The sequence below is a fragment of the Thermoplasmata archaeon genome, assembly GCA_038729465.1.
Lineage (GTDB): Archaea > Thermoplasmatota > Thermoplasmata > Thermoplasmatales > ARK-15 > JAVRLB01.
The window spans coordinates 20,512-78,182 of record JAVYRZ010000001.1; the positions used below are offsets into that span (position 1 = coordinate 20,512).

At 33.6% G+C, this 57,671-nt stretch carries 51 protein-coding genes and 1 tRNA gene (1 of these 52 running past the window's edge); 17 read left to right on the forward strand and 35 right to left on the reverse strand.

Annotated elements, in window-relative coordinates:
- Together QXQ25_00110 and QXQ25_00115 are read left to right on the forward strand one after the other, a co-directional pair.
- A partial coding sequence (locus tag QXQ25_00110; GenBank protein MEM0160113.1) for a cyclodeaminase/cyclohydrolase family protein occupies window positions 1-478 on the forward strand: 478 nt, incomplete at its 5' end.
- Window positions 478-2,121 carry a formate--tetrahydrofolate ligase gene (locus QXQ25_00115; GenBank protein ID MEM0160114.1) on the forward strand — a complete coding sequence of 548 codons (1,644 nt, stop codon included), beginning with the start codon at window positions 478-480 and terminating at the stop codon, window positions 2,119-2,121. The genes QXQ25_00110 and QXQ25_00115, both read left to right, overlap by 1 nt.
- Here QXQ25_00115 and QXQ25_00120 read toward each other — a convergent pair.
- Entirely contained in the window at window positions 2,105-2,950 is an 846-nt protein-coding gene (locus QXQ25_00120) for a GHMP kinase (protein MEM0160115.1), read from the reverse strand. The two genes, QXQ25_00115 and QXQ25_00120, sit on opposite strands and share 17 nt — an antisense overlap.
- A 102-nt stretch (window positions 2,951-3,052) precedes the next feature.
- On the opposite strand from QXQ25_00120, the gene infB reads away from it, so the two are divergent.
- Window positions 3,053-4,771 (forward strand): translation initiation factor IF-2, encoded by a 1,719-nt coding sequence (gene infB, locus QXQ25_00125; protein ID MEM0160116.1) that lies wholly within the window; start codon window positions 3,053-3,055, stop codon window positions 4,769-4,771.
- Window positions 4,772-4,776: 5 nt separating this feature from the next.
- Here infB and QXQ25_00130 read toward each other — a convergent pair whose 3' ends face one another.
- The 5 genes from QXQ25_00130 to QXQ25_00150 form a co-directional block, all read right to left on the reverse strand.
- Window positions 4,777-4,995: a transcriptional regulator gene (locus QXQ25_00130; protein ID MEM0160117.1), complete on the reverse strand. Its 219-nt coding sequence runs from the start codon at window positions 4,993-4,995 to the stop codon at window positions 4,777-4,779.
- An 82-nt stretch (window positions 4,996-5,077) separates the two neighbouring features.
- The gene (locus QXQ25_00135; GenBank protein ID MEM0160118.1) at window positions 5,078-6,604 is read right to left on the reverse strand and encodes an AMP phosphorylase; all 1,527 of its coding nucleotides are present in this window, start codon (window positions 6,602-6,604) and stop codon (window positions 5,078-5,080) included.
- The gene (locus QXQ25_00140) at window positions 6,588-7,136 is read right to left on the reverse strand and encodes a GNAT family N-acetyltransferase (protein MEM0160119.1); all 549 of its coding nucleotides are present in this window, start codon (window positions 7,134-7,136) and stop codon (window positions 6,588-6,590) included. The genes QXQ25_00135 and QXQ25_00140 overlap by 17 nt, the downstream gene beginning before the upstream one ends.
- Window positions 7,084-8,460, reverse strand: coding sequence for a CoA-binding protein (locus QXQ25_00145; GenBank protein MEM0160120.1), 1,377 nt, complete (start codon window positions 8,458-8,460; stop codon window positions 7,084-7,086). Before QXQ25_00145 ends, QXQ25_00140 begins: the two co-directional genes overlap by 53 nt.
- Before the next feature lie 76 nt (window positions 8,461-8,536).
- Complete coding sequence (locus QXQ25_00150) at window positions 8,537-9,388, reverse strand: DMT family transporter (protein MEM0160121.1); 852 nt, start codon at window positions 9,386-9,388, stop codon at window positions 8,537-8,539.
- Window positions 9,389-9,478: 90 nt separating this feature from the next.
- Between QXQ25_00150 and QXQ25_00155 the strand changes: the two genes are divergently transcribed.
- Window positions 9,479-11,269 carry a chloride channel protein gene (locus QXQ25_00155; GenBank protein ID MEM0160122.1) on the forward strand — a complete coding sequence of 597 codons (1,791 nt, stop codon included), beginning with the start codon at window positions 9,479-9,481 and terminating at the stop codon, window positions 11,267-11,269.
- A gap of 10 nt (window positions 11,270-11,279) precedes the next feature.
- On the opposite strand, the gene QXQ25_00160 is transcribed toward QXQ25_00155, so the two are convergent.
- Complete coding sequence (locus QXQ25_00160) at window positions 11,280-11,726, reverse strand: NUDIX domain-containing protein (GenBank protein ID MEM0160123.1); 447 nt, start codon at window positions 11,724-11,726, stop codon at window positions 11,280-11,282.
- 81 nt (window positions 11,727-11,807) lie between these two features.
- Between QXQ25_00160 and mutS the strand changes: the two genes are divergently transcribed.
- Window positions 11,808-14,363: a DNA mismatch repair protein MutS gene (gene mutS, locus QXQ25_00165; GenBank protein ID MEM0160124.1), complete on the forward strand. Its 2,556-nt coding sequence runs from the start codon at window positions 11,808-11,810 to the stop codon at window positions 14,361-14,363.
- Here the strand turns inward: mutS and arcC are convergent.
- A complete protein-coding gene (gene arcC, locus QXQ25_00170) occupies window positions 14,354-15,289 on the reverse strand; it encodes a carbamate kinase (protein ID MEM0160125.1) in 936 nt (311 codons plus the stop codon). The two genes, mutS and arcC, sit on opposite strands and share 10 nt — an antisense overlap.
- A 375-nt stretch (window positions 15,290-15,664) precedes the next feature.
- Here arcC and argF point away from each other — a divergent pair, with 375 nt between their 5' ends.
- The gene (argF, locus tag QXQ25_00175) at window positions 15,665-16,573 is read left to right on the forward strand and encodes an ornithine carbamoyltransferase (protein ID MEM0160126.1); all 909 of its coding nucleotides are present in this window, start codon (window positions 15,665-15,667) and stop codon (window positions 16,571-16,573) included.
- A 6-nt stretch (window positions 16,574-16,579) separates the two neighbouring features.
- Here the strand turns inward: argF and mutL are convergent, their stop codons facing one another.
- Both mutL and QXQ25_00185 read right to left on the reverse strand, forming a co-directional pair.
- Complete coding sequence (gene mutL, locus QXQ25_00180; GenBank protein ID MEM0160127.1) at window positions 16,580-18,283, reverse strand: DNA mismatch repair endonuclease MutL; 1,704 nt, start codon at window positions 18,281-18,283, stop codon at window positions 16,580-16,582.
- A gap of 45 nt (window positions 18,284-18,328) precedes the next feature.
- Window positions 18,329-19,096: a HesA/MoeB/ThiF family protein gene (locus tag QXQ25_00185; protein ID MEM0160128.1), complete on the reverse strand. Its 768-nt coding sequence runs from the start codon at window positions 19,094-19,096 to the stop codon at window positions 18,329-18,331.
- A gap of 95 nt (window positions 19,097-19,191) precedes the next feature.
- Between QXQ25_00185 and QXQ25_00190 the strand changes: the two genes are divergently transcribed.
- Entirely contained in the window at window positions 19,192-21,021 is a 1,830-nt protein-coding gene (locus QXQ25_00190; protein ID MEM0160129.1) for a threonine--tRNA ligase, read from the forward strand.
- A gap of 51 nt (window positions 21,022-21,072) precedes the next feature.
- Here the strand turns inward: QXQ25_00190 and QXQ25_00195 are convergent, their stop codons facing one another.
- On the reverse strand, window positions 21,073-22,098 hold the full coding sequence (locus QXQ25_00195) for a polyprenyl synthetase family protein (protein MEM0160130.1): 1,026 nt from the start codon (window positions 22,096-22,098) through the stop codon (window positions 21,073-21,075).
- An 83-nt stretch (window positions 22,099-22,181) separates the two neighbouring features.
- Here QXQ25_00195 and QXQ25_00200 point away from each other — a divergent pair, with 83 nt between their 5' ends.
- From QXQ25_00200 to mobB, 3 genes are all read left to right on the forward strand, one after another.
- Window positions 22,182-22,892 (forward strand): alpha/beta hydrolase, encoded by a 711-nt coding sequence (locus QXQ25_00200; protein ID MEM0160131.1) that lies wholly within the window; start codon window positions 22,182-22,184, stop codon window positions 22,890-22,892.
- Between the two features lie 76 nt (window positions 22,893-22,968).
- Complete coding sequence (locus QXQ25_00205; GenBank protein MEM0160132.1) at window positions 22,969-23,205, forward strand: hypothetical protein; 237 nt, start codon at window positions 22,969-22,971, stop codon at window positions 23,203-23,205.
- Between the two features lie 9 nt (window positions 23,206-23,214).
- Complete coding sequence (gene mobB / locus QXQ25_00210; GenBank protein ID MEM0160133.1) at window positions 23,215-23,919, forward strand: molybdopterin-guanine dinucleotide biosynthesis protein B; 705 nt, start codon at window positions 23,215-23,217, stop codon at window positions 23,917-23,919.
- Here mobB and amrS read toward each other — a convergent pair.
- Window positions 23,914-24,927 carry an AmmeMemoRadiSam system radical SAM enzyme gene (gene amrS / locus QXQ25_00215; GenBank protein MEM0160134.1) on the reverse strand — a complete coding sequence of 338 codons (1,014 nt, stop codon included), beginning with the start codon at window positions 24,925-24,927 and terminating at the stop codon, window positions 23,914-23,916. The genes mobB and amrS overlap by 6 nt on opposite strands.
- Complete coding sequence (gene thiL, locus QXQ25_00220; GenBank protein MEM0160135.1) at window positions 24,911-25,858, reverse strand: thiamine-phosphate kinase; 948 nt, start codon at window positions 25,856-25,858, stop codon at window positions 24,911-24,913. The genes amrS and thiL overlap by 17 nt, the downstream gene beginning before the upstream one ends.
- 86 nt (window positions 25,859-25,944) lie before the next feature.
- Between thiL and QXQ25_00225 the strand changes: the two genes are divergently transcribed.
- Complete coding sequence (locus QXQ25_00225; GenBank protein MEM0160136.1) at window positions 25,945-26,682, forward strand: metallophosphoesterase; 738 nt, start codon at window positions 25,945-25,947, stop codon at window positions 26,680-26,682.
- Here the strand turns inward: QXQ25_00225 and QXQ25_00230 are convergent.
- The 3 genes from QXQ25_00230 to QXQ25_00240 are packed head-to-tail and all read right to left on the reverse strand — an operon-like array spanning window position 26,664 to window position 29,422.
- A complete protein-coding gene (locus QXQ25_00230; GenBank protein ID MEM0160137.1) occupies window positions 26,664-27,527 on the reverse strand; it encodes a hypothetical protein in 864 nt (287 codons plus the stop codon). The two genes, QXQ25_00225 and QXQ25_00230, sit on opposite strands and share 19 nt — an antisense overlap.
- Window positions 27,528-27,530: 3 nt before the next feature.
- Complete coding sequence (locus tag QXQ25_00235) at window positions 27,531-28,793, reverse strand: DNA-binding protein (GenBank protein MEM0160138.1); 1,263 nt, start codon at window positions 28,791-28,793, stop codon at window positions 27,531-27,533.
- A gap of 5 nt (window positions 28,794-28,798) precedes the next feature.
- A complete protein-coding gene (locus QXQ25_00240; protein ID MEM0160139.1) occupies window positions 28,799-29,422 on the reverse strand; it encodes a DNA-binding protein in 624 nt (207 codons plus the stop codon).
- A 303-nt stretch (window positions 29,423-29,725) separates the two neighbouring features.
- Between QXQ25_00240 and QXQ25_00245 the strand changes: the two genes are divergently transcribed.
- Complete coding sequence (locus tag QXQ25_00245) at window positions 29,726-30,760, forward strand: cell division protein FtsZ (GenBank protein MEM0160140.1); 1,035 nt, start codon at window positions 29,726-29,728, stop codon at window positions 30,758-30,760.
- Here the strand turns inward: QXQ25_00245 and QXQ25_00250 are convergent.
- The 7 genes from QXQ25_00250 to QXQ25_00280 form a co-directional block, all read right to left on the reverse strand.
- Complete coding sequence (locus tag QXQ25_00250) at window positions 30,744-31,460, reverse strand: RNA methyltransferase (protein MEM0160141.1); 717 nt, start codon at window positions 31,458-31,460, stop codon at window positions 30,744-30,746. The two genes, QXQ25_00245 and QXQ25_00250, sit on opposite strands and share 17 nt — an antisense overlap.
- A gap of 66 nt (window positions 31,461-31,526) precedes the next feature.
- Window positions 31,527-32,720, reverse strand: coding sequence for an NAD(P)/FAD-dependent oxidoreductase (locus QXQ25_00255; GenBank protein ID MEM0160142.1), 1,194 nt, complete (start codon window positions 32,718-32,720; stop codon window positions 31,527-31,529).
- On the reverse strand, window positions 32,717-32,896 hold the full coding sequence (locus tag QXQ25_00260) for a 4Fe-4S binding protein (protein ID MEM0160143.1): 180 nt from the start codon (window positions 32,894-32,896) through the stop codon (window positions 32,717-32,719). Before QXQ25_00260 ends, QXQ25_00255 begins: the two co-directional genes overlap by 4 nt.
- Window positions 32,897-34,456 (reverse strand): radical SAM protein, encoded by a 1,560-nt coding sequence (locus QXQ25_00265; GenBank protein ID MEM0160144.1) that lies wholly within the window; start codon window positions 34,454-34,456, stop codon window positions 32,897-32,899.
- Window positions 34,457-34,521: 65 nt separating this feature from the next.
- Complete coding sequence (gene nth, locus QXQ25_00270) at window positions 34,522-35,133, reverse strand: endonuclease III (protein MEM0160145.1); 612 nt, start codon at window positions 35,131-35,133, stop codon at window positions 34,522-34,524.
- A 2-nt stretch (window positions 35,134-35,135) separates the two neighbouring features.
- Entirely contained in the window at window positions 35,136-36,908 is a 1,773-nt protein-coding gene (locus QXQ25_00275) for a phosphoadenosine phosphosulfate reductase family protein (protein MEM0160146.1), read from the reverse strand.
- Window positions 36,909-36,940: 32 nt separating this feature from the next.
- Window positions 36,941-37,015, reverse strand: a tRNA-Met gene (locus tag QXQ25_00280).
- 141 nt (window positions 37,016-37,156) lie between these two features.
- Between QXQ25_00280 and QXQ25_00285 the strand changes: the two genes are divergently transcribed.
- Both QXQ25_00285 and QXQ25_00290 read left to right on the forward strand, forming a co-directional pair.
- A complete protein-coding gene (locus QXQ25_00285) occupies window positions 37,157-43,471 on the forward strand; it encodes a hypothetical protein (protein ID MEM0160147.1) in 6,315 nt (2,104 codons plus the stop codon).
- Window positions 43,468-44,241, forward strand: coding sequence for a CARDB domain-containing protein (locus tag QXQ25_00290; GenBank protein MEM0160148.1), 774 nt, complete (start codon window positions 43,468-43,470; stop codon window positions 44,239-44,241). The genes QXQ25_00285 and QXQ25_00290 overlap by 4 nt, the downstream gene beginning before the upstream one ends.
- A 5-nt stretch (window positions 44,242-44,246) precedes the next feature.
- On the opposite strand, the gene QXQ25_00295 is transcribed toward QXQ25_00290, so the two are convergent.
- From QXQ25_00295 to QXQ25_00315, 5 genes are all read right to left on the reverse strand, one after another.
- On the reverse strand, window positions 44,247-44,897 hold the full coding sequence (locus tag QXQ25_00295; GenBank protein MEM0160149.1) for a hypothetical protein: 651 nt from the start codon (window positions 44,895-44,897) through the stop codon (window positions 44,247-44,249).
- Window positions 44,898-45,294: 397 nt separating this feature from the next.
- The gene (locus QXQ25_00300; GenBank protein MEM0160150.1) at window positions 45,295-45,960 is read right to left on the reverse strand and encodes a thioredoxin family protein; all 666 of its coding nucleotides are present in this window, start codon (window positions 45,958-45,960) and stop codon (window positions 45,295-45,297) included.
- A gap of 97 nt (window positions 45,961-46,057) precedes the next feature.
- Complete coding sequence (gene thyX, locus QXQ25_00305; protein ID MEM0160151.1) at window positions 46,058-46,732, reverse strand: FAD-dependent thymidylate synthase; 675 nt, start codon at window positions 46,730-46,732, stop codon at window positions 46,058-46,060.
- Window positions 46,733-47,064: 332 nt separating this feature from the next.
- The gene (locus QXQ25_00310; GenBank protein ID MEM0160152.1) at window positions 47,065-47,460 is read right to left on the reverse strand and encodes a hypothetical protein; all 396 of its coding nucleotides are present in this window, start codon (window positions 47,458-47,460) and stop codon (window positions 47,065-47,067) included.
- Between the two features lie 425 nt (window positions 47,461-47,885).
- Complete coding sequence (locus tag QXQ25_00315; GenBank protein MEM0160153.1) at window positions 47,886-48,335, reverse strand: GNAT family N-acetyltransferase; 450 nt, start codon at window positions 48,333-48,335, stop codon at window positions 47,886-47,888.
- Window positions 48,336-48,802: 467 nt separating this feature from the next.
- Between QXQ25_00315 and QXQ25_00320 the strand changes: the two genes are divergently transcribed.
- The 3 genes from QXQ25_00320 to QXQ25_00330 all read left to right on the forward strand — a co-directional run bounded on the left by QXQ25_00320 (window position 48,803) and on the right by QXQ25_00330 (window position 52,188).
- Window positions 48,803-49,009, forward strand: coding sequence for a hypothetical protein (locus tag QXQ25_00320; GenBank protein MEM0160154.1), 207 nt, complete (start codon window positions 48,803-48,805; stop codon window positions 49,007-49,009).
- Between the two features lie 161 nt (window positions 49,010-49,170).
- Window positions 49,171-50,751, forward strand: coding sequence for a DUF1611 domain-containing protein (locus tag QXQ25_00325; GenBank protein MEM0160155.1), 1,581 nt, complete (start codon window positions 49,171-49,173; stop codon window positions 50,749-50,751).
- Between the two features lie 12 nt (window positions 50,752-50,763).
- Entirely contained in the window at window positions 50,764-52,188 is a 1,425-nt protein-coding gene (locus QXQ25_00330; protein MEM0160156.1) for a hypothetical protein, read from the forward strand.
- Here the strand turns inward: QXQ25_00330 and QXQ25_00335 are convergent.
- The 7 genes in view from QXQ25_00335 to QXQ25_00365 are tightly spaced (at most 21 nt apart) and all read right to left on the reverse strand, a layout consistent with a single transcriptional unit that may run on beyond the window.
- Entirely contained in the window at window positions 52,178-53,020 is an 843-nt protein-coding gene (locus tag QXQ25_00335; GenBank protein MEM0160157.1) for a DMT family transporter, read from the reverse strand. The genes QXQ25_00330 and QXQ25_00335 overlap by 11 nt on opposite strands.
- Complete coding sequence (rsmA, locus tag QXQ25_00340) at window positions 53,007-53,786, reverse strand: 16S rRNA (adenine(1518)-N(6)/adenine(1519)-N(6))-dimethyltransferase RsmA (GenBank protein ID MEM0160158.1); 780 nt, start codon at window positions 53,784-53,786, stop codon at window positions 53,007-53,009. Before rsmA ends, QXQ25_00335 begins: the two co-directional genes overlap by 14 nt.
- A complete protein-coding gene (locus tag QXQ25_00345; GenBank protein ID MEM0160159.1) occupies window positions 53,783-54,331 on the reverse strand; it encodes a DUF655 domain-containing protein in 549 nt (182 codons plus the stop codon). Before QXQ25_00345 ends, rsmA begins: the two co-directional genes overlap by 4 nt.
- A 21-nt stretch (window positions 54,332-54,352) precedes the next feature.
- Window positions 54,353-54,667, reverse strand: coding sequence for an RNA polymerase (locus QXQ25_00350; protein MEM0160160.1), 315 nt, complete (start codon window positions 54,665-54,667; stop codon window positions 54,353-54,355).
- Entirely contained in the window at window positions 54,664-54,966 is a 303-nt protein-coding gene (locus QXQ25_00355; protein ID MEM0160161.1) for a 50S ribosomal protein L21e, read from the reverse strand. Before QXQ25_00355 ends, QXQ25_00350 begins: the two co-directional genes overlap by 4 nt.
- Window positions 54,959-56,134 (reverse strand): tRNA pseudouridine(54/55) synthase Pus10, encoded by a 1,176-nt coding sequence (locus QXQ25_00360; protein ID MEM0160162.1) that lies wholly within the window; start codon window positions 56,132-56,134, stop codon window positions 54,959-54,961. The genes QXQ25_00355 and QXQ25_00360 overlap by 8 nt, the downstream gene beginning before the upstream one ends.
- A gap of 19 nt (window positions 56,135-56,153) precedes the next feature.
- Window positions 56,154-57,671 carry the 3' portion of a tetratricopeptide repeat protein gene (locus tag QXQ25_00365; GenBank protein MEM0160163.1) on the reverse strand. The gene runs 1,152 nt beyond the window's last position, so only the last 1,518 of its 2,670 coding nucleotides appear in the window; the start codon falls outside the window, past its right edge; it ends in the stop codon at window positions 56,154-56,156.

A 57,671-nucleotide genomic window follows, 5' to 3' on the forward strand; every position in this document is an offset into this window, starting at 1 on the left:
AAAATATCTGGCAGTGGAGCCAGAGATGAAAAAGATAGTAACAGAAGCAATTACACTTAGAGACTTTTTAACACAGTTAATGGATCGTGATGTGGAAGAGTTCAACATGATCATGGCAGCGTATAAGCTGCCTAAAGAGACAGTTCAAGAGAAGGAGCTCAGAGATAAAAAAATAGAAGAAGCATCTATTAGAGCAAGTAATGTACCATTAGAAACTGCCAGAGCATGCGTAAAAATAATGGATCTTGCTTTGAAAGTTATAAAGAGTGGAAACATCAATGCGGTTAGTGACGGTATTTGCAGTTTTCAATTTGCAAACTCTGCGATGAAAGGTGCTTTAGCAAACGTTAAAATCAATTTGAACAATATAAGCAATCAAGAGATTCTGCAACAGTTCAATACAGAGATAGAGAACATAGAAAAAGAATCTATAAATATGTATGAAAGGAATAAAGAGCTATTAGAGAAGGTGAAATAATGAAAGATCTAGAACCAATATTAAAAATTGCACAGAAAATAGGATTAACTGAAGAGGATCTTGAACTATATGGAAAATATATGGCAAAAGTTTCTCTAGAGGCAATAAAAAAATATAAAAATAACAAGGATGGAAAACTGATTGTAGTGACAGCTATGACCCCTACTCCTGCAGGAGAGGGCAAAACCACCACTTCTATAGGGTTGGTGCAGGGGATGACAAAACTCGGCAAAAAAACGATGCTGGCAATAAGAGAGCCATCTCTAGGCCCAGTGTTCGGTATAAAAGGCGGCGCTACAGGAGGTGGCAAGGCGATGGTAGAACCCATGGAAGAAATAAATCTTCATTTTACAGGAGATTTTCATGCGATCACTTCTGCGCATAATCTTTTATCTGCAATGATAAACAATCACATTTACTTTAGGAACGAGCCAAGAATAGACCAAAGAAAGATTACATGGAGAAGATTAATAGACATGAATGATCGTTCTCTCAGGCATATAATTGTAGGGCTGGGAGAATCAAATGGTGTAATTGTAGAGGAAGGCTTTGACATCACTCCAGCATCCGAGATCATGGCAATTATGGCACTTGCCGAAAATTATAAAGATTTGAAATCTAGGCTTGGCAATATTTTAGTAGGTTACAGTGAGAAGAAAGAGCCGATATTTGCAAGGGATTTAAAAGCGGACGGTGCAATGGCAGCACTGTTAAAAAATGCACTCAAACCCAACTTAGTGCAGACCATTGAACATGTACCGGTATTTGTCCATATAGGCCCATTTGGTAATATTGCGCATGGCACAAACAGTGTAATAGCAGACCATATTGGAATCAAGCTCGTGGATTATTTTGTTACAGAAACAGGATTTGGCAGCGATCTTGGATTTCAAAAGTTTGTGGATGTGGTCAGCAGAGCCAGCAATTTGAAAATTAGTGTAGTAGTCCTTGTTGCTTCGATCCGCGCGCTTAAAATGCATGGAGGGGTACAGAAAGAGGATCTTAAACTGGAGAATGTTGCAGCATTGCAAAAAGGGTTTGAAAATTTACAAAAACACATTACAAACATAAGAAATTACGGATTACCGTTAGTGGTTGCAATAAACAAATTTGTCTCTGACACAGATTCAGAGATAAAGGCACTTGAATCATTATTAAAAACAATGAACGTCTCCTATTCATTAAGCACTAGTTTTGAGGATGGCGGAAATGGAGCAGTGGACCTTGCAAAAAAAGTTATTGAAGAGATTGATGCACATCCAGATCCAAAAGTGAATTATACATACTCTCTAGACGATCCTTTAGAAACAAGAATATATAATATTGCAACAAAGATTTACGGCGCCAAAGATGTGATATATACCAAAGATGCTATTAATGACCTGAAACTTATTAAGAAGAACGGTTTTGATAAGTTTCATGTGATCATGGCAAAAACGCAAAACTCGCTAAGCGACGATCCAAAACTGGTTGGTGCACCTAAAGATTTTACAGTTACAGTGCGTGAGTTAAGAGTATTATCAGGTGCAGGCTTTATAGTAGTAATATTGGGCGAGATCATGACCATGCCAGGATTGCCAAAAGAGCCAGCGGCAGTAAATGTGACATTGACTGATGATGGAGAGATCAAGGGGCTATTTTAGGATAGCCATTATAGATATCTGTCATATAGACTGTGCCATATCTTTCGAATAGATCCTGTAGATTCTGAGAATCGCCAATTGCAACAATAGATTTCCCAATCAAGCTTATTGTTGCAAATCCATATTTTTCTGATTTTTTAATAATCTCTTCCATTTCTCCTGTTAGAAAGCCTATGCTTTTTGAAAATTTAACGCCTAGCTCAAATGCGTACTCTATGTTCTTATTTTTTAAAAACATGTCTAGCGCATTTTTACCATAAAATGTGATTTTCTTCTTGTAAAATGGATCTGTGATAATGCTCTTGGTTTCTACCTCTCCATCAAGTGCAAGAATCGTCAGTTTACTATCTACCATTACTCGATCCACGATTCCGTAAGGCAAAGCACCCTCTTTCAGCCTGATCGTGAACCCGCCCATGCTCTGTGTTGCAATGTCACCGAGTCCTGTATGGTTCATGATCTCCGCTCTGTGAGCAATTTGAAGTGTTTCAAAATAGCTTAGGTTCAATTTAAATTCATGATTTAATGCTAAAGCTGTAGATATTGCTGCAGCGGCGCTCATTCCAAATCCATGTTGTGGCGGCAATAAAGTATCTGTATAAACATTTGCATTTAAATTTAGTAATTTCAATATTGTGTGTTGTATAGATGCTTTAATTTTTTTGTTATTTAAAAACACTTCTGTATCCCTTGCTTTTTTAACGTATGTAAGTGCACCTAGACTGGTGGTTATACCTACACCTCTAGATCCTCTTTTCAGCAAGTTTTTGTTTTGGTCCTTTATTTCAAAAAATAAAGTGATGCTGCCAGGTGAGAAAAATCTGATCATAATTATAAGGTATAAAATACAAATACTTTTAATTTTTTATTAAAATCTTAAAAACATTTATTTATCAAAATGTATTTACCTTTTAATTCAGCAGGAAATGATATGCAATTAAGACAACCTATTGTAAGCGTGCTAGGTCATGTCGACCATGGAAAGACAACGTTATTAGACCAGATTAGAGGCTCTTCTATTGCCGCTCGCGAGTATGGCCAGATCACACAACACATAGGTGCCACTGAAGTTTCAATTGATAATATATACAGTATATGCGCTGATATTATAGGGCAAAAGAAATTCAGTGTGCCAGGGTTACTTTTTATAGACACACCGGGGCATCAGGCTTTTACAACCTTGAGGGCCAGAGGCGGAGCATTGGCAGACCTTGCAATACTTGTAATAGACATAAAAGAGGGGATAATGCCACAGACAGTGGAGAGTCTGAAAATTTTAAAAGCGTATAAAACGCCTTTTGTGGTTGTTGCAAATAAAATAGATTTGATATACGGCTGGAAAACGGAATATAATAAGCCGTTTATAGTGGCGCTAAAAGATCAACGTGGGGAAGTAGTAGAAGACTTGAATCAAAAAATTTATCAGATAGCTGAACAGCTTTACAACAATGGATTTTCTGCAGAAAGGTATGATAGAATTGATGATTTTACAAAAAATGTGGCAATAATACCAGTTTCTGCCAAGCACAAAGTAGGCATTGCAGATCTTTTATTGGTGTTAGTTGGTTTGGCTCAGAAGTTTTTGGAATCGGATCTCAGGACTTTAGATGAGCCTGGAGCAGCGACGATCTTAGAAGTAAAAGACGAGAAAGGGTTTGGCAAGACACTGGATCTGATACTTTATCAGGGTGTTATTAAGAAAGGAGACATAATTGTATTTGAAGGGATATATAAGCCGATAGTATCCAGAGTAAAAGCGTTGTTAAGACCTGCACCTGATAATAGTTCTAAGTTGAATATTGTTAATTGTGCAACTGCAGCAGCCGGAATAAAGATACTGGCATCAGATCTTGACTTTGTAAAAGCTGGGGGAATGTTAAAGGTAGCAACACCGGCAACACTGGAAAAAATAGTCGAAGAGATAAAAAGTGAGGGAAATATAAAGATTGAATTGAAAGATGATGGTGTAGTGATAAAAGCAGATGCAATAGGTTCTCTGGAGGCTATGGCTTTTGAGCTGAACATTCTAGAAATACCGATAAAGAAGGCTGAACTGGGAGAGGTGTCAAAAAGGGACGTGGTAGATGCACAGACCTCTGAAAATGAACTTTACAAAGTGATACTGGCTTACAACGTCAAATACACGCTGGATCAAAGAGATGTGCCTGTGATCTCTGGAAACATACTTTATAAGATTATAGATGACTATAAGGCATGGAGGGAGAATAGAATATTAGAACTGGAAGCAGAATCAAGAAAGGCATACATATACCCAGTAAAGTTGTTGGTACTGGAAAATAACATATTCAGAGTTTCCAAGCCTGCAATAGTAGGAGTGAGAGTTCTTGGGGGAGAATTAAGGGCAGGAGTAAAAATTTTAAAACCTGATGGAAGAGTAATTGGCACATTAAAAAGCATCAGAGAGAAAGAGAAGACGCTAGATAAAGCAATTATGGGATCTGAGATAGCAATTTCGGTTGATAATGCAGTGGTTGGAAGAAATCTTAGAGAAAATGACATATTGTATGCAGATTTGAGAGAGGAAGATATCAGGTTCTTAAAAACTCAAATATTAAGTTACGAAGAAAAAGAGATTATAGAAGAAGTATTGAAAATTAAAAGAAAAGATAAGGCTTTTTGGGGTGCATAAATATTTTATTTTATTATAAAATATCCTGCTGATTTTTGTCTGGCCACTCTTTTTATGTATCCTTTGTTTTGCAGCTCTTGCAGAGAGTTAGTGACTATGCCTTTTCCTACGCCAGAAGCTTTCATAATATCATCAGCGGTCTTCAATTTGTCTTCGGAACTAGCACCTACTTTTTTCATGGCTTCGTAAACTTTTTTTGCCATTGGAGAAAGATCTTCTACCATAATTTCACCTTTTTTATGAAACTTTGAATATATATGGATAGTGAAAAAATATATTTAAATGTTTTTAAAAAAATGCACTTTTTTAACTTTTATGATCTGTTTTTAAAAAAGTGCTATCTATAACCATACCCTCTATTCTTAATGTCTTATATTTTTTGTATACTTTCTGTGCTTCTTCTAATCTATTTTTATTTTCACTATACAATCTTAATAGATCTTCTCCAGAATCCACCTTGTCACCGATTTTCTTATAAACCCATATGCCCGCACCCTTGTCTTTCGGCGCTCCTAAAATTCTGGCAATTGTTACTAACGAGGCATTTGATACATATGAGATATATCCCTCTTCTTCTGATACTATATCTAAACTGTACTTTCCAATCTGAATATCCTCGCTCTTTTCTATCTGCTTAGACCCCTGCGCATTTACAATCTCTAAGAACTTATTCAGTGCCTTTTTGTTTTTGAGGATTTCCCTGGCCTTGTTTTTTCCAGCTCCTGGTTTTACGATATTTCCCATCTCTAATAAAATACCAGCAAGTTCTAAAGATTTCTCTATCAAGCTGTTCGATCTGTACTTTCCTTCAAGAGCTTCCAGAGCTTCTTTTGCCTCCAGTGCAGGGCCTATGCTTCTTCCAACAGGCTGGCCACCGTATGTGAATGCGCATTCAACATTAATTCCTAACCGCTCTCCAAGATCTATAAAGTTTCTTGCTAGCTTTCTTGCATACAATTCATCATGCACTTTCGCTTCAGAGCCTATTGGTATGTCGATCAGCAACTTATTTATGTTTAACGCTTTTTTCTTAGCCATCACAGACGCCAACAGCTGAGACTGAGGATCTATGCGCAGCAAATACTCAATCTTAATTATTTTATCATCTGCGGGGGCGAGGTTTACTGCGCCACCCCAAGCAAGCGTGGCACCTACAGTATCTACGATCTTCCGGATCTCTTCAAGTCTCAGGTCTACTTTCGCTAGTACTTCCATCACATCCGCAGTGCCTGCAGCACTGCTTATGGCCCTTGATGAAGTTTTTGGAATTTTAAGCCCAAGTGCCGCCACGATAGGTACTGTGATCAGCGCATATTTATTGCCAGGTACTCCACCAATGCTGTGCACATCGACCACGGGGTACGGGAAATCCAATGTTTCGCCAGTATCTACCATTGCTCTGGTCAAATAGTCCGTTTCCTCAATGTTCAGTTCATTGATAAATAACGAAGTAACATAAGCGGATAGTTCTATGTCTGATATGTTCTCTTTAACAATGTCATCTATGATCTTATAAATTTCCTCTTTGCTCAGCTTAAGTCCCTGCATCTTCTTTTTTATAAACTCTAATGATTCTGGTTTTAAAGTTTGCTCTATCTGAATTGAGTCATACGATTTTACTCCCAAAATCTCGCAGGTACCTGTGAATATTCCTATTTCTCCTCTGTTAATCATAGAATTAGATGTATTTACGATTGCTGTAACACTTTTATCTTTATAATATATTTTCACACGATCATGCGGGAATACCCCTAGTTGCCTACAATCTTCATCGCTTAACAGTACTGTGTTTTTTCCACTTTCCAGATCAAGCTCCCTAACTTTTAGTTTCATGTTGATCCTCTAGAAATATAGACATTAATATATCATCTACATATTCATTGTTGATTTTAAACTGTTTTTTCCACTTACCTTCTATTATAAATCCAAGTTTTATATATAAATTTATGGCTGCACAATTTGAAGAAAATACCTCTAAACATATTTTTTCTATTTTTTTATCTTTGGCCCATTCTATCGCAGTTTTAATCAGTGAAGTACCTACTCCCATCTTCCTAAATCGATCAATTATAGCAATGCTTAAATATGCAGTATGCTTATTTTTTATATAGCGGCCCCGCGTTAGAAATAAGACACCAATTATCTCATTGTTGTACTCTGCCACAAGAGTCAAATCCTCTCTTAAAGTCCTAATTCTCTCTGCCTCAAATTCTTCATAATACGAATACTGCTCTCCCAATAGATAAATTCCTTCTTTCATGACATTATTCATACATGTTACAATACCCTTCGCGTCACTTGGCATCGCGATCCTAATTGTGCATTGCCCGCCATATGGAATATTCAACAATCTTGTCAGCTGCATGAACAACCCTCCTTGCAGTAGTAAATACAGGAATCCTAAAATCCTGCAACTTTTTTTCAACGCGTTTTGTAAATTCACCGCCGGCCATTACTGCTATCACGGTCTTGTCTAGAGTTTTGGTATTTTTCATTACTTCTATCATGCTATCTATATTATTAAATATCGGGGCATTGGGTACTACAAAATATGATACTATTATCTCCAAATCCCCGCTCTTCCCCAAGACATCAAATCCAGCCTGATACCAGTCTGGTGTGGCAGATCCTGTCAAATCCAGCGGATTAGAAATGATTGCAAAATCAGGCAATACTCTCTCGAGTTCTATTCTTTCAGAATCTTTCACTGCTGAAAGTTTTAGATATTTAGATTCACCAACCTCATCTGAGGTCACAACACATGGCCCCGCACCATTAGTGATCATGGCTAAGTTACCATTTTTCGGCAACCTCTGAAATGACAGAATCTTGATAATATCCACAAGATCTTCAATATCATCCACTAAAATTACTCCAGCCTGTTTCATAGCCCCTTTAAACACTTCATAGTTCTGAGCCAGAGCACCTGTATGCGATCTTGCAGCTTTATTACCCAACGCATTTCTTCCAGTCTTTAATACTACTATGGGTTTGGTCTTTGCTACTCTTCTAGCGCGTTCAAAAAATTCACGACCATCTTCTATACTTTCTAAGTAAGCAGCAATGATTTTGGTGTCTTTATCTTTTTCTAAATAGTCCAGCATATCCAGCTCATTCACATCTATTTTGTTGCCAAAACTTACAAATTTGCTAACACCAAGATTGTTCTGTTCTAAATACTCTAAGAGTGTCACACCGTAAGTCCCTGACTGTGTAATAAATGCTATATCCCCTTTTTTTGGGCGGCTTAAAGCTTTCTGGGCCTGAAAAAAAGTATTGAATTCAGAATCTCCAGAATATACTCCGATACAGTTTGGTCCAATAACTCGAATATTATACAGGTTTGCTATTTTTTTTACCTTTTTTTCCAGTTCCGCACCTTCTTCAGAGATCTCTTTGAACCCTCCGGATATTATCACTATCCCTTTTACGCCTTTTTCATGCGCTTCTTCAACAATTTGAGGCATTTGTTTTGCAGAAACAGATACTACCAATAGATCTATACTGTCAGGGATCTCATTAATAGTTTTATAACATTTTCTTCCTAATATATAATCATCCTTTGGGTTTACAGGATATATTGTTGCCTTGGTTTGTAATAGTGACTGCATGATCTCAAATCCAATTCTTCCTTTTTTTGATGATGCACCAATTAACGCGACAGTTCTCGGATTGAAAAAATAGTCCAAAGTTATCCACCTTCTAATCTTATATATCATTTGCGTAAATAAACATTTTTTTTAGATTGTGTCATTAAAAATAAAACTATCTGTTTACTAACGCTACACCTCCTATTACCATTATCCCTCCTATTATTATTGTTACTGTTATTGCTTCATGAATAATAAAATATGCGCTTATTATAGTGAAAAGTGGGCTAAAATAGTAAAAAACAGAAGCTCTTGAAGCGGTAAGTATCTGTAGGCCTTTAAAATTAAGATAAAAGGCAACGAATGTTGCAAAAATAACAAGAAATGCAAGTGCATAGATTTCAATTATATTTAATCTTATAAGTTCTGCCGGCATTTTTGAAATGAAAGGTAAAAAAAAGACAGTTCCAAAAACCATGGATAACGAGGTGACAAACATAGCATCATATCTCTCCAAAACATTTTTTGAAATAATGGTGTAAACACTCCATGCAATTGAGGCACCGAGAATCAATATTATGGATACAATGCTAAGCAGATCTGTAATGCTGTTAATTGAAATAAATATAATGCCTATAAAAGAAATGATTATCCCTGTCATTTTTAAAATGCTGAATCTTTCACCTATGAAAATCATCGAAAGCAAAAATATGAATATTGGCTCTGTTGATACTACAATCGATCCAACTCCCGCAGAAACACCGTTTGCACCGGAATTGTAAAGAGACTGGTACAGCATTACGCCAGTCAGCCCCATCATGGCAATTAGAAGAAAGTCCTTTAATTTTGGTTTTTTCCATAACTTGATCATGATAGGTATGAAAAAGAGAGTAGAAAAAAAGAATCTTGTAAATCCAAGCGTTAAGGGATCCATAACTTGCAGGCATATTTTAGTTGCTGTGTAACCTACACCCCAGATAAATGCAACGATAGTCATTAAGACGTACCCAAGAAATCTTTTTTCCATTGAACGTTGATTATCTTATGAATATATAAACATATTTTATGATTGTAACAGTTAAGATTTAAATAAATAGAGATCTTAATAGAAGTTAAAATGAGCCTTAAAATTAAAAAATTTAATCTTGGGTTTTTACTTAATTACTCATATTTAAGAAAATGGACATTTTTAGGTATATTAATAGGCATTATGGGTGGTGTTATAACAGTAATATTCTATTATCTTATTGAACTCACTACAAAATATTTTTTGACAGACCTTACAGGATATGTGCAACCAGGTAGCCACAACCTTTTATCTCCTATATGGCCATATGATATATTTTTAATACCAATAATAATGACTGTGGGAGGATTGATTGTTGGAATGTTGATATACAAATATGCACCCGAAGCAGAAGGGCATGGTACTGATGCAACCATTAATGCCTTTCACAGAAATAAGGGGAGGATAAGATATCGTGTACCGCTGATAAAGGTTATAGCCTCTGCCATTACAATCGGAAGTGGAGGCAGTGCTGGCAGAGAAGGACCTACAGCGTTATCTGTTGCTGGATTTGGTTCAGCAATAGCTAATATTTTAAAGCTATCGGACAAAGATCGAACAATTGCAGTTTCGGTAGGAATAGGCGCAGGAATAGGTGCTATGTTCAAATCTCCATTTGGTGGGGCAATATTTGGGGCAGAAGTCTTATATAAAAGAGATTTTGAGAGCGAGGCTATATTGCCCTCTTTCATAGCCTCTGTTGTTTCATATAGTATTTTCGGAGCTGTATATGGGTATCAGCCAATTTTTATAGTACCAGGGTACACATTTACATCCCCAATTATACTTATCTACTTTGCGATTTTAGGGGTTTTAATGGCGCTTTTTGGAAGATTTTATATTCGCATCTTTTATGGCACCAAATTATTATTTTCAAAGTTAAAGGTACCAAAATATACGAAGCCGGCCATAGGTGGATTTTTTGCAGGGCTTATTGCTTTGTTCTTTCCCCAGATTATGGGTATTGGGTACGGGTGGATAAGAATCATAGTTAATGGCCAGTATTCTATGCTTTTTAACAATGGATATATTACAGTATGGTATATCCTGATTCTTCTTATTGTTTCTCTCTCTATTTTCAAGATCTTTGCCACCTCTTTTACCGTAGCAACAGGTGGTAGCGGAGGTGTATTTGCGCCAGCTTTGTTTGAAGGTGCAATGTTAGGTAATGCCTTTGCCTTAATAATGGTGCATTTTAACATGCCATATTTTCCTGATAATATAGGAACCATTGCTGCATTTACAGTAGTTGGTATGATGGCTTTTTTTGGTGGAGTTGGAAGAGTACCAATTTCTGTCATTTTAATGGTCAGTGAGATGACAGGGAATTACCAGTTATTATTGCCAGCTATGATAAGTGTAACAATAAGCTACTTTTTGATTAAAGACACAATATACCGGTCTCAGGTTGAAACTAGAGCCGATTCACCAGTCCATGAGCTAGAATATGTAAAGGACCCGTTATCTTATATTCCAGTTTCAAAAATATTAAAAAAAGAATTCATAACTATTTCCAGCAATTCAAATATTGAAGATTATGATATTGAAAGATTCGAGAAAAATATAATTGCAGTTGTAGATGATAAAGGAAGATTCATTAATGAGCTAACTAAGAAAAATATTTCTAAACTTGCAATAACAAGCACTAAAAATATTAAAATTGGGAGTCTGCCGTACGACATAATATCTGTTGTCAGGGATACAGATAGCTGTGCAGAAGCTCTAAAAATAATTATAAACAAGAATATTGATCATGTTTGGGTTTTAAACAAAGAAGATCAACCTTTAGGATTTGTTACTCTAGATGGCATTTTAAATGAATACATCTCAACCGGCAAATAAAAACATTGTTTCAAAAAATGTCAGAAAGTATTCTGTATGTTAAACCCCATATCTTATATTCTCTATAATAATAACAATCGTCGGCTTTTTTAAGATCTTTTTCATCAACCCAGAAAGCCTTCTCTACCTCATCACTAATCTTGAATTCTTCGGTTTTTTTGCAAAACGCATAAAATGCCTGAACCCTAATCTTGCGGTTCAAAGGTATATATACCCCCAAACTACCCTCTATCTCTGGCTTTATTCCAACTTCTTCAAAGCACTCTCGTTCTGCTGCCTGCATTATAGTCTCTTCGGCCTTTTTAAATCCGCCTGGCAATGCCATATGCCCAGACCATGGATCGTCAATTCTCTCTTTCCTTTTTATCAGTACGAATCCATGTTTATCAGTCAAGAAAACCACTGCGGCGTCAGTATTTAATAACTCTATTTTTTTTGTAAATTTATCCAGATTCATTTTAAAAATAGATATAATTTATAGTATTTAAAGAATAAGATCAGATAAAGTTTAAAAATGAAGAAAGTATATAGATCTATAATGGAAACACCACTTATGGCACAGTACTATTCTATTAAAAAGAGGTTCCCCGATACAATATTACTTTTTAGAGTTGGCGATTTTTATGAGACCTTTTATGAAGATGCAAAATTGGTATCTAAAGAATTGAATATTGTATTAACTTCTAGAAATAAGGAAAAAAGCAATATACCGCTAGCCGGCGTGCCATATCATGCCATTTATTCTTATCTTTCAAAACTAATAGAAAAAGGATACAAGGTTGCAATTTGTGAGCAGTTGGAAGATCCTAAAAAAGCAAAAGGGCTCGTTAAGAGAGATGTAATAAGGGTGATAACTCCAGGCACTATACTTGATGAACAGTTGCTTACCAAAGAAAATAACTATTTAGCATCATTAACAGTTGAGAAATCTGGATATGGTATTGTTTTTGTGGACATCTCCACAAACGAGATGTTTGGTGCAGAATACGAAAGAGAACAAAAAAATGAGCTCATTTCCGATATTTTAAAATATCGTCCTGCGGAGATTTTAGCATTTGATACAGAGAAAGAGGTTGAACATGAAATAGAAGGAAAGATTAAAGTTAGCCTTACTTATTTCAAAGATTTTTATTTTGACAAAAAAGTGGCAGAAAAAGAGATATGTGAACAGTTTGGTGTGCCAGAGCTGAGAAGCATAGGACTAGAAAATAAAGAGCATCTTCAATTTGCAATAAGTTTGATATTGAAATACATTGCCGATACTCAAAAAACAAAGATTAAATTTATCAAGAATATTACGATATATGAGTCTAAAGAGTACATGCTCTTAGATTATACTACACTCAAGAACCTGGAGATTTTTGACAGTATAAGAAATGAAAAACAGAATACTTTATTTGGGATCCTGGATCAGTGCAAAACATCAATCGGGTCAAGGACATTAAAACGGTGGATACAGAAACCCTTATTAAATCCAGAGCATATAAAGTATAGAAGTGATGGGGTAGAAGTGCTGTACAAGAACAGTATAATTAGAAGCGTTATTTTTGATATTTTATCTAAGATTGGGGATTTAGAGCGAATAAACAGCAGAATATCTTTCAAGACTGCCAATCCCAGAGATCTTATTACCCTTAAAAATTGTTTGAAGCAGGTCCCTTATTTAAAAGAGATGATCAAAGAACTAGATGTTAAAATAATAAAAGATATATATAAAAACATGGATCCTTTGCCTGACTTAAGTTATTTAATAGAACAAGCAATTATAGATAATCCACCAAACAACATTGAATCTGGTGGAATACTGAAAGATGGGTACAACGAGAGCTTAGATCAATACAGAAAGACAAAGAAAGAAGGCATTAACTGGATATCGAGCATCGAAGAAAAAGAACGTAGAAACAGTAACATAAAAAATCTAAAGATAGGATATAATGACCTGATAGGATATTATTTTGAGATCAGCACATCTAATTCAAATAAAGTACCAGCTCATTTTATCAGAAAACAGAGTTTGAAGAACAGTGAAAGGTTTACCACTCCAGAATTGCAGGAAAAAGAGTATCTTATAAGATCAGCAGATGAAAATATAGTAACTTTAGAAAAGGATCTTTATTTAGATATATTGAATATATTAAATAATTATATTGATAAAATTCAAAATCTTGCTCAAGGAATAGGGCAGCTAGACGCTTTAAATAATCTGGCAGAGCTAGCAGTGAAGCGTAACTATACTAAGCCAATCGTTGATGATACCGGGATAATAGAATTAAAAGATTCAAAACATCCTATACTTGATATAATACAGGAAGATGTTGTAGCAAACGATCTGTATATGGATAGCAATGAAAACAGATTTTTGATTATTACAGGCCCTAACATGGCAGGTAAGAGCACTTATATGCGCCAGATTGCAATAATTATTATAATGGCACAGATAGGTTCATTCGTGCCCGCAAAAAATGCAAAGATAGGAGTTGTAGATAAAATATTCACACGCGTTGGAGCAAGTGACGATGTTTTAAGAGGTCAGAGCACATTTATGACTGAAATGATCGAATTATCTAATATATTGAATAGTGCTACAAGCAACAGTCTTGTAATACTTGACGAGATTGGAAGGGGGACCAGCACATTTGACGGGTTAAGCATTGCATGGGCTACTGCTGAGTACATACATAACACTATTGGCTGCAAAACGTTGTTTGCAACGCATTATCATCAGATGATCGAGCTAGAAAAATTTTTGAATGGTATTAAAAATTATTATATTTCTGTAAAGGAAACACCTGAGGGATTGGTATTTATAAGAAAGATCATGCGTGGGGGAATGAGTGAAAGCTACGGCATTGAAGTTGCAAAACTTGCAGGGCTTCCAACATTGCTGATAAATCGAGCCAGACAGGTACTTGAAAAGATAGAGTCTGAGAACGTGTTAGAAGTGAAAAAGCAGGCCAAGATATTCCAGAGTGTGTTTGAGATTCGCGATGATAATGAGCTGTTAGAAGAACTAAAAAAGATAGACATTAGTGCACTTACTCCTATAGAAGCATTAAATAAAATAAATGAGTGGAAAAAGAAGATTCAAGGATAGATCCACGTTCCATTTTTATGTTCTAGTGCATCATTTAATTTTTCCGGTGAGGTGATCAACACTGCCTTACCACCAGATTTTATGAATTCTATGGAAGCGAGTATTTTTGGGAGCATGCTTCCGGGCTTGAAATGTCCTTCTCCAACATATTTTGAAAGTTCTGGCAAATGAATTTGAGTTAACGCTTTCTGATTCTCCTTATTATAATTTATATATACTTGATCAACGCTGGTGAGGATAAATAGCATATCCGCATTGATATCTCTTCCTAATACCGCAGCACCAAGATCTTTGTCTATTACTGCCTCGACACCTTCAAGGCCTCCATTTTTTCTAACAACAGGGATACCACCACCGCCCACAGCAATAGCGATGAAACCAGAGTCTATTATAGAGCGAATAACTTTTTTTTCTATTATTTCGATTGGCTTTGGCGACGGTACAACTCTCCTCCATCCTCTTCCAGAATCTTCTACCATATTCCAATGATTTTTTTCTTTTAAAGCCATAGCTTCCTCTTTTGAATAAAATGGACCAATTGGTTTGCTGGGGTTTTCAAATGCTGGATCTTTACCATCCACAAGCACCCTTGTCATAATGGTAACTAAATCTTTGTTAATATGATGTTTCTTAATTACTTCATTAAAACTTTGCTCTAGCATATATCCAATGCTCCCCTGCGACATTGCATCGCAAACGTCTAAAGGCATTGGAGGTACAATGTTTTTAGAGTGTTCGTTCTGTAATAAGATAGCCCCCACCTGAGGACCATTGCCATGAGTAATTACTATCTCGTATTGTTTAAAAATGTCTAGAATGCTTTCTGCAGTTTCTCTAGCTCTCTTAAACTGCTCTTCTGCTGTTCCATGATCTTCCGGTCTCAATAATGCATTTCCGCCTACTGCTATTACTACTGTTTCCATGATCTCAACTCATATACTTTTAATAAGAAGTAACGTAATTACATTTAGCTATTTAAGCATTATTTATAGAGGTTGTCAACCTATCATCGAAAATCAATATACATCTAAAATATAGTAAAATTAAGCGTATTTTATCTATTTCTACACTTATTAGTATCTTAAGTAATTGATCATAATCAACGGAAAGTTGAAAATATATTACAGAAACCTCTCAGATCTAATATTATGAATACTAACAATAAATATGATATAATCTATTTCAGATCACTTATATTACATCTTTTATGCCTGATTTTATCTCTCAATTTTTGCAAAAGTCAAATTAAAAAACATTTTAATAGGTTTTTGACATAAAGGTAAAAAAAAGGAGGAAATATTATGAATAAAGATTTGATTTCTGTATACGACATAAAAGATGATATAGATGAGATTCTGGATCTTGCAATAAAGATAAAAAAAGACCCCAAAAAATATGCGAGAACACTAAAAGATAAAAGTTTGGGTATGATCTTTGAAAAACCTTCTACCAGAACCAGAATTAGTTTTGAAGTGGCGATGACGCAGCTTGGAGGTCATGCACTTTATTTGAGTCCGAAAGACATGCAGATGGGTAGAGGAGAAACTGTAGCCGATACTGCTAAAGTTCTTTCGAGGTTTGTGGATGGTATAACATATAGGGCATTTGATCATAATATGGTACTGGAGCTAGCTAAAAACGCAACTATCCCTGTAATAAACGCGCTTGACAATTTAGAGCATCCAGCCCAGATTGTTGCAGATTTATTAACGATTCTTGAGAAAAAAGGGACTTTTAAAAACCTGAAATTTGCATATGTAGGCGATGGAAACAATGTCGCAAACTCTCTTATATTAGGATGCGCAGTTGTGCATATGGACTGTTATATTGGATGCCCGGCTACGAATCAGCCAAATGCAGAGATTTTAAAGCGTGCGAGAGAGATTGCTGCTGGTAAATCTAAAATTGAAGTGGTAGAAGATCCTGCCGAAGCAGTAAAGGATGCTGATATAATATATACAGATGTGTGGGTTTCAATGGGTGAAGAGGCGCAGAAAGAAGAGAAAGAAAAGTTATTCAGACCATACCAGGTAAACAGCGAGCTAGTCAAAAATGCGAAGAAAGACTATATTTTCATGCACTGTTTACCAGCACATAGAGGATTTGAAGTGACTGATGAGGTAGTGGATAGCAAGAACAGCGTGGTATTCGACGAGGCTGAAAACAGGCTACATGCACAGAAAGCGCTGTTAGTAAAAATGTTAAAATAACCTCTTTCAATCTTTTCTTTTAAACATTTTTTCTAGATCTGAATTTTCTATTTTTATCATGGTAGGTCTTCCATGCGGGCAGGTGAAAGGCACATCGCACTGCATAAGTTTGTAAATAAGATCCGCCATATCTTTCGTGCTCAATTTCTGGTGTGCTTTTATTGCACCTTTACAAGCCATTAAAATCATCAATTTTAGTTTTAGTTCTTCTATGTTGGTTATTTTTTTATTTGATAATACCTCTCTTATGGACTCTTTCAACCCTGCAATGGCATCTTCTCTTGTAAGAATAGGTGGCAAAGTCCTGATCAATATCTCATTTTTACCTATTTTATCAATGTCAAATCCTATATCTTTAAAAATCTGTATATTGTTCATCACGATCTCTAATTCCATGTTGTTGAGAGTGAGAGTGATCGGTGTGATCAGGCTCTGTATTTTCTTATCCTTAACACCCTTTATAAATGCCTCAGTCCTGATTCTTTCATGTGCAGCATGTTGATCTATAATCAGCATATTCTCTTTAAAAGAGGCAATAATATATGTGTTGTCAATCTGTCCGAAAGGTTCTATTTCTAGCATTTTAGGCACTGACTCTTCAAGTGTTTTTATTTTTTTAGGTTCAGTAGTCTGAAATATTTGTTGAGCTTTAATAGGTTGGATAGGTGCCGTAAACTCAAGAGTTTCAGGTTTGTTAAATTTCATGGCGGGAATCAGATCTTTTTGTTTCAGCGCCTGTGATATTGCCTCAGTTACATATTTTTTCAACAATGTCTCTTCTGAAAACTTGATCTCTGTTTTTGCGGGATGTATGTTTACATCTACCTGATCATAAGGTACAGTCAAGTTTAGAATAGTAACAGGATAAAGGTCTCTGAATAGCAAAGATCCATATCCCTTCAATATCGCATCTATTATGTTATTTTCTCTTATTATTCTTCTATTAACAGATAATATAATGTTTTTATTTGTCTTCCTGGTCATGGATGGCAAGGATGTAACACCTTCAATCCTGATATTATTATTTTTAAAGTCAACTGATAAAAAGCTCTGGACCTCTTTCAAGCTAAACAGATAGTTCAGCTTATCCATAAGTTTCTCAGACGCTGGGACATCAATCAATATTTTCTGATTATTTGTAAATTTCAATGCTATTTCTGGGTGCGAAATAGCTAATCTGAATAGAAGATCATAAATATGATCCAGTTCCACTAAATTAGATTTTAAAAATTTCTTTCTTGCAGGAAGGTTGTAAAATAGGTTATTCACTGTAACAGTAGTGCCATTTGTAGTCCCCACCTCTTTAACGTTCAGTATCTTTCCAGCCTCAATCTCTACCATGGTACCTACCTGATCCTCTTCACGTTTTGTAACAATTATCATTTTAGAAACTGAAGCTATGCTGTATAATGCTTCTCCTCTAAATCCAAGAGTTGAGATATTGTTTAAATCTTCTTCGCTCTTAATCTTGCTAGTTGCATGTTTTTCAATTGCTTTTAAGCAATCCTCTCTGCTCATTCCCTCCCCATCATCTTTTACGATGATTGAGAGTTTACCACTATCAATCAGATCCACTATTATCTTTCTCGCGCCGGCATCTATAGAATTTTCAACCAGTTCTTTTACCACGGATGCTGGTCGTTCTACAACTTCACCAGCAGCTATCTTAGCCGATATAGTTTCTGGCAGGATGTTTATCTTATTAGTCATACTGATAAAACATATGTACTATTTAAATAAAGAATTTTCTATTTATCAGCAAGAGCTTTTTATTTTGTAATATCTCTCTGATAAATACTCAAAATTTCTTTTTTGGCATGCCTGACAATCATCGTTTCTCAAAACCTGTATTTTGTCCAGATCAATGTTCCAACCATCAATATAGTACATCTCGTTTTTTATCTCATATCCTAATAAAATCTTTATTGAGACAGAGACGGCGATAGAAGCAATCATGCTAGGTACAGTATTCAATACTCCTATTTCACTGCATTTTTGTTCTTCCACCGGAAGATCTCTGATCAGGCATCTTAAACATGCAGTTTTGCCAGGTATAATCGGCATAACTGTACCATAATAACTGATAGCGGCAGTGTAAACCCATGGTTTATTCAGTTTCACGCATGCATCATTTATTATAAACCTGGTCAAGAAATTGTCAGTTCCATCCATTACTATATCCACCTTATTTACAATAGTCTCAGCATTTAAAGCGCTAAATTGCTGATAAACTTTTTCGATTTTAATGTCAGAATTAATCGAGGCTAGAAAATTAGCTGCAACTTCAACTTTCAATTTTCCCACATCTTCTTCTCTGAATAATAGCTGTCTGTGTAAATTATCAAGGCTTACATAATCCGGATCGACAATTATGAGTGTACCAACGCCGAGCCTTGCTAAAAGTTGAGCTATTAAGCCACCAGTTCCTCCTAACCCGATTACTGCAACCTTTGCATCTGCAAGCTTGCTTTGCCCTTTAGCACCAATTTTATCCAAGAGTATCTGTCTGGAATATCGATCCATAAAACACCTATAACTTATTTATTTAATTAATTTTGTCATGAGATTATAAGTAAAATATATATATAAATAACAAATTTACATACTGATCTGAAACAATGAAAATATTATTTATACATTCTGACCATTTAGAGTACAGAGTTCGAGAAAAAGCGATAGAAAATCCTGAGCCTGTAGAATTACAGGAAGAGAGTATTGATGAAGTATTAGTTTGTTTTATAAGCGTAGAAACATCAGATTCTGAATCTATGCTAAATAATGTAGCTGCTGAGATCAAAGATGTGGCTCTTAAAGTGAAAGCTACAAAATTGGTATTGTATCCTTACGCTCACTTAAGCTCTGATCTGGCAGATCCAGAAACAGCTAAAAAGCTATTAAGGGAATTAGAAGAGCTATTAAATAAAGAGTACGAAGTGCACAGGGCTCCATTTGGCTGGTACAAATCATTCACGATTTCCTGTAAAGGACATCCATTATCAGAGCTGTCTAAAAGTATAAAAGAGGATCTTATACCAGAAGCTGTAAAAGCCGAGGAGAAAATAATCAGTTACTGGAAAATATTGAAAGATGGAAAACTGGAAGATATTGATGATTTTAATTTTAGCGATCATAAAGATCTAAAAACATTTGCAGATTACGAGATCAGCGGTACTAGGGCAGTAAAAGAGATACCCCCTCACGTAGTGATGATGCAACAATTAGAACTTGTTGGATATGAAGAGGGAAGTGATGGTGGAAATTTCAGGTACTACCCAAAAGGTAAGATGATAAAAGCACTATTAGAAGAATACGTTACTAAAAAAGTACAAGAATATGGCGCAATGGAAGTAGAAACTCCCATAATGTACGATTATGAACATCCTGCATTAAAAAGCTATTTACAGCGTTTTCCAGCAAGGCAGTATACTCTCCTTTCGGGTGAAAACAAATTCTTTTTGAGATTTTCAGCTTGTTTTGGGCAGTTTTTAATTGCGAAAGATTCTGTGATAACATACAAGCAATTGCCGATCAGGATCTACGAACTCGCAAAATATTCATTCAGAAGGGAGAAGAGTGGAGAGCTTGTGGGGCTGAGAAGGCTTCGAGCATTTACTATGCCTGACATGCATACTCTCACGCTGGATCTCAATAATGCAAAAGAAGAGTTTTTGAAACAATACAAATTTTCTATGGAAGTTTTGAAGGAGATAGGTATTGAAGATTATGAAGTAGCAGTAAGATTTACAAAAGAGTTCTGGGAAAACAACAAAGAGTTTATTCAGGAACTTGAGAGAGTAATTAAAAAGCCAATATTGGTTCAGATGTGGAACGATCGATTCTTCTATTTTATTTTGAAATTTGAGTTTAATTTCATAGATACTATGCAAAAAGCGGCCGCATTGAGCACTGTTCAAATAGATGTAGAAAACGCGAAAAGATTTGAGATAACCTATTATGCAGAAGATAGTTCAAAAAAGTATCCTTACATTTTACATTGTTCTCCGAGCGGGGCTATAGAAAGATTGATCTATGCTATTTTAGAGAACCAGGAAAAAAGAAAGCATAATGGCCAAAAACCTATATTTCCATTATGGCTTGCGCCCACTCAGGTCAGAATCATTCCTGTTTCAGAATCATTTTTAGGGTACTGTGAAAAACTAGCCAAAAAACTCAATAATGATACTATCAGAGCAGATTTTGATGACAGAGAACTAACAATGCAGAAAAAGATCAGGGAAGCGGAAAAAGAGTGGGTACCGTATATAGTGGTCATAGGCGAAAAAGAGATACAGAATGAAAAATTAAATGTGAGAATCAGAGAAAATGGAAAGATTAAGGAATACAGCTATCTAGAATTAAAAAGAGAAATTCATAATTTGACAGGTGGTTATCCATTCAGAGCCATACCAGAAAACGAGAAATTGAGCATGAGGATCAAATTTTCATAATCTGATCAATCGAGAGATATTAACTGTTTTCTTCTGAATTTTTTCAGAAAGTTAAAATTTTCTGGAGATTACATAATTTGCAAATTCTATTAAAAACTCTTTTTCTGGCACTTTTAGATCTTTGATAGTAGTTATTGCATCTGCAATAAGCTTTTCTGACATCTCCTGAGAGTACTTTAGAGCCCCGGTTTTTACTGCTATATTACGCACATATTGTAGTTCTTCTTCTGATATATTTTTTGATCCCAGAATATTTAGTATTTTATCTTTCTCTTCTTTATTTGCGCATTCCAATATTTTTATGATCAACAATGTTTTTTTACCCTCTTCTAGGTCAGAAGTAACAGGCTTTCCCAGTGCTTTTTCATCTCCAAACAATCCAAGTATGTCATCTTGCAATTGAAATGCAATTCCTACATCTATGGCATATTTGCTGATCATTTCAAAATTATTTTTTCCAGCTAATAATCCTCCCAGTATTAACGGGCCTTCGATTGTGTATTTTGCAGTTTTATACTTGTGAATAAGCAATAAGTTCTCTTCAAAATTGTCGGTTTGATATGGGGATAAGATATCAAGAACCTGCCCATATCCTGTGTATTCTATAATTTCTGATAACTTTACAATAGCTTTATATTTTAATCGATCTTCAAAATCAGAGCTGTTAATCAATTCTGTAGCATAAGAATCTGCCAGATCTCCTGCAATAATGGCAAGATCCGCACCTATTTTTTTGTCATCATATTCTTTTTCGAAAATTCGATGAATTGTAGGCTTTCCTCTTCGTAGCAGACTTTCATCTATTATGTCATCGTGAATAAGAAGGTAAGATTGTACAAGCTCTAAGGATGCAGAAGCTTTAATTATCTCTTCAGTATTTTTACCACCATATAGCTTGTAGCCGAAGATCATTAAAACAGGCCTGATTCTTTTTCCCCCTCTTAAAGTATATTCTTCAATTTTTTCAATTATATCTCTGATATTTTCATTTTTGCAATTTTCTTTCTTTATTTTAAAAAAGTCAGAGAGAACTTTTTCTACTTTTTTAGGATATTCTTCAAAATATTGGTTCATCATCAAAGATGTGTAACTAATAAAAGATTAAAAAGTTTTTTCTTGTAAAACTGAAAATATATAAATAAAGAGAGATATTCAACATTATGAATCTTGAAAGAGTTAGCGTAGACACAAGATATGGGCAGATATCGATTTTGATGAGAAATGGTAGATTTCCAGTCTTATTTTTGCATGGATTAGGTGCTACAGCAAATGCTTGGAAGAAGTTATCTAATTATCTGAGAGAGTATAAGATCCTCTACCTCGATCTTTTAGGACATGGCTTATCAGCAAAGCCGGATATACAATATAACATACTGGCCCAGTGCAACGCCATTTCTGATGTGATGCAGAGTCTAAACATCGATAGATTTGCGTTGGTGGGCAATTCTTATGGTGGCTGGATATCCTTATATTTTTCAATATTTTACAAAGCTCCAGAATACCTGGTGCTGATTGATAGTGCAGGGTTAAATCCCGGGGTAGGCACTTTGCCAAACGAGGAAGTTGATAGATTTGTGGAAAATATCGTAAAAAAAGGAAAGATGAACAGTAAGGAAATAATAAAGAACATAATATTAAACAATGCAGTACCTGATTTCCGAATGAATGAACAGATCTTGAAAAGATTGGACACGAAAGTGCTCATAATATGGGGCAAAAACGATCAGGTAATCGATTTAAAATATGCGCATAGCTTAAATAAGTTTATTAAAAACAGCGATCTTCATATATTAGAAGAGGCAGGTCATTCACCGCATATTTCAACACCAGAGAAGGTTGCAGAACTTATTAACAATTTTATAAGAGTATAGAATAAAACAAAGAAAATTAAATGTAAAATTTTAAATAACGGATTTATACTACTTATTTGAGCAAGGTGTAAAAGCTATGAGATGTGCATTTGAAGATGAATCTGGAATTTGCCATGGCAAATATGCTGGATTTAAATGCATAAAAGATAGGTGTAGTGATTACGGAAAATATCTATTACCAGAGGAGTTTTGCGCTTATTTTAGGGATGGATACTGCAAAAAGCTTGGAACTTTTGACTGTAATGGAAAAAATAAGAGCTGTAAATACTTTAAATACAGTCTAGATGAAGAGGATACAATACTGTTAAAATAGGTGATCTGCATGTTAATAGGATTTTATGGAAAATCAGATAGCGGTAAAACCAGGTTAATCTCAGCGATTGTAAATAAATTGAATGCTGAAAATTACAAAGTTGCAGTGGTAAAGCACACGAATCATGATAGATTTGATCTGGATTTGAAAGGAAAAGATACTGATATATTTTTTAGCGGGGATAGCAAGCTTGTGATAGGCAGTGCAATAAATCAAACGCTAATTTTTATTAAAGGTTCAGAAGAGTTGGAAAGGTTATCCGGGTTCTTGAATTATTTTTATAATTTTGATTTTGTATTAGTAGAAGGGTTCAAAAACATTGATTGGCTAGAAAAAATAAAAGTGGGGGATATTGAAGAGGAAAAAAACACGGTTTTTAAATTTGAGAATAATCTAGACCAGATACTGGAATACCTCAAGGTAAACAGACAGATAGAAAAGATACATGAAGCATTGCCAAAATTTGATTGCGGAGAATGTGGACATAAAGATTGCCGAGAAATGGCAAGGGCAATTTATGAGAAAAAAGATAGCTTCAAAAATTGCGAGTATTGGAACCCAGACAAGAAAATATCTTTAAAGGTAAATGATAAGAATGTTTATTTAGGCAAATTTGCGCAGAGTATATTATTTAATACAATTGAAGGATTGGTAAAATCTCTAAAGAACAGTGATAATGCGGAGAGTATCAAGATAGAAATTAAAAAGCTATAGTATAATTGAAATCTTAGCGCCGCATCTCTTGCACGTTCCATTCTCAGACAAATTTAGGATCTTTATGTCAAACCCAAATCTCTCTATCAGCTTAGCACCGCAATTGTAGCAGTAAGTGGACTCAAAATCCATGGATGGATAATTTCCAAGGTATACATATCTGAGCATGCGCTCTTTTGCTAATTTATATATTTCTTGCATGGTCTTTATTGGAGTAGCAGGAAGGTAGTTCAGTTTATAATCTGGGTGAAATCTTGAAAAATGGAGTGGTATATCTAACCCCAGGGTTTCAATAACCCAGTCCAAGTATTTTTCAATATCTTCTTTCTTGTCATTAAGTGTTGGCACCACCAAATAAGTAAGCTCAATATGTATTTGCAAGCTCTTTGCCAAAATTACAGTATTCAGCACCGGCTCAAGAGTGCCCCCAAGATATTTTTTATAGAATTCATCAGTGAAACCTTTTACATCAATGTTCATGGCATCCATATAAGGTGCTATCTCTCTCAAAGGATCTTCATTAATGTATCCATTTGTAACATAAACATTATACATCCCATCTTTTTTTGAAATTTTACTGGTATCCAGCGTATACTCAAACCAAATCGAAGGTTCATTATAGGTCCAAGCAATGCCTTTAGAGCCATAATTCTTTGCTATGCTCACAAGCTCTTCAGGAGTATAATATTCTAGCTGTGATCTCGGTATCAGCCCTCTACTCAACTCATAATTCTGGCAGTACATACACCTGAGATTACAGCCTATTGTACTCACAGAAAAGATCCATGAACCTGGATGAAAATGAAATAATGGTTTTTTCTCTATAGGATCATTGCTTATGGCAGACACAAATCCATATACTTCTGAATATAATTTATTATCCACATTTTTCCTGACGCCACATATTCCCATATTCTCAATTTTTAAATAACAACGATGTGGGCACAGGTCACATCTTACTCCATCACTTTCTCGATGCCAGTACATCGCTTCATGTAAAATGCTCATATCCTCTCTCTTTAATTTCATGTTCTTTACCATCTTTTAACAATAAGTTTCTTCCTTTTTTCACACGTCCAATTTCTGTGAGCTTAAAGTTGTTTTTTTCAGCATATTTCTTCAAAGCCATCCATTTTTCCCGGGGTATAGTAAACAATAGCTCATAATCCCCACCATAATTTAAGGTTAGTTCTTCTATTGAAATACCCAGCTCCTCATTCACTTTTTTTGCAAGTGGAGAAACTGGGATCTTTGAAAAATCTATAAAAAATCCAAGTCCTGTAATTTTTTTTAGCTGTGCAATAGAGGAATAAATGCCATCTGAAAGATCCATTGCAGCTGTTGCACCAAATCTTGAAATAATGAGTCCCTCTTTTATTCTAGGCTCAACCTCCAGAAGTTTGTCTGCACCAGCATTTGAATTTTTTAATTTCCAAAGATAGTATCCTGCACTATTTTTGCCGAGATAATTAGTCACACATAATATATCTCCTACTTTCATACCATCACGTTTCAGAATCTTTTTTTTGTTTACTTCCCCAATACCTATTCCAGATATAACCATTTCAGTTCCCTCTTTGCAATCTCCTCCGATCATCCTTGTATTATATTTATTAAGGCATTTTGATATTCCACTTTCTATTTTTTCTAGATCTTTTATTTTCATGCTTTTTGGCAAGGTTAGAGAGCTCATAAAGTATTTTGGAATACCGCCCATAGCAGCTATATCACTAAGAGTTATTGCAGCTAAAAAATAACCCACTTTTACAGGATCTACATGATCCGGAATGTGCATAGACTTAGATATAGAATCCACCGTGATGAGTATATATTTATTTTTTTCTAGAAAATAAGAACAATCGTCATCTACCCATTTATAATCATATATTTTTCTGATGTTATCTATTATATTTCTTTCACCTAATTCAGAAAGCATCATCAATAGTAATGGATTATTTTTTGTTATTTATATTTTGTCAAATTTTCAGGAAAGTTTAATTAATTAGAATTCGTTATTAAAGTCATATGATCGATGAGATCAGACTAAATAATGATTTAATCATAAACAAGAATTACTCTCTATTTTTCATTAATGAGAAGATTTTAGTGCTAAGTGACCTGCACATAGGGTTTGAAGAGGTAATGGCACAGAAAGGTTTATTGTTGCCCAAGATTCAGACGTCTGAAATTATAAAATTGTTGAATACAGTAATAGATAAATATAACCCAGAGCAGGTTTTGATAGATGGTGATTTCAAACATGAGTTTTCAAAAAATGTTGAACAAGAATGGAGAGACATCAAAAAGATCATAGAGTTTATTTTGTCTAGAACAAAGCTAACAATCATTCGCGGTAATCATGACAATTTTTTAAAGAATATACTTGCTAAATATGAGGTACCATTCGTAGAGTCTATGAAGCTTAATAATTATCTTTTGGTACACGGTGACAAGAAGATAGATAGAAAAAACAGTTTTTTGATACTTGGTCATGAGCATCCATCTATAAAAATAAGGGATTCTATAGGCGCAATAGTAACAATTCCTGCATTTTTATATGCGCCAGAAGATAAGATATTGGTATTACCATCTCCAAGTATATATTCATCTGGATCTGACATACTGTCTTCCAATACAATCTCTCCAATGTTGCGGGATATAGAATTTTCAAAATTTTTGGTTTATGGCATATCTAAAGAGATGGGATTACTATACTTGGGTGATATCCAGGGGCTTAAAGATATCTATACTTTTTTAATGTAACCAAAAGTTGGCTGATAGGTTATTCCGTCATTTTCTAGCGATTCCAAGATCTCGTCAAGTTTTTCAGAACTGATCTTTTCCTTTTCTGCATATTCTCTTAAATCTTCGTATTTTACTCCTTTTCCATCATAATCATATCTTTCTATATAGCTTAATATCTTATTTTCATATTCTTTGTCTTTAGATTCTTCAGGCTCTTCAATTGTAGGGATTTCAAATTCTCCATCCTGATATCCTGGCGATATTGATTTCAGTGAATATTCTAGTATATTTATATAGGGTTCAACATCAATATCTCCATATTCTCTCAGTGCTAAAAGGGTGTTTTCAGACACAGACTTTGGAAACCCAAGATCCATAAGCATTTGTACTGTAGGATCCTTCATTTTTTTCGCCTCATCCATAGCGTTAATTCTCACGTTTAATCTCTTAGCAACACTGTATATCCAATATTTTCTGACATTTTCATCTGATTTTGTGATATTTTCTGGAATTATACTTACCCAGAATTTATCTGGCTCTGGGTTGTATACAGAGATTTTCCCACTAAGAGATACTATTAAAGGAGGCACTAGATTTTCGATACTTTTCCTTACACTATCCTGATATTTTGAAGCTTTAATAAAAAAATTGGAAGTGCCATCTGAAACCTTGGCTTTTGTAAAACCATCTTCACTTTCAGCAGGCACTACATCTACAAGTACACCTACTAAAAATACTCTCCTTACTTTAGCACCTAAAGGAGTTAAAACATAGGTTATCGCTTTGTCTCCATCTTGTACAATTTTCTTTTTAGAGAGGTTTAGTTCTCCTGAAAAAATTCTCCATGCCGTTTCTCTTCTCATTATTTACCACCTTAAATTCTCTAACACTTTTTCTGCTTCTTCCTCTATTTTCGTATAGTCTACTGTACTGAAATCTTTCACAAACATTGTCAAACCGTTTTCAGAGGTCATTATATTCCCTGACAGATAAATTGGCTTGAAAAGAAATCTGTCTTCTACCTCATGCAGTATCACGGATGCACCTATGTTCTCAGACTCTCTCTTCTTCAACTCTTCAAAATTAGAAGATAAAAGTTTTTCAGATACCTCTTTATTGAATATTGCCATTAAGGCGCCAGTTCCATCATCAACTACAGCCTTGATTCTCAAATCCAGATAAACGCCAACTTTACCATGCTCTGGGCAAAGACCATTTACCAGCACTTTTTTACATTTATCACATCTAGCAATTACTCCAGCTTCTTTGATCTCTAAGATAATACCCTCTATTTTTAAGTCTGGGCCTCCTCTGTCTTCAATATTTTCAATTGATACAACCGATCTCTTAACATTTATCTCAACATCTTCATACTGAACGCTCGAGTTTTTATCTATAACAAGGTTAGGCATGTTTCTAAATTCTTTTACATAGGCACCTTTAATCCTGGCAGTTGCGTTATTTTTAATTTCAGTATCCCACGCAGAAAATACGATACTACCAGTTTCATCGGCAATGGTGCCAGAATAAAGAGTTCTATTTTTATTATCTACAATCACATTCTTTGCAGAGGAACTTAGTATTTTTCCAACAATTTCAACTCTTCCTGGCTGAGGCTTTAAGTCTATGATTTTAAATTTGCTGAGTTTAGACTGTACATTCTTGATTAAATCCTTTGGCATCATCGAGACACTCGTATAGTTACCAATTACAATCTTTACATTATCTCGCCATTCTTTAGTATAGCCATTTACGATCTTTATGACATCTCCTTTCGATACTTCAATATTTAATTTCCAGGCAGTGAAAGGTATGGATCCAGTTTCATCTGCAAGGATACCATAATACATATTTCCTTTATTTTCAAGCTCTTTTTTATTAATAGACAAAACTTTGGCAACCAAACTTACGCTATGATCACCACTTTCAATATCTTTTATTTTTATAAAGGCATTAAATTCTTTCTCAGGATTAAATTTTTCAATAATTTTTTTCATTATATCTTTTATGTTAATTCCTGAAAACTGAAGCCATGAATTGAGCTCTTTCTCAATTTTATCCCTAGAAGCTTTCTCTCCGATAGTAGATACTAACTCATCTACAATCTTTTTATATTCTTCTTTATCCATAACAATCACTGATATGCGGCTGAGTCTCCTGGCTTTATAGGTACCTCTTCCGTGCTCTTTATAATTTCATTTAATAGCTTATCTGCACTATTACTATCCATCCCGACTTTGTTTACTAAGAAATCTAATAGGTCTTGTTTTGTGGCACCTTTTTCCATCCTTTCCTTTATCATTAAAATTACTCTCTCTGAAAGTTCTTTATTGAACTGTTCCTCAAGCTTAAATTCTTTAATCATCAAGAATAGTGCTGTTATCAACCCAGTTAAAACATCATCAAACTCTTTTTTTGCTATTGCAATAAGGTCCAGTTCCGACCTAAGCACAATTTCTTCATTCAACCCTCTGATCACATATTTCACAAGATCTATGCGATCATTCAAAAACAAAAGTTTTCTTGAAATGTCCAGTCTCTGTACGGGATCTAATAACGCCGTGTTTAATCCAGTAAACACGCTCATTCTCACGAAATGGGTGTCAATTGATATATATAGAGAAAACGGTACTTTCGGATGATCGGCTATCAGTGTCCCATTCTCTTCCCTAACATTCCAAATCAGATCGATAGGATCTTCAGACTTATCAGATCCTGACGTTAACCATTGAGTAATTTCTTCTTTCCAATCGGTCATTCTTTTCACCACTTAAAAATAATCAAATACTCATATATTATTCTTTCTAATCTCAATGGAATAGATTTCTGGGTAATGTCTGAACTTTACTCCATGTTCACTTTCATTCGCTATCTTCGGGAGGGTACTTCCCTGCTCAAAGATTAAAAATTCAGAGTGTTCAAGTTTTAGAAAAAAGATGCTTAAAAAAAACAAAATTTATATACTACTAAATTAATATGCTATTTGTCAGACATAAAAATAAAAAAACACACAAATAATAGAACAAATGTCTGACAAGAGGTAATAAAAATGGCGTGGGATATGTTAATTAAAGATGCACTATCGTTTGAACCAGATATCAAAACATCGACGATAAAATCTGTAACATGTGGTGTTGGCGGAGCAGGAAACAACACAATTACAAGACTCACTAAAATGGGGCTCAAGAACAATAAGATGATCTCTCTTAACAGTGATCGCATTGCACTTGAAAACAATGAAGCAAATGTTAAAATAGTATTAGGTCAGAATATAATCAAGGGTAGAAGTACAGGCGGAAATATAGATCTGGGTGAAAGAATTGCAGATGTAAGCAGGGCTGATATATACCAACAGATTGCAGGAAATGATCTTATTTTTGTTTTGGCAGGACTGGGTGGTGGAACTGGAAGTGGTAGTGGGCCAGTAATCGCAGATATCGCCAAAAACACAGGATCGCTGGTGGTTTCTATTGTCACTTTACCATTTAAGGCAGAGGGGAACAGCAGACAAAATATTGCAAAACTAGCGTTAGAAAGATTTCATAAATATTCACACACAGTCATAGTTATAGACAATAACAAACTGTTGCAGATGGAACCAAATTTACCTATAAGAACGGCATTTTCAGTTATAGATTATCTTATTAGCGATATAATTAAAAGCATTACAGATACAGTAAATATACCTTCAATGCTTAATATAGATTTTTCAGACCTGAATTTTATGATGAGAAAAGGAGGGACTTCTACAATTCTGTATGGAGAGGGAGAGATCAATAATATTGAAGGTGTAATAGATGATACATTGAATTCTAAATTTTTAGACACAGATATTATAGGTGCCTCAGGAGCAATAGTTCATGTCACTGGCGGTAAAGAAATGTCTCTTAAAGTATTAAAGAAAGTGGTAGAAGGAATTACAGTAAATATGTTGGATAACTCTGAAGTGAAGATAGGTGCTAGGATTGATAACAACTATACAGGCAAATTGAAAGTAACCACAATACTGACCGGTATTTCAAACTCTGGCAATAAAAATAGAAAAGGAAGTGTTTATGGAGCTGCAAAAATAGATGAATCTATTCTAGTCTACTAATTTTTTTCAAAATTTTCGAGAATATGCCAGCAAGCATATGATATTCCCACTTAGTTAAATTGGCTTTCCCTATAAATCTTCTAAACATGTTCTTTGCATTTTTTTTCTTGTGTTCTGGATAGCCTATAGCTTCTAATATGTTTGAAAAAAATTCATTTATTTTATCTAATTCTATTTTTTCTGCAAGTAATTTACCTTTTTGCACATATTTAAAATTGACGAATAACTCATAAAATATCACAGCGGCGGCATGTGTTATATTCATTATTGGATACTCTTCACTCGCTGGAATGGTAACCAATAAATCACATAACTCTAGTTCATTGTTCAATAACCCAAAATTCTCTCTTCCAAATAAGATTGCAATTTTGCCACTGTATCCAGAGACGCTCTCAGAAAATTCTCTTGGAGTCTTTGCTATCCTCAAAAACTTTTTTTCAGAAACAGTAGATTTTCCACTGGTACCTACGACCAATCCCATATCTGTAAGAGCATCCTTTAAATTAGTAACTATTTTAGCACTTGTTAAAATATCGGTAGCGTGCATAGCATATTTATACGCATCTTCATCAATCTTGAAATTTTCAGATACTAATATCAAATTGTTCAATCCAAAATTTTTCATAACTCTACATAATGAGCCAACATTTCCACTGTATTTAGGGTCTACAAAAATTATGCTTATGTTGCTTATATCCATGATACATTATATGATTCGAAAGTATAAAAAATATTTTGTAAATCGTTTGATAAATATAAAAAAAATTTAGAGAAGATCTTCAAATTCTTTGATCAGTTCTGGATATTTTTGTTGCACGGCGCTGAGCAAGCTTTTGACTGAAATAGAATCAATGTTTACTGAAGATATGGCATCTACCAATTTATTCAAAGTATCATCACTTAACTCAGAGAGTTTTTCTTTTGCAAACCAGTTTCTCAGATTTCTCTTTTCAAATTTCTCTTTTATTATTTTGTCATATTTCTGTAAAAACTCTTTGCTTGTATTGCCCGTTTGAATGGCTTCATATGCGATCTCTGCAGCATTTTTGCCGGATATGCATGCGTTTGCGATGCCACCACCCGTGATAGGATCAATTAATCTTGCTGAATCTCCTACTAGCATTACATTATCTGTTACTACAGTTTTTGGGACCTGAGATATCGATACCGCACCAGTGATAAGCTCAATTGGAGTTCCTTTTCTCAACTCTTTATGAGAATTGATAAAATCATCCAGATACTTTTTAACTTCTCCACGATCCTTGATTTTATTTAGAGCGATGCCAATCCCAATATTTGCCTCGCTTTTACCTTTTGGAAATACCCATACATACCCTCCCGGTGCTGCTGAACCAAGATAGAAATCAGTGAATTTTTCATTGAGATCAATTCCGACCATTCTGTACTCTATACAGGACTCTATATCATTCTCCTTTAGCATCGTATTGATACCTGCCCATCTGCCTATCTGACTCTCAAATCCATCCGCGCCGATTATTATCTTTGCTCGAACAATGACTTTTTCTCCAAATTTACGAACTATTGCGCCAACTACTTTTTTATTTTCTTTCAACAACTCTAATGCCGGCGATTTTACCCATATTTCAGCACCGGCTTCTCCAGCCAGAGCAGCCAAATATTTATCGAATTTATCTCTCTCTATTATATAACCAACCTCATTTCCAGCTTTTTCTGCAGAAAGTTCTATATGCGTAGCCTCATTAGGAGGAAATATTCTGGCACCTAAAACTTCGTTTGAAATCCAGGATTTCTGAGGCGTAATACCAACTTCTGGTAACCATGACTTGGATATGCCTTCACCGCACCTGACAGGTGAACCAATGTCCGGCCTCTTCTCGATCAACAACACTTTCAATCCTTTTTCTGCAGCAAATCTTGCAGCAGTGCTACCTCCAGGTCCTGCACCTATTACCAGCACATCATAATTATATTCCTTCATTTCCACCACTCCGCAGATATGGCGCCAACTGGACAAACTCTAATGCAAAATCCGCACTTTACACATTTGTCTTCATCGATCATAACCTTCGTTTCATCCAAAAACATGCAATTAACAGGGCAAGAGCCTATGCAAGAGCCACAATAGTTACATAATGAGGTATCAACGTTCATCATTTACCCTTCAACTCCGACCACATTTCCATGTCTTTTTCTATATTCTTCAAGAGTGATTGAGAATTTTTTCTCGACACCGGTCCTATAGGTAGGGCCACTATTATAAGCACAAAACGGTATAATCCTTCCATCGGGTATTGCATAGTGAATATCGCATCTCTTAAGCCTTTCAAGATCATAATTATAACTGTCTTGAAAATGCATTGCACCTATGAACATTGAGCTCCACTGCAACTTTGCCAATGCATCTCTGTTTCCTTCATTAAAAACATCCAATATTGTTCTTAATTTAAACCCTGTAGGAGCCTCTTTGGCATTGAAGTATTTTTTAAAAGTTCTCGATAAAGAAACTGCGCTCATGATCTTACTTTTTCCGTCGAATTTGTTATCAAAGATTTGTGGGCTAAGCTCTTCAATTAACCCTTCTACATCAATAAACTTGGAAATCGGAATAATCTTATTTTTCTGATGATCTTTAAATACATATGTTGCAGTACCGCAATGAGGATGTGTTGTAAAGGCTGGTTTTGGAGCCTGGAAAATTTGAGATCCTAACTCTGCAAAAATACCGGCCACAGGAATAGGATAAAAATCTGATTTTTCAAAGTATCCTGTCTGCGCAATAAGATCCCTTACCAGGTCTCCCTGCGTATAACGTCCTTTAATGCGCTCATCTTGATCTATTCTCCCAGTAAAAGCTACCGGCTGATATGTTACAGATCTGATAACATCTATATTGTCCAATCCAAACTGGACAATCTTTCCAACCTCATCATCATTTACACCTTTTACTATTACAGGTACAAGTACAGTTGAAGTCGGATATGGTTTCGTATGCCTAAGCCTATCTATCGCCACCATCTTTTCTTTCAAAAAACCCGGTCTGTTTCTTGTAGTTAAGTATGTAGATTCTTTAAAACCATCAAACTGCAGATATACAGTATTCAATCCGGCATCTACCATCTGCTGAGCAAAGTTTTCTTCCTGCGCGATTCTGATTCCATTAGTAGCAACCTGAATCTGAGCAAAATTAAGCTCTTTTGCCTTCTTAATAACATCTAAGAATTGGGGATATATTGTAGGCTCTCCCCCTGCAAACTGCACTGCGGGAGTAGGCACTGGTTTTTCGTTTCTTAAGGTCTGAAGCATTGCTGTTATTTGTTCAAAAGTTGGCTCATAGACATAACCTGCAGCATTAGCATTTGCAAAACAGATCGGACATCTCATATTACAGCGATTTGTAAGGTCCACGTTCGCAAGGGCAGTATGACTATAATGAAGTGTGCATAATCCACAGTCTACTGGGCAGTTGCCACTGTTTATTTCCGGGTTCTGAATACCAATACCGTCCACCGCAAATTTTTCAAATCTCAAGTATTGTTCTACATCTCCATAATATATATCTTTAAATTCTCCATGTTCCGGACAAGTTTTTTTATACATTACTTTTCCGTCTTCCTCATATATAGTTGCCGGAATGACTTTTAAGCATACAGGGCAAATTGATTGAGTTTCTTTTGGCAACCCTGTCTTTGATTCATACTTTTTAATTATGTACATCTAACATTACCTCTGTTTGTGTAAGAATTTTATGACTAAATTTAAAGTTTTTGTAGTCTTTTTAACTACAATTTTCTGGAAGGACAGTATTTATTAACAGGGCAAATTTTGCATTTTGGAGATACAGGTTTACATATGGTCTGCCCAAAAACCACCAAGGTACCATTCAATCTATGCCAGTACTTTTTAGGTATTATCTTTTTTAATTCTATTTCAGTATCCTCAGGTGTTTTAGTGTGAACCCATCCTAACCTATTTGTGATTCTGTGTACATGAGTATCCACAGCAATTGTATCAATATTAAATCCTGCTGAAAGAACAATATTCGCAGTTTTTCTACCAACGCCAGGCAATTTTAAAAGTGCAGCTAGCTCGTTTGGAACGGTTTCAGACTGGGCTATAATATTTGCAATCTCTTTGATCCGTTTTGCTTTTTCTCTGTAAAATCCTGCCGGATAAATTAATGAGGCTATATCTTCCACAGTTCCTTCAGATAGCTCTCCCACAGTTTTAAATCTCTCAAACAGTTTTTTCGATGCCTGAGCAGTAACAGAATCTTTAGTTCGCTGGGATATTACTGTTGTAATAAGTATCTTAAATGGATCATCGTAAAAATCTGTATGGTCAGGAACAGTCCGGTAAAGAATTTTTAAAACTTTTAATATATTTGAATCCATAATCAAAACCTATAAACAGGACAGGGGCCAATACATAAACTGCAATGTGAACATCGTTTTTCATCAATCCATGCTTTTTGATTTTCAATGTATATCGCATTATTTTTGCATCTAGAAGAGCATACTCCACAACCGATACATTCTTCTGCCTGTATGATAACCTGCTTTACTACATTTTTAAGATTTTCACTAACAACAATATTATTTTCATTCAATTTATAGCTTTTTTCATTAATTATATTTAACATGTTATTTAATCTATTGAGATCAACTTTTTTATTGAACGTTATAATAATTTTATCATCTTTTAAAATAGTCTCTAATTTTAAATTACTTCTTTCATGTCGATCATATTCTATTTTGATATTCTTTTCTTCTAGCATATTTAATATCCATGGCGGGAAATGGTTCCATCTCCATAATCCAAGCTCTACCCATTCTGTTGGTAGCTTTTTTTCAGTGGCATAAGATTCTAAATAATCCTCCCATCTTGAAAATCCAGGATAATTATCCTTTACAATTTCCAAATCAGCAAGGTCAGTTGAAGGGCACAGATAACAGCCTATCCTTGCCAACCCTAAATCATACCATGGATTGTATGGAATCTTGCTTTTAAATATGTATAACCATATGCTCAGTGAATTCCAATGCTGAACTAAGCTGTATCCTATCTGATTAGATACCCACTCATTTCTCCATTTTTTTCCTTTAATGGCTCTTTGCTGACTTTCATATGATCTCTGCCCTACAAAAGTCAGTATATCTGTTTTGTAAACTTCTTTTATATACCTGGTAGTTGGTCCTAATTTGCAAGCTTTGCAGCACCATCTATAATCTTTTCCTGGGGGTCCGAAATGATTAAGAGAGTCCCAAAAAGCATTTTTTGCATCAATGATATCGATATCTATATTCAGGAGTGAAGCTATTTTTTTTACATATTCTATGGTCTCAGGAAACTCTATACCGGTATTTAAAAAAAAAGATTTAGGCATAGCTCCAGACTTAAGAACTAATAATAAAGTAACAAGGCTATCTTTCCCACCACTAAATGAAACTACTTTATTTATACTTCCCAAACTCTTAATCTCTTCTAATGCCTTATTTTCCAAACGATCTAAATGATATATATTGGCTTTTACAGCTTTATCCCATGTTGTTTTAACAGAATTTTTCTTTGATGTAATTTTCCCAGAATCTCTAACTTTAACAGCTAATCCTTTTCTATTGTTTTTCAAGAGTTCGCTATTTATCTTAGAGGTACCAATAGCAAAAGGGTTCATATTTTTATCAAACAATACAGTTTCAGAATTTATGTCTAGATCATCGGAAATATCTATTATCCCTGGGATAAGTAGATTTGAACCATTGAGTATTGGATTAACTGCGCCTTCATCAACTTTAATCCAGTTCTTTGCAGGATTTAAAAAAGGTACAGCATTGAGCTTTAATGAAAGCTTATATTTTTTTAAATCAAACTGCAAGTTACCAATATTATATCCGTCTATAATAATTTCTTCAGATCGGTCTATTCCAGGTATTCTATTCAAAAGAATTACCCGATCGTCAAGAAAAGATAGGTCAGAAGTGACATCCTTAAAAATAGTTTTCAATAGATCCAGATCATGTTTTAAGGCAGGTCTTACATCCCCTGGAGGAGTTAAAGTGACAGCCCTTCCATCTTTATTGCATATACTACATTTTTTATTGATCAATGGTACATTACACTCATCGCACCAATAAAGCTCTACTTTTCCTAGATAAACAGGTTTAGACACAGAGAGATAAAACAAAACCAACTATTTAACAGTAGCGGGGGGTGGATTTGAACCACTGATCTACGGGTTATGAGCCCGTCGGGATTTCCTAGCTACCCTACCCCGCTTTCTAAATACCTTATATCGAGCATATTAATCAAATTTATGGTTAATATTAAAATAAACAATTTGATATATAAAATATTTATCATAAAGTTTTTTATAGTAGAAATCATATGGGAACAATACGCCCTTATAGGTGATTGATAATGCGATTAGGTAAATTTAATATATCGAGCGGTGGACTAAATAAGTGGAAAATAGTTTTGTTGTTGGCATTTATCATTGGGCTTGCATTTTTTTTAAGGACATACTATACTTTGCCAGTAGCAATTCAGAATGCTAGCAATGGATGGTTCTCAGTATCTGGTGGCGCAGATTCATATTACCACGAGAGAGCAATATCCTATATATTAACCACGCATCATCAATTATTAGAAGATACAATGCTTAATTATCCGGTTGGATTAATGGATCCAAGACCTCCATTTTTCGATTGGTCAGTGGCATTATTCGGATACGCACTTTCACCCTTTTTTGGATTTAATATTAACTTAGCGACAAATTATGCTTTGATTTTAATTACATCGATATATGGCGCATTGATAGCCATACCAATGTACTTAATAGGGAAAGAGGCATTCAATAAGAGGGTTGGAATTATATCTGCATTTTTAATTGCTATCAGTGCAGCTAACATGACCAGAAGTATCGCTGGCTGGGGTGGCTACGATGATGTAATACTATTTTTTGCGTTACTAACATGGTACTTTTTCTTGAAAGCACTTAAAAGCGTTAAAAAAGATGTCTGGATTGAAAGCTGGTTTAAATGGTCAAGCATCAAAATTGGGGCCAAGAAATTTTTCTCTGAAAATCATAATACGATAATTTACTCTGCACTATCTGGTATAAGCTTGGGAACAGTGGCCCTGATGTGGCAGGGGTTCTCTTATGTAGAGGTAGTTATTTTAGTATTCTTGATCATACAGGTTTTCATAAATAGATTTAGAAATGTTTCATCTTTTCATATATTAATGATATCTCTAATATTTGGATTATTTGCATATCTGCCATCTTTACCATGGTATGTTGTTGATAATGCTGTATCTCCATGGTACAATGTTCCATTATACTTATTAATATTTACTATCTTCGTAACGATTTTTATGGAGTTAACTTCTAAATATCCTTGGACTTTAGTTTATCCTTCGGCAATAGCAGCAATCATAATAATATATGTCGCTGCATCTTTTATTGACCCTTCTCTGATACATTTCATAGTGAGCGGGCAAGGATACTTTATAAAAAATAGATTATACTCTACTATTGCAGAGGCACAGCCACCAACGCTTTCAGAGTTAATAATGAGCGTAGGAGTTGGAGTGTTCTTCCTGTTTGTTGGTGGATTCTTATATATGATATACAAAGCTAGAAAAGCATTAAATGATTATTATATATTTTTCATCATATTTTCTGCAGTTTCAGTTTATATGGCTTTTTCAGCTTCGAGATTCATTATAAATGGATCCCCTGGATTTATTATTCCTGCCGCATTTGCTCTTGATATAATTATCACAAAATTCAACTTTGGACAGATAAAAAAAGATTTCAAGAACATGTCACATTTAGGATTTACAGGATTTAAAAAGAGCGTAAAATGGAGCAAGGTGGCAGTAGTAGTATTAATAGCAATCCTGGTAATATTTCCGAATGTATGGAGCGCCATGGATGCTGCGATACCGCTCACAAACGATTCACAATACAATAAACAGATCTACGATGCAATGCCATCAGTTTTGAGGCCAGCTAATTACACATCACCATGGTATATAGGCGCATTTGGATCTTATTTGCCTCTATCCACAGATCCTTTAACCAGGGCTGAAACTTGGTTGTCAGAACAGAACACCAATCTATCTATGGAGGACCGGCCCGCTTTACTTTCTTGGTGGGATTATGGATTTCAGACAATAGAGCAGGGACAGCATCCAGTAGTAGCAGATAACTTCCAGGATGGCTATCAGGTAGCTGGGCAATTTTTACTTGCTCAGAACGAGAGCCAGGATATAGCATTATTAATAGCGAGAGTACTGGACGGAAATCAGCAAGTAGCTGTGAATGAAAAGCTAAGTACCACATTCACCCCTCAAATCGAGCAGATTTTGGTAAATTATTTAGGTGCCAAGGAGGTACAAAACATTCAAGACTATTATAATTATAACACAAATCAAAAATATTTAAGTACTATACTGGCCAACCCTAGCATTTATGGAGTTTACGCTAACAGCATATCGTCACAGAATATAAAATATATAATGATTTCTGGAAGTCTAGCCAGTAACTATTCAGAAAATACTTTGGTAAATCTATACAGTGCACTTGAAGCTGCTACTGGTTATGATATCTCATATGTACTTATTGATTCTGCTATGTTTCCTTTTTCCGGAAATGATACCGGCACTTTTTATGCACCAGCAACATTAACGGACAGAGATATTTATAGTATAGATGGCAATGATATCCCATATACATATTATAATTTAACAGCAATAAACGCGAGCGGTAATACTTTTCCTTTAAATAACATTCCAGCTGATGCAGCTATTGTGGGTTATAATATCTCTTATACTCCCGCATTTTACAACACTACTCTTTACAGGCTATTCTTGGGATACTCTGGCAGCGAGGTTGGAGCAACGCAGGGGTTACCAGGTTTGTCTTCAAATCTGGCGTATTATCCACCAATGCAGGGATGGAACATGACACACTTTGAGGTTGTTTACAAGACAGCTTTCTGGAATCCTTACAAAAATTATCAGAATCATACCTCTGCCTGGAAACCAGTTTCTCTTCAGCAAGCTTATTATTACCAACAAAAAGGTATAGGAACTGTGGATTTAGAGCCTCCTGCAAATCAGACACTAGTAAATGATGTGGTAATTGATGAATATTATCCAGGCGCGATCATAAGCGGCAAAGTGACTTTACCTGATGGAACACCTTTAAGTAATATTATGGTAACGCTCTATGATCAATATGGAATTCCACATAATTATACTTATACAAATTCTCAGGGATATTATACCATTTATGCAGTGGCAGGAAACGACACTTTAAAGTTCACCACAGATGGCGGCCTAGATAAACTTTTGTTGGATGATAAAACAACGCTATCCTCTATCACTCTGAATATTTCTCAGGATCAGGCAGACAGAATACCCACCGCACTTAATGCATCTGGTGTACCTAATTATTATATTACCAAGAATTTAGTGGTTCCGTCATCTAATGTAGATGGTGTAGTATATTATAATGTATCGGGTATACAAAAAGATGTTTCTGGAGCAGTAGTTCATTATTATAACAGTACTTATGGATTATACTATAATGCTACAACAAGTAGTAATGGGTACTATTCAATTACAAATGTTATCCCACATACTTATCAGATTGCAATTACTGTAGATAAAAATACCTACAATGTCTCAAAAACAGAGACTGTAAGTATGGGAAATAATGTTACTTTAGATCTGCCACTCTTACCAGACATATTAAAGGGGGAAATAATAAATACCAATACACCTTCTTTGGCATATCCAATACAGATAACAAATACTAATAATGTGACTGAAACAGTATACAGCAGTGCTAATGGATCATATTCTGCAATTTTAGTGCCTGGGAACTATACAGTATTCATAAATCAACCATACATTAAATCTTATCCATATACAGTATCTTTTAAAAAGTGGAATACGTCATTGCACCAAAATATTACAGTATCTAAATTTTATAGAGTATCGGGGATGATATCTGGATCCCCAGTGATACCAGATAATGCTTTTATAAGCTTTGCTGATACCGCATCACCGCAAAATATTGAATCAGTGCACAGCAATGCTACTGGCCAATATATCACTTATTTACCAGGTGGATATTACAATATTTATGCCCAATATACTTATGATAACATTCACTATTCATATATTAAATCAATTTATATCGGTGGGAACACTACATTAAATTTGACATTATCAAAAGCATATGAATTTTCAGGGTATACATTATTAAACTATTCAAAATTAGGAAATGCAACAGTATCTATTTCTAACAATGGTAATTTTATAAACATATATTCAAACAATACAGGATATTATTATATATACCTACCTTCAGGAGAATATAATATAGGAGTGGTAGGATTTAGTTCTAGTAAAACTCCATATTCTTACTATTTCTCTCTAAATATTACAAATAATGAGTTCGTTAACGTATCTTTAGAATCTACAAGTACATATAGTGGAACAGTTTACAATGCAAATGGCGAGAATAACAATATTATTTATGGGGCAATAATAATGAATGGATCAAATGGCCCTACTTATGAAACCTATATCTCACAGAATAACCAGTTTTCAATATATTCACAATCAAATTTCACAGTTTCAGTAATGTCCCCAAATTATGTTCAGAAAACTGTAGAATATTCAGGTAAGAACATATATGTTTATCTGCTGCCTAAAAATATTACGTTACAAGGAAACATATCCTATATTAATAATGTATCTTATTCAGGAATATTGACAGTCAATTTTAATAAGGGAGTAAATACCTATTCAGTTACAACAGATAACAAAGAATATTCAATCTCCCTTGCGCCAGGTACATACAATATATCGTTCTATGCAAATAATTTAATGCCGCTATCAAAAACTAAGAGTGTAACTATTTATTACGGTAACTCTACGCAGACACTAAATTTAAATGTAGCAATGTTTGCAAATGTCAGTATCAGTCCAACTTTAGCATATAGTCTTTGGTTTGATACTAATGGAAACATTGTGAATACAGGAGCGACAACTAATTTGATGGTAGGTAGCTATACATATTATTCATATTCAGATGAATATGCTACAATAAACAATATTACAATAACTCAAAACTCAACTTATTATTTACAGCCAACTAAAGCTTATAATGTAACAGTTAATGTGATAGGCCCTGCAATTGAGTTTCCACTAACTGTGTCTTCAAACACATTTAAATTTATAATTCCCATAAATGGTTCTACATCATTAAAATTACCTACGGGAACTTTTAATATATCAATATATTATGTAAATTATGAGCAAGGCTATTACTATAGTTATAGTGGATATATCATTACAAAAGTTTCTGGAAATGTGTCTATAAATATATTATTGCACAAGAGCATTGCCGTTGGAACATTGCAGGGAAAGGTATCTATTAATGGCAATTTGATGCCATACGTAAATATCAATTTTATATCTTCGGAAAATCCTAATGTTTCATATACTGCTTATTCTGTTTCTAACGGTACATACCTCTCTAAATTACCATATGGATCGTATACGGTATATGTAAATTATGTCTATAATAGTATTTATTATGCATCATTATCAAACATAAATATATCATCACAGAATTCAGTTTTAAACATAACCTTGACTAAAGCATATTATATCTCCGGAATAGAAACAATAAAAGGAGTGCCGGTAAATGTACCTATAAATGTTACATTACAGAATGCAATATTAAGGGTAACTACTGTTAACGGTACATACACGCTGATCATCCCAGCTGGATCATATACATTCCAAGCAGAAATCGCAAAGACAGAATATAATATGTCTGTTTCTTATTCTTTAAATGAAACATTTTATATAAATAAAAATGAAAGTATAAACTTACAATATATGAGAAATAATATAACTAATATTGCGGAAAATACAATTACTCCTTTGCAGACAGTATCACCTAATACAAATGTTACTTACCAAATACAAATATCTAATAGTGGAAATACCATGGAAACCATACAGTTAGAAACCCTTAACAGCAATTGGAAAAGTACTTTCAGCATGAATAATTTCAACATAACCCCTAACTCATCAGAATTACTAAATATTACAATCAAAGTACCGCAATCTGCCACTTACGGAATAAATAGCGTTTCATTCAGAGCTGTTTATAGTGGAAATTATACAAATTTTGCAATAAATGTGAATGTAACAGCTTATTATAATACAACAATAAAATTCGATGCCAAGAATACTACTATGTACTCGAACACCCTAGAAATACCAGTTATAATATATAACAATGGAAACACTTTACAATCTTATAATATATCCATACTGAACAAATTACAGTTAAGAGGTCTTGGATGGAATTCAACATTATATTATAATAACATAACTTTAAATGGATCAATATCAATAAAATCTCAGAGCTATATCACCTTAATATTAAAAAACGTACCAAATTCTACTTTAGTGACTAAAAACATTACAATCTATGTCACAGCTGCAGATTCTGCAAAAGCATATACTGCATCTTATTCTCCTCCATTGCCCACTATGAAGACAGGATCTATCTCAATAACAAATCTAAACTACAAGGGAATACCTTCTGCATTTGATACCACTTTGCTATTGATCGCTATAATAGTTGTAGCTGCAGTATTTATTTCAATTATAATATTCATCAGGGTGAGAAAATGAGAGCTAGATCTATTATTATACTACTTATCTCTGCCATACTTCTAGCTACTGTATATTCGGTACCTCTAACAAACGCGAGTGCTGTCAATGTTACAATCTCTGGCCCGTCACTGGTAGGAACAAATCAGACAATTGAGTATAAAATAATAGTTAACGGATACTTTAAAGATTATGGATATCATTTATTTTTATCTGGCGAAAATCTGGTAGGTGCACTGCCAGTTCAGGAAATAACTGCATATTCTAACAGCACCAACATATTTTATACAAATATTACATTTCCGAGCCAGCCTCAAACAGTGTATATAATGGTGCAAGGAATTGGTGGAGTAGATAATTCAAATGTGACAAATACTGCTGAGTATCCTGTAAAGGTAGTATATCCTGTAATATTTACTGCTAAAGTATATAATAGTGCGGCAATTAAATTATACAATATACCTGTTAGTTTCTATTTTGATAACGTGTACATTGGAAATAAGACCATATATGAGATCAATCCAAATTCTAGTGCGGAAACTAATTTTTCTTGGATAGTTTCTTCGGTGGGCAGTGGGCAGCATACTGTAAAATTTGTAGTGAATTCTACATTCATATATTTTAATAATGGTCAAAATAGCTATCAGTATCAGATATATATTGGTAATCCTCCCAATTATAGCTGGGTATGGGACTTATTTATTATTGTCGTAGTTTTAATAGCCGTATTGCTCTTCTTGTTTTCAGCAGGATCTAAAAAGAGATTGCCAACTCCAAAATGGAAAAAATAAAATTTTCATTTTTTATTATTTTTTTCTTGAATTTCAATAGCTTGTTTTATAGATATCTTACCACTTAAAACTTTTTTAGCTAAAAGTCTTGATATTGTAATTTTACCATCACTAAGCATACGACTTTTTTTCTGAATTTCGGTAATCCCACCATTTTTATAATGAATGGGCTGTCTTTCAGAAACTACAGTGCCATTTAAAAAGGCAATTTTTCTAGCTGAAACAATATCATTTCTTTTATATTCAGAAGTATTTTTCTCATCAACAATCTCCAAAGCAAAAATTTCTATTAATTGATTTATAATATTATTTCTATTTATAATATCTCCACTGCCAATTTTTATTTTAAAATTTAAGAATTTATAGTCTTCATATATCTTTTTGATTGTAGATAATATGTTATCAATTATAATTTTTTCTTCTAATACAAATCCATCACCTACAACTACCATGCCAGGGACAGGTCCTGGATCTATGCCAATGACAATATTCAAAAAAGCATCTTTGTCAAATATATAAGAAGCTGCAGTTCTGATACATTTTTCCACATCATTAATATCACAGTGTATTACGGTATCAAAATTTATTGTTTCCGAGCTTGAGCATAATATAGCAGATATATTTTTTGGGATATTTTCAGCAGAATCTAAGATCAAAAAATTAAATTGAAATTGTTTAATGCTTTCTAACAGTCTGAAAAAAAGTCTAGAGTCTTTTGTAAATAACCCGATCTGTTTTGTTATCATGCCACAGTACCTCTCTTATAAAAAAATATTTTCATAAACTCTTTTTTAAAAATATAAAAGTTTGCAAAATATTTGATAAATAAAGCGTTATTTTTTAGAAAAGCATAAGAGAGATTATTTCCAAATATTAATTGGATAATCCAATTGTCTTCTTGGTAATTGAACCTTTTTTGGAAGGATATGTATCTGTGCACAAACACAGCTATTCAATACTTTTATATAAAGAATACTCTGCTCTTATTTTGTGATCAAAAATTTAAAAAGACAACTCTTAGGCACTAAGATGTTAATATAAAAATATAAGAAATTAATTTTTATATTTTTTATATGCCTCCATTACGTATTCTATAAAGTTCTCTTCAGGATATGCTCCAATAAATTGTACATTTTCATTAATGACAATGTGCGGAACGCTCTGCACACCGTATTTATCTGCTCTATCTGGAAATTCAATAGATTCTACCATCTCTCCAGTAATATTCTCATTATATTGCGCAAATTTATGTGCAACTCTGACCGCTTTAGGGCAATAGGGGCAGGTAGGTGTAACAAATACCTGAATTTTTATTGGTTTGTCCACTTCATCTAAATGCTCTAATACATGATCATTAAATTCTAATTTTCCAGACGAGATACTTATCACATCTTCTATAAGTGACGAAAATTCATATCCAGCAGGGATACCAGTATATCTTATTCTGCCCCCCATTGACTCTTTTTCATCAGTTATAATGGTTGTAGGTGAAAACTCAACATTAAAAGTTTTTGCTTTAGGATCTTTAAGATTGTAATTTTCAACAGAGATCAGACTAGATAACTCCCCCAACTCTTTTGTGATTTCCAATGTTTCATTGCAGTATTTACAATCTGGAGAATTGTCAGTAAACACAACTATCTTGACTTTGTCTTTTAGATCTTTTTCAAACTGCTCTTTTAGGTATTTTTTATCTTCCTCGCTAATTAATGATGCCATAAATATACACCTTTCACACTCTAAAATAAGCTCCTCTATATATAACTTTCTAATTTTGTATTATATATAATTTATACAATATTAAAGAATGGTTTTATTAAGGTTGTAAAAAATATTTTTTGTAAAGATCTTCAAAAAGCAAAGGTGCCACATTATATACTTTTTTTAACATCTCCAAAGCTAAAGCACGAATTTCCCACTGTGCCGATTTATCTGCTCTTAAACTTATAAAATACCGTAATTCCCTGCCGTTCATTGTTACAACTATTTTTGTTTCTACGGCTTGAGTCAATAAAAAACGAGCATCTTCTCTCTTAATTTTAGCATTTATCATCTTTTTATATAGTTCAGTGGTCTTAGAAATAAGATCATATGCTTCATCTCTAAATTCGCTTTTAGATACACTCTCTGGTAATATATAGGTTGGGTCTAAAGGAACGTATCTCTGGCTCTGCTGAGTAAACGATGCCAATCTATGTCTAATTAACTGGTGAGAACATACCCTAGAGATTCCTTCTATCCTAAATGTAAAACTGACATGCTCGAAAACACTTTCATGGCCTAAAGATTTTAGTAGCGCTATTAAATTTTTTACTTTTTCATTATCGAGATCTTTAAAATTTTTAGAATGTGAAATAGAACCGCTCTCAGCTGCAATATAGTCTGGACCCTTGCCAGAAACGCTCAATAATTCTTTATATTGCGAGGCATAGTCTGTGTAAGCTATTAAATCCACCACTAATCCTTTAGATCCTTCATATATAACTGACATAAGAATCAACTTAATATTAACTCTTATAATTTAAAATTTTCTATTATTTAGTGAGACAATTTTTGGCAAGAAAATAGAAGAAATAAGATAAATTATTTTTATTAATATTACAGATAAGGTTAATATTTGTAAAATCCTATATAATAAAAACTAAAAACAGTTAATACTTAGTCAAAGCAGTAAAAATAAATGCCATGAAATATTAAAAAGTAACCTCTTTAATTACTATGTTGAAAACATTAACTAAAGAACTTATTTTGCATTTGAAATAATCATACATTAAATCAAATACTAAACGTGAATAAAAAAGAAAAATAGTTTTGTGAGAGAACTTATGCAAATCTAATGTATGCAAATGCTATTATTACTACAGCTGACAATATAAAAGCCACTCTAACCCATTTATCCATTTCTTTTCTTATTAATGGGATTATTAATAATATAAACGATAAAAGTGTAGTTCCTAAAGAGTATATTATAACTGCAACTTCTAACAAAGTGTTGTTGGCACCACCAATATTAGCAGCATAAAATACAGTACCAATCCACATCAATAATAGACTTATTAAAATAGACAGAATAACTAATGAATCGTTGAATAGCTCTGCTATTCCAATCTTTATCTTTGGGTAATATTGTGGCATTGGTTGCTGTAAAGACGGTTGCGAAGAAGGTATATTACCAGCCTGGCTTGGCTCTTGAGGCGGATATTGAGGATAACTAACCATATTTATAACCTCTCAAGAGGTAATAATCTTATCAATAGATAATCTTTTCCATTTTTAGACGGTATCAAATCTTCGTTGACAAGTGAATATTATTTCATTATGCCGAAGCCATAGTTTTTATCTTGATCATTTAATTTGCATCGTTTTCGAAATATGTGAGTTATGTTAATTGATAATCTTCTCAATATTTTTCAACGGAGAATTGATAAATCTCATTTTTAGTAATAGATCAGGATTATGAAATTGTAATCTAAAAGAAAGTGTCATTTACACTATATTTTATATTTATCATTATTACAAAATAAAAATTGATAATTTATCCTTTAAATATAGTAAAAATTACGCATAATACTCGTACTTATGTTTTAAATACAATACAGGGCAAGAATAATAGAAAAAAGAGATATTAGAGTTGTTTAGAAATATTAAAATAGAAATTTTTCCATAAGATATGCGTCTCTTGACCCACGATAACTCATAGAATAAAAATTTTTTAGGTTATCTATTATCTTATAATTATGCTTTTCATAGAATTTAATAGCTTTTCGGTTATGTATTCTTACTTCTAATACCGATCTTTTAACTCCTTCTTTCATCATAATTTTTTCATATTCTTTGAGCAAAATAGTTCCTATTCCAGTCCTTTTTGCGCTAGGAATTATAGCTATTGACTCAATTTCTCCAAAAATATCATCTACTTTTATAAAACTTATATATCCTAATGGAATTTGGTTTTCATATATTAATGTCATAGAATTTTTTTGAGAAAGCATATTTTTTAGTTCATTGGTACTATACGCAAATTTATTAAAAGATGCTTTCTCTATTTTTCTAACAAGTCTAAGATCATTGATATTTGCAATTCTAATATTCATAAAAGAGAAGAATAAATATTTCATATATTTAACTTTTCAATTCTCATAAGTCTTCAGGATTATAAAGTTGCAATTTAGAAGAAAGTGTCATTTACACTATATATTTATCATTAATTACAATAATGTAAAAATTAAGTATAATACTAATTCTTTATTTAACTTAGCTTCATAATAATGGTCATTTACCAATTCTCAAGATATATCATAATTTAGGTGTCATAAAAAAGGTATTTGACCGCGATAACATGACGGTGTTATCGTGAGAGTCGGATATGTGGTCGATCTTTCTCTTGACACTCGAGGTCGTCTATGAGGTTGACCACTTCTTCATCTCGGCACAGTACCCTGAAACAAGGGTGAATAGAAGTTTGTCGAGATTTACGGCCCTATAATCTCTCACGAACCCACTTAATAAGGTGGGGAAATGATAATTGGATGTACATAAGGATTTGGTATACGTGACAAGGATGGAAGAAGATGGAAAAATAATAGAAGAGTGTGAAATGGAGAACAATGAAGAATCCCGGAACAAGTTTGTTGTAAAATATCTGCTTGAAATGCCAGGAATAGCACTTGAATCATCAACAACAGGTAAATATGTGGCGAAATTGTTGAGAAATGCAGGAATTGAACATTCAGGAAAGCATAAAATTAATATCTTCAAAGAGGTTTAAATCACTGTCAAGTAAATCTTTTTCATAGAAGATATTAGATAAAAAAATTTGCCGTATTTTCAAGCTTTCAAAAGACGACGTATGAGCTAAAATTTAGAAATATTAAAATATAGGTATGTGATAACATCTCACTATGGAAAACCTTAATGTGGTGATAAAAAATGGAAGACGACGGTGATAGTGACGGCCACCCAAAAGAATTTTTAGTAAATAGATCATTTTATAAAAAAATGGTATATGAGGAAATCCAAACTTTTTTAAAAGATCAAAATGTAAGGAATTTATATAGCTATTTTGAACCTAACTTTATTTTTAACGATAAAACAGAGTTTAATGATAATGAATCGAAAGAGACTTTTTTTAAGACAAGCAATAATAATTTAAGCTATGATTTTTCTTTGCAATATAAGATCAATAAAGAGGCAATTTACGCTATTTTTAGTTTAAGTGCAAATAAAAATAAAGTTACAAAATCATTAGGCACTTTAAAAGATAATGTAAAAATATACAATAAAAAAGATGTATCTGAAACAGGAGTCATGTATATGAAAAAGTTAGAAGATTTTATGTTAGAGGATATCAAAGTAAAAACTTATAATAATTTATCTAATTCCCAAAGTGATATCAGTAATTTTTCAAGTGAAGGTATAATCAAGCCTTATGAATTAGAGACATATTATCCAGACCAAAGTTGGGTAGATTCAAAATTAGAGAAAGCAGTGATATTAGCTGAAGGAGTTTATGATACATCTAACGGTAAAACTGCTCATGGATTAGTTAGATTTACAAAAAGATATGATATTATAGGGTTAATAGACTCTAAATTTGCAGGAAAAGATGCTGGGGAAGTACTGGATGGAAAATTTAGAAATATACCTATACGCGCGAGCATTAAAGAATTTTTAGATGATCATCCTGACACTTTAATTGTAGGGGCTGCTACTGATGGAGGTTTACTTCCAAAAGAGTACAGACCTTACATTATTGAAGCTTTAAAAAATAAAATTAGCGTAGTTTCTGGGCTGCATGAATTTTTAAGTGAAGATCCTGAGTTTAAAGAAATTAGTGAGGCTAACAAGGTCAAGATCACAGATGTCAGAAAGATGTTTTTACATAAATGTGATTTTTTTACAGGTGAAATTGAAAAAGTAAAAGCTAAAAAAATTGCAGTATTAGGAACTGACAGTGCAGTAGGTAAAAGGACAACATCTGTAATGTTAACAGAAAATTTGAACATGGTAGGGCACAGTACAATTTTTATAGGAACCGGGCAGACTGGATGGATGCAAGGAGCAAAATACTGTGCGTTAATAGATTCTATGATCAATGATTTTGTTGCAGGTGGTATTGAAACAGAAGTAGTAAAGGCTTGGAATGATAATCATCCAGAGTTTATAATAATTGAAGGGCAGGGGGCAATATTGCATCCTGCATATCCAGGAGGATTCGAAATTATAGCGGCCGGTAGGCCTGACGTGATAATATTGCAGCATTCTCCAAAGAGAAAGTACTACGATGGATTTGAGAATTATCCTATCCATGACATTGATAAATACATAAAAGTAATAGAACTATTATCCGGAAAAAAGATTGCAGCAATAACACTTAATACTGAAAACATGGCGAAAGATGAATTAGAGTACTATAAAAAATACTATTTTGAGAAATATGGGATTCCTGCAATTGCACCTTTATATGAAGGAACAAGTGAATTAGTAAAAATACTGGAAAAAACAGATTAAAAGGGAGAGGCAATGGATCTAAAATGTTTTGATGAGATTTACATTAGCAATCCTATAGTTACTAAAAACAGTATCTCTTCTATATATAAGCTAAAATCTGGGGGAAATATAAAAGAATTCAAACTTGAATTTAGGTACTCAGAGCCAATTAATATTGAAAATATTGAAAAATTGGCAAGAATGATCGTTACTATGCCAGTGATAAATTATGGACTTTTTACAGAGTCCATATTTTTAGATTTTGAAATTGATAAAAATGACTTGAAATATTTATATGATATGCTCGAGATAACAGCTACGGATGTATTTGTAAATAAAATATGCCGCAGAAGAGCTGAATTTATAAAAAAAGAGTATTTACCAAAGCAGGAAGATATTAGAATAGAAAATGCACATAATAGAGCGAAGATATATTGCAATATTTCAGCATCAGAAAGCAATTACAAAGCAGACCCAGACCAGAATAAAGCAGCAGTTTTATCTTCTGGAGGAAAAGAGAGCCTACTAACCTATGGGTTATTAAAAGAGATCGGAGCGGAGGTATACCCATTATTCTTTAACGAGTCTGGTGGGCATTGGAGAACCGCAATAACAGCTTATAGAGAGTTCAGCAATACTGAGATAAATACAAAAAAGGTATGGTCAAACATAGATAGATTTTATCTTTTTATGTTAGATAATATGAAAATAATTCGTAGCGATTATAGATCTATCCGGGCAGATACATATCCTATTCGCTTGTTTATATTTGGGCCCTATATTTTCTCTTTTTTACCACTGCTATTAAAGTATAATATAGGCAACATTTTACTTGGAAGTGAGTATGATGATCCAAGAGTACCAGGAGTATATGAAAATATACCCCATCGCTATGGAATATATGATCAAAGCGAAGAATTTGATGAGTATATGACTGACTATTTTTTTAAAAAAGGTTTTAATATCGTGCAATGGAGTGCAGTGAGGCCTTTATATGGTCTTATAGTGGTAAGAATATTATCTAACAGATATCCTCAATTATTTAAGTTACAGAGATCATGTCATTCTTGTCACATAGAGGATAAGGAGATAATACCCTGTGGCGAATGCACTAAATGTCTTGGAGTATTATCTTTCGTAATTGCAAACGGTAAGGATCCAAGAATAATAAACTATAAAAATGAACATCTTCAAAACTTTGAAAAAAATATCAACAATACAAAATTAAGGCTTGATGATGATGAGAGAGAGCACGTATTTTATATTTTGAACAAGATGGGTTATCACATTAACGGAGCGTCTCATGAACATGTAGAAAAACTGCATTTTGACAATAAAAATTCCAAGTTAAATCACATACCAGAGATATATAGGGATAAATTATTCAAGATATACAAAGAGTATACTAAAGGAGCCGTGTTTTTGGAAAATAACGAGTTCAAAGAGTTTATTTTTTAACTGCAATCAAGATCATACTGGATACTATCATCACTGCACCAATAATGGATATGATTCCAAGAGTTTCATTTAATAATATGTAAGAAAACATCATTGCAAAGATGGGCTCTGAAGTCAAAAATATAGATGCTTCTGCAGATGACAAATATTTTTGGGCATTTGTTTGTATGTATATTGCGATCGCAGTAGCAACTATAGCTGTAAATATAAGTGCAAAAATGAGGTCAAAATTTAGTATAATTTTAAAATTAAATGGTGTTAAAAAAGAGCTTAATATAGCAACTAGAAATATCTGATAAAAAGTTATAGGTATAGGATCTTTAAATTTAACATATTTATCGATCAATACTACTTGGAAAGCATATGAAATTGCAGAAAAAATGGTTAGAATATCCCCAAAGTTCAGACTGTGCGTACTATAATATCCGGTTAATAATATTAGGCCTGCCAGTGCCATTACAATGGCTACTATCACATATATATTGATCTTCTCTTTTAACATAAAAAATGCAAGAATAGGTGCAATAATAACATATAACCCTGTTATAAGCCCAGAATGTGAAGCAGTAGTGTAAAGCAATCCAACAGTCTGGAAATAATATCCAAAAAACAGGGCTATGCCAATTATTAGCCCGAACATCACAGTTTCTTTTGACACCTTTATTATCTTTGATCTAAATATTATAAAAAATATGGCGGATCCAATAATAAATCTTAAACTTAAAAATATATATGGAGAAGTGTAATCTAACGCTATTTTTATGATGGGAAAAGTACTCCCCCATATTATTCCATCTAATATCAAAAGTAAATAAGCACTAATCTTTTTCATTTAAGCGGGCAATATCTACAAAGTTAATTAAATTTTTTGAAAAAATATAGTCTGCTATCTCAATGATTTCTTCAGGGCTGAGAGATTCTACCCTTCTGTCTGCATAGGGAATATCTTTGATATTCAATATATTTTTTATCATTTTTCTTCTCTGCGAAAATAATAGTTTGGTCACTTCGAAAAATGTGTTTTCGTCAGCAGTATTCATAATATGATGCGGAACGATATCTATTATTGCGGAATCTACATTAGGGACAGGTCTAAAACAAGATCGTGAAACATGGTCTAGAATTTTAGTGATACCAAAATAGTATGCGTTAACCGAGAGTCGGGAATAGTTTTCTGTGCCTGGTAATGCCACTAGCCGCAAAGCAAATTCTTTCTGTACGAGCAAGATCGCTTTTTTAAATCGGTATTTAAAAAATTTAAACAGCAATGGTGATGATATTTGGTATGGTATATTAGAAACAATCTTGTCAAAATATGGAAAATCAATTTTCAAAGCATCTCCTTCAATTAATATCAATTTACCAGCTTCGATCTCTGTATTGAATTTATCTCTTAATATGCACGCTAATTTATCAGAGTACTCAACACTAATTACCTGCTTTGCATATTTTAGCAGTTTCTCTGTCAAGTTGCCAGTGCCTGCTCCAATTTCTAAGATTATTTCATTATCTTTTATATCCGCATATTTACAAATGTTTTCCACTATATTTTTATCAATTAAAAATACCTGCCCAAACTTCTTATGTAATCTGATCATTTTGCTACAAATATCTTGTATTTTATATCTCTCTGTTCCAATTCCAGCATAATCCTCTTGGTAATAAGTTTTTCTGGGTGGTGAATGGTTTTTACACGGTTTTCAAGATCACTGAAGGTCTTGAATTTTTCTTTTTCGCGCTCTTCAATTATTGACCACATTGTTTTCTTTCCCAACCCTGGTAACAACTCAAGCATGTGATATCTGGTTGTTATTGGGCCTGCAGTATTGAAAAAATTGATAAATTTTGTTTCTTGAGCTTTTACAATATCTTCAATAACAAACTCTGTTTCTCCCTTAGCAGCATTAGTCAGTTCTTCAAAGGCAATGCGCCTTTTTACATGCTCTATCTTATCTCTTTTTACAAGATCTTTACCTATATACACTCTTTCACCAACTCTTAAGGTAACATTCATTTTTGGAATAAGTTCAAACAGTTTAAACTCATCTTCACCTATAGCCAGCGCTAAAGGAGTTCTTTTAAAAGCGCGTTCTTCAATTCTACCTTGTGGTAAATAATCTAATATAAAAACATAATCTTCCAAAAATGTTCACCCCTTCAACTTTTATATTTTTTCGAAGATCTCTAAAATTTTTTTGATGTCATCTAATGGGACAACAATATTATCTTTTTGGAAGATCGCTCTGATTTCCTCATAGTTTTTTGGTATAATATCGATTAGTTTAGTTGCAAATTTTTCGTCAATAAAATCTAGTTTTAAAAGCTCTTCTCTGAGTTTTTTAACTTTTTTTAACGGAACTTTAGAAAAGTCTTCTGCATACTTTAAAGTATTCTTCTGTAAATTATTTAGTTCATTAGTTTTATTTATTTCTTGCAGAATCTCTTTTACTTCCGGAATAGATACATACCTTTTTTTCATTTAGGCACCTCATGTCTCCTTAGATGCTCAGAATTTGCAATAATAACTTTCTTCTTATTGCCATCAGATACCTCTACTAAGTATGCATTACCTTGTGTGCCTATAACTTTCCCTATTTTTCCGTGAAATCTATGAAACGGCATGCCTTTATGTAAGCTAGAGTCTATATTAATTGCGACTCTGTCATCTACCTCAAAGCTCTGAAAGTATCTTGTTAGAGGTACCATAGTTCCATCTTTTCTGTTCTTTCTAAGCTTCTGTCTCGATTTTGATCTTGGTCCATGTGACATTTTACTCATTGTTCAAATCCTCCAAATCATGTATAGCTATTACATCTAAACTTACTATTTCTACTTTTTGGTTTATAATCTCTGCGAAACTTGGTATGGTTCTGCCATTATCTCCATGAATCAGTTCTTTGATATATAGTCCTGCATCAGTTTCCAGTATAATTGTTAGAGTATTGCCTGTGTATTTTTCCAGTACTACTTTATGCACAGTCCTCTCTCTAACTAAATCTGACCTACGATGCAACACCCTCAATGGAGTTCTCTGATATATAACTTTTCCTTCTAATTCTTTAATATAATTTTCTAATATATTATATGGTAAATTCTTTTCAATTCTAACATTTACCCTATACGTTTTTCTTGATTTTGTGCCTTTGATATCACGAACCTCCTTCCTACTAGATAACTTTAGCTCTTCTACTTCTATTTTCCCCCCTGCATGCTGATTTATTTGATTCTCTAACTCTTGAATATCAATATGCCTCCTCTTCGGTGATTTTAGCTCTAATATAAATGGTCTGCCAGTGCCAAGCATTAATACATCTGCATCTTCCCTTCCCATTCCATGCAAAACATAATCTTCAGCTCCAAAAAAATCCTTTGATATGCTACCAATATAATCTTCTACAGTAAATGAATTTTCAAAATTTTGGTGTGTCTGAAAGATGCCTCTCTGATATTTTTTATACTTTCCTCTAATAAATACTGGATTTGAAAATATCTTGATTGAATCATACATAGTGTCCACCAGAACTACAATGTTCGGATTAAGCAAATCCACCTCTTTATTCAAAATTCTTGAAAGATTCTTTCCTATCTCTCTGTTTAATTCATTGGTTATTTCTTCCCCATTGTTTCCATATTTTTCCTGTATTATTTTCTCTTTTGCAATTATATCTGAATCTACTTTACTGCCTACTAAGAATGTATCAAAATCAAACTCTTTAAGATATTTTAAAGCTAAACTCACATATTTTTCTATATTATTAAATATGCCTGAACACAATGCGCATTTTTCTGGAATAGTTTCTTTATAATCTACATTTTTGGATAGCGCATAATATATCCTGATAGCCTTACCCCTTTCTGCATTAGAAAGACCATGCGATAGCTTTCCATATACTCTGCCAAGACAATTATCGCACAAGTTTAAAAGTTCTTTATCAACTTCTACCATAATGCTATAATTCATTCCCCTATTTTTTAATTTTCTTGATTGAATTTACAAAACCGTAAGCACCAATACTCAAAAACAATAATTCTGATTTTTTTAGATAGAAATCATCATTTGAGCTTTTAACCTGATAAACGCCTAAATAAAAATATAATTTCGAGAGCAAAAAGATCAAAGAATTCTCTTTTAAATTATATTCTATTTTTTCTAATTCTCCTGAAAACCTTGGATCTTCAGTTATGTAGTAGTATACTATATTTAGAATCTGTAGATTTAAGTCCCTATAATCTTTTTCTTTCGAGAGTTGATAAATTTTATCGTACAATTCAATGAAATCATGGATATTATAATTGTAAAGCAAGAATTCCCCATACAAAAGATATGCATTTAAAAGAGACATTGAATACTCTCTGGATTTAAAGCTATTTATATACATATCAAATAGATTGGGGATATCTTCATTTAGGTCATAAAGTATATAATATGCAATTTTTGATTCAAGCTCAGCTAACTTAACACTACTTGTCTCAAATTTTCTCATATTTTGCCAGTTTTGAATTAATATGTCTATTTGTGGATTTTTGCCCACGATCATCTCAATATAAAATAATCTTTCGTTTGCTAAAACCCATCTATAAAATATATCCAGTTTCAATGCTAAATCTCTACTACTTAAAAAATATTTTTTACTCTCATTAAAATTACCTTTTAGCAATGAAAAATTACCAAGTGAATAATTGATCAAAAAAGAAAATTCGCCCATTGCTTCAATATCCATAAGTTTTTTTGAAATATTGATACTAGAAAGATATTTGCGTATATCTCCCTCATATAAATATATTTTTGATAAATTATAGTTTACTGCCAATATTATAGCATAGTTTCCTCCTAAATTGGCATACTTCATAGCTATCTCAAAATATTTTTTAGACTCCGATAAGCTCTTTTTCTCTAAATATATATCAGCAATGTTGTTGTAAGTTTTGGCTATACCACTGTAATAATTTATTTTAAAATATTCTTCTAATGCTTTTAGATAAACGCGCTCTATTTGATCCACAGATTCATTTTTTTCTGCATATATTTTTCCAAGATCTTTATAAGTTTCTGCTATTTCATAATGATCATCAAGACCTTTTAAAATCTCTAAAGCTATAGATATATGTTCCTGCGCATTTTTTAAATCTTTTTTAATAAAATATATATTTGCGATTCCACGGTGTGCAATTACTAATAATTTTGGATCATTACTGTTCTCTAAAACCTGTTTGAAATATTTTAATGCAATTTCTGTGTTACCTAATCTCGTATAAACTGTACCTAAACTTGCATAAGCTACTATTTTATTATTTTCACTAAGTTCTTCTAATGAAGAATTATAGTAATTAATGCTTTCTTCATATCGGTCCATGTTTTTATAGACTTCTGCAAGAGCAAACTTGACATCCGCATTAATATCTCCATTTATCTGCTCTGCCTTTTTAAAGTACTCATATGCAGTTTTGAAATCATAGCTTTTCATCTTATTGAACCCTGCATC

What these genes read in the sequence shown, in the direction of transcription:
- QXQ25_00240 (MEM0160139.1), bottom strand. Translation starts at nt 29,422, where the DNA reads ATGACCGATTGGAAAGAAGAAATTACTCAATGGTTAACGTCAGGATCT.
- argF (MEM0160126.1), top strand. Translation starts at nt 15,665, where the DNA reads ATGAATAAAGATTTGATTTCTGTATACGACATAAAAGATGATATAGAT.
- QXQ25_00115 (MEM0160114.1), top strand. Translation starts at nt 478, where the DNA reads ATGAAAGATCTAGAACCAATATTAAAAATTGCACAGAAAATAGGATTA.
- QXQ25_00320 (MEM0160154.1), top strand. Translation starts at nt 48,803, where the DNA reads ATGGAAGAAGATGGAAAAATAATAGAAGAGTGTGAAATGGAGAACAAT.
- QXQ25_00250 (MEM0160141.1), bottom strand. Translation starts at nt 31,460, where the DNA reads ATGGATATAAGCAACATAAGCATAATTTTTGTAGACCCTAAATACAGT.
- QXQ25_00355 (MEM0160161.1), bottom strand. Translation starts at nt 54,966, where the DNA reads ATGAGTAAAATGTCACATGGACCAAGATCAAAATCGAGACAGAAGCTT.
- mutS (MEM0160124.1), top strand. Translation starts at nt 11,808, where the DNA reads ATGGAAACACCACTTATGGCACAGTACTATTCTATTAAAAAGAGGTTC.
- QXQ25_00200 (MEM0160131.1), top strand. Translation starts at nt 22,182, where the DNA reads ATGAATCTTGAAAGAGTTAGCGTAGACACAAGATATGGGCAGATATCG.
- QXQ25_00360 (MEM0160162.1), bottom strand. Translation starts at nt 56,134, where the DNA reads ATGGTAGAAGTTGATAAAGAACTTTTAAACTTGTGCGATAATTGTCTT.
- QXQ25_00160 (MEM0160123.1), bottom strand. Translation starts at nt 11,726, where the DNA reads ATGAATCTGGATAAATTTACAAAAAAAATAGAGTTATTAAATACTGAC.
- mutL (MEM0160127.1), bottom strand. Translation starts at nt 18,283, where the DNA reads ATGACTAATAAGATAAACATCCTGCCAGAAACTATATCGGCTAAGATA.
- QXQ25_00245 (MEM0160140.1), top strand. Translation starts at nt 29,726, where the DNA reads ATGTTAATTAAAGATGCACTATCGTTTGAACCAGATATCAAAACATCG.
- QXQ25_00350 (MEM0160160.1), bottom strand. Translation starts at nt 54,667, where the DNA reads ATGAAAAAAAGGTATGTATCTATTCCGGAAGTAAAAGAGATTCTGCAA.
- QXQ25_00335 (MEM0160157.1), bottom strand. Translation starts at nt 53,020, where the DNA reads ATGAAAAAGATTAGTGCTTATTTACTTTTGATATTAGATGGAATAATA.
- QXQ25_00310 (MEM0160152.1), bottom strand. Translation starts at nt 47,460, where the DNA reads ATGGTTAGTTATCCTCAATATCCGCCTCAAGAGCCAAGCCAGGCTGGT.
- QXQ25_00265 (MEM0160144.1), bottom strand. Translation starts at nt 34,456, where the DNA reads ATGTACATAATTAAAAAGTATGAATCAAAGACAGGGTTGCCAAAAGAA.
- QXQ25_00155 (MEM0160122.1), top strand. Translation starts at nt 9,479, where the DNA reads ATGAGCCTTAAAATTAAAAAATTTAATCTTGGGTTTTTACTTAATTAC.
- mobB (MEM0160133.1), top strand. Translation starts at nt 23,215, where the DNA reads ATGTTAATAGGATTTTATGGAAAATCAGATAGCGGTAAAACCAGGTTA.
- thiL (MEM0160135.1), bottom strand. Translation starts at nt 25,858, where the DNA reads ATGATGCTTTCTGAATTAGGTGAAAGAAATATAATAGATAACATCAGA.
- QXQ25_00130 (MEM0160117.1), bottom strand. Translation starts at nt 4,995, where the DNA reads ATGGTAGAAGATCTTTCTCCAATGGCAAAAAAAGTTTACGAAGCCATG.
- QXQ25_00150 (MEM0160121.1), bottom strand. Translation starts at nt 9,388, where the DNA reads ATGGAAAAAAGATTTCTTGGGTACGTCTTAATGACTATCGTTGCATTT.
- QXQ25_00235 (MEM0160138.1), bottom strand. Translation starts at nt 28,793, where the DNA reads ATGGATAAAGAAGAATATAAAAAGATTGTAGATGAGTTAGTATCTACT.
- QXQ25_00225 (MEM0160136.1), top strand. Translation starts at nt 25,945, where the DNA reads ATGATCGATGAGATCAGACTAAATAATGATTTAATCATAAACAAGAAT.
- QXQ25_00260 (MEM0160143.1), bottom strand. Translation starts at nt 32,896, where the DNA reads ATGATGAACGTTGATACCTCATTATGTAACTATTGTGGCTCTTGCATA.
- infB (MEM0160116.1), top strand. Translation starts at nt 3,053, where the DNA reads ATGCAATTAAGACAACCTATTGTAAGCGTGCTAGGTCATGTCGACCAT.
- amrS (MEM0160134.1), bottom strand. Translation starts at nt 24,927, where the DNA reads ATGAGCATTTTACATGAAGCGATGTACTGGCATCGAGAAAGTGATGGA.
- QXQ25_00330 (MEM0160156.1), top strand. Translation starts at nt 50,764, where the DNA reads ATGGATCTAAAATGTTTTGATGAGATTTACATTAGCAATCCTATAGTT.
- QXQ25_00140 (MEM0160119.1), bottom strand. Translation starts at nt 7,136, where the DNA reads ATGCAGCTGACAAGATTGTTGAATATTCCATATGGCGGGCAATGCACA.
- QXQ25_00205 (MEM0160132.1), top strand. Translation starts at nt 22,969, where the DNA reads ATGAGATGTGCATTTGAAGATGAATCTGGAATTTGCCATGGCAAATAT.
- QXQ25_00195 (MEM0160130.1), bottom strand. Translation starts at nt 22,098, where the DNA reads ATGATGAACCAATATTTTGAAGAATATCCTAAAAAAGTAGAAAAAGTT.
- QXQ25_00135 (MEM0160118.1), bottom strand. Translation starts at nt 6,604, where the DNA reads ATGAAACTAAAAGTTAGGGAGCTTGATCTGGAAAGTGGAAAAAACACA.
- QXQ25_00285 (MEM0160147.1), top strand. Translation starts at nt 37,157, where the DNA reads ATGCGATTAGGTAAATTTAATATATCGAGCGGTGGACTAAATAAGTGG.
- QXQ25_00300 (MEM0160150.1), bottom strand. Translation starts at nt 45,960, where the DNA reads ATGGCATCATTAATTAGCGAGGAAGATAAAAAATACCTAAAAGAGCAG.
- nth (MEM0160145.1), bottom strand. Translation starts at nt 35,133, where the DNA reads ATGGATTCAAATATATTAAAAGTTTTAAAAATTCTTTACCGGACTGTT.
- QXQ25_00325 (MEM0160155.1), top strand. Translation starts at nt 49,171, where the DNA reads ATGGAAGACGACGGTGATAGTGACGGCCACCCAAAAGAATTTTTAGTA.
- QXQ25_00255 (MEM0160142.1), bottom strand. Translation starts at nt 32,720, where the DNA reads ATGAAGGAATATAATTATGATGTGCTGGTAATAGGTGCAGGACCTGGA.
- QXQ25_00185 (MEM0160128.1), bottom strand. Translation starts at nt 19,096, where the DNA reads ATGGATCGATATTCCAGACAGATACTCTTGGATAAAATTGGTGCTAAA.
- thyX (MEM0160151.1), bottom strand. Translation starts at nt 46,732, where the DNA reads ATGTCAGTTATATATGAAGGATCTAAAGGATTAGTGGTGGATTTAATA.
- QXQ25_00230 (MEM0160137.1), bottom strand. Translation starts at nt 27,527, where the DNA reads ATGAGAAGAGAAACGGCATGGAGAATTTTTTCAGGAGAACTAAACCTC.
- QXQ25_00120 (MEM0160115.1), bottom strand. Translation starts at nt 2,950, where the DNA reads ATGATCAGATTTTTCTCACCTGGCAGCATCACTTTATTTTTTGAAATA.
- rsmA (MEM0160158.1), bottom strand. Translation starts at nt 53,786, where the DNA reads ATGATCAGATTACATAAGAAGTTTGGGCAGGTATTTTTAATTGATAAA.
- QXQ25_00290 (MEM0160148.1), top strand. Translation starts at nt 43,468, where the DNA reads ATGAGAGCTAGATCTATTATTATACTACTTATCTCTGCCATACTTCTA.
- QXQ25_00190 (MEM0160129.1), top strand. Translation starts at nt 19,192, where the DNA reads ATGAAAATATTATTTATACATTCTGACCATTTAGAGTACAGAGTTCGA.
- QXQ25_00315 (MEM0160153.1), bottom strand. Translation starts at nt 48,335, where the DNA reads ATGAATATTAGAATTGCAAATATCAATGATCTTAGACTTGTTAGAAAA.